At 65.5% G+C, this 57,671-nt stretch carries 48 protein-coding genes (2 of these 48 cut by a window edge); 17 read left to right on the top strand and 31 right to left on the bottom strand.

Annotated elements, in window-relative coordinates; genetic code table 11:
- Positions 1-43, top strand: the 3' end of a protein-coding gene (locus RSE14_RS06685; protein WP_324076503.1) for a hypothetical protein. 944 nt of this gene lie to the left of the window's left edge; the window shows 43 of its 987 coding nt (coding positions 945-987); its start codon lies beyond the left edge, outside the window; the stop codon is at positions 41-43.
- Here the strand turns inward: RSE14_RS06685 and RSE14_RS06680 are convergent.
- From RSE14_RS06680 to RSE14_RS06670, 3 genes are read right to left on the bottom strand one after another with little or no spacing between them, the layout of a single operon-like run.
- On the bottom strand, positions 21-1,514 hold the full coding sequence (locus RSE14_RS06680; RefSeq protein WP_324076501.1) for a TolC family protein: 1,494 nt from the start codon (positions 1,512-1,514) through the stop codon (positions 21-23). The two genes, RSE14_RS06685 and RSE14_RS06680, sit on opposite strands and share 23 nt — an antisense overlap.
- A 2-nt stretch (positions 1,515-1,516) precedes the next feature.
- The gene (locus tag RSE14_RS06675) at positions 1,517-2,548 is read right to left on the bottom strand and encodes an HlyD family secretion protein (protein ID WP_324076499.1); all 1,032 of its coding nucleotides are present in this window, start codon (positions 2,546-2,548) and stop codon (positions 1,517-1,519) included.
- Positions 2,545-4,323: an ABC transporter transmembrane domain-containing protein gene (locus RSE14_RS06670; RefSeq protein WP_324076497.1), complete on the bottom strand. Its 1,779-nt coding sequence runs from the start codon at positions 4,321-4,323 to the stop codon at positions 2,545-2,547. Before RSE14_RS06670 ends, RSE14_RS06675 begins: the two co-directional genes overlap by 4 nt.
- 291 nt (positions 4,324-4,614) lie before the next feature.
- On the opposite strand from RSE14_RS06670, the gene RSE14_RS06665 reads away from it, so the two are divergent.
- Genes RSE14_RS06665 through RSE14_RS06650 form a run of 4 tightly spaced genes read left to right on the top strand, consistent with a single transcriptional unit; the run spans position 4,615 to position 9,862 of the window.
- The gene (locus RSE14_RS06665) at positions 4,615-5,832 is read left to right on the top strand and encodes an FAD-dependent oxidoreductase (RefSeq protein WP_324076496.1); all 1,218 of its coding nucleotides are present in this window, start codon (positions 4,615-4,617) and stop codon (positions 5,830-5,832) included.
- A gap of 10 nt (positions 5,833-5,842) precedes the next feature.
- Positions 5,843-7,984 (top strand): dihydrolipoyl dehydrogenase family protein, encoded by a 2,142-nt coding sequence (locus tag RSE14_RS06660; RefSeq protein WP_324076494.1) that lies wholly within the window; start codon positions 5,843-5,845, stop codon positions 7,982-7,984.
- Positions 7,948-9,264, top strand: a complete 1,317-nt coding sequence (locus tag RSE14_RS06655; RefSeq protein WP_324076492.1) for a NupC/NupG family nucleoside CNT transporter — start codon at positions 7,948-7,950, stop codon at positions 9,262-9,264. The genes RSE14_RS06660 and RSE14_RS06655 overlap by 37 nt, the downstream gene beginning before the upstream one ends.
- Complete coding sequence (locus RSE14_RS06650; RefSeq protein WP_324076490.1) at positions 9,257-9,862, top strand: CDP-alcohol phosphatidyltransferase family protein; 606 nt, start codon at positions 9,257-9,259, stop codon at positions 9,860-9,862. The genes RSE14_RS06655 and RSE14_RS06650 overlap by 8 nt, the downstream gene beginning before the upstream one ends.
- Here the strand turns inward: RSE14_RS06650 and RSE14_RS06645 are convergent.
- Positions 9,859-10,674, bottom strand: a complete 816-nt coding sequence (locus tag RSE14_RS06645) for a DUF1499 domain-containing protein (protein ID WP_324076489.1) — start codon at positions 10,672-10,674, stop codon at positions 9,859-9,861. The two genes, RSE14_RS06650 and RSE14_RS06645, sit on opposite strands and share 4 nt — an antisense overlap.
- Positions 10,675-10,885: 211 nt before the next feature.
- Between RSE14_RS06645 and RSE14_RS06640 the strand changes: the two genes are divergently transcribed.
- On the top strand, positions 10,886-11,374 hold the full coding sequence (locus RSE14_RS06640; protein WP_324076488.1) for a c-type cytochrome: 489 nt from the start codon (positions 10,886-10,888) through the stop codon (positions 11,372-11,374).
- Between the two features lie 91 nt (positions 11,375-11,465).
- On the opposite strand, the gene RSE14_RS06635 is transcribed toward RSE14_RS06640, so the two are convergent.
- Both RSE14_RS06635 and RSE14_RS06630 read right to left on the bottom strand, forming a co-directional pair.
- Positions 11,466-12,992 carry a tryptophan halogenase family protein gene (locus RSE14_RS06635; RefSeq protein WP_324076487.1) on the bottom strand — a complete coding sequence of 509 codons (1,527 nt, stop codon included), beginning with the start codon at positions 12,990-12,992 and terminating at the stop codon, positions 11,466-11,468.
- A gap of 29 nt (positions 12,993-13,021) precedes the next feature.
- Positions 13,022-13,753: a DUF6445 family protein gene (locus RSE14_RS06630; protein WP_416379367.1), complete on the bottom strand. Its 732-nt coding sequence runs from the start codon at positions 13,751-13,753 to the stop codon at positions 13,022-13,024.
- A 371-nt stretch (positions 13,754-14,124) separates the two neighbouring features.
- Here RSE14_RS06630 and RSE14_RS06625 point away from each other — a divergent pair, with 371 nt between their 5' ends.
- Positions 14,125-16,908: a TonB-dependent receptor gene (locus RSE14_RS06625; RefSeq protein WP_324076485.1), complete on the top strand. Its 2,784-nt coding sequence runs from the start codon at positions 14,125-14,127 to the stop codon at positions 16,906-16,908.
- A gap of 205 nt (positions 16,909-17,113) precedes the next feature.
- Here RSE14_RS06625 and RSE14_RS06620 read toward each other — a convergent pair whose 3' ends face one another.
- From RSE14_RS06620 to RSE14_RS06605, 4 genes are read right to left on the bottom strand one after another with little or no spacing between them, the layout of a single operon-like run.
- Positions 17,114-18,631 (bottom strand): tryptophan halogenase family protein, encoded by a 1,518-nt coding sequence (locus RSE14_RS06620; RefSeq protein WP_324076483.1) that lies wholly within the window; start codon positions 18,629-18,631, stop codon positions 17,114-17,116.
- On the bottom strand, positions 18,628-19,656 hold the full coding sequence (locus RSE14_RS06615; RefSeq protein WP_324076481.1) for a LacI family DNA-binding transcriptional regulator: 1,029 nt from the start codon (positions 19,654-19,656) through the stop codon (positions 18,628-18,630). The genes RSE14_RS06620 and RSE14_RS06615 overlap by 4 nt, the downstream gene beginning before the upstream one ends.
- A 5-nt stretch (positions 19,657-19,661) precedes the next feature.
- Positions 19,662-21,320: an alpha-amylase family glycosyl hydrolase gene (locus RSE14_RS06610; protein ID WP_324076479.1), complete on the bottom strand. Its 1,659-nt coding sequence runs from the start codon at positions 21,318-21,320 to the stop codon at positions 19,662-19,664.
- Positions 21,320-23,170: an alpha-amylase family glycosyl hydrolase gene (locus tag RSE14_RS06605; protein WP_324076850.1), complete on the bottom strand. Its 1,851-nt coding sequence runs from the start codon at positions 23,168-23,170 to the stop codon at positions 21,320-21,322. The genes RSE14_RS06610 and RSE14_RS06605 overlap by 1 nt, the downstream gene beginning before the upstream one ends.
- Positions 23,171-23,484: 314 nt before the next feature.
- Here RSE14_RS06605 and RSE14_RS06600 point away from each other — a divergent pair, with 314 nt between their 5' ends.
- The 3 genes from RSE14_RS06600 to RSE14_RS06590 are packed head-to-tail and all read left to right on the top strand — an operon-like array spanning position 23,485 to position 28,489.
- Entirely contained in the window at positions 23,485-25,044 is a 1,560-nt protein-coding gene (locus RSE14_RS06600; RefSeq protein ID WP_324076477.1) for an MFS transporter, read from the top strand.
- The gene (locus tag RSE14_RS06595) at positions 25,041-26,408 is read left to right on the top strand and encodes an alpha-amylase family glycosyl hydrolase (RefSeq protein WP_324076475.1); all 1,368 of its coding nucleotides are present in this window, start codon (positions 25,041-25,043) and stop codon (positions 26,406-26,408) included. The genes RSE14_RS06600 and RSE14_RS06595 overlap by 4 nt, the downstream gene beginning before the upstream one ends.
- Positions 26,409-26,419: 11 nt before the next feature.
- Positions 26,420-28,489: a glycoside hydrolase family 97 protein gene (locus RSE14_RS06590; protein WP_324076474.1), complete on the top strand. Its 2,070-nt coding sequence runs from the start codon at positions 26,420-26,422 to the stop codon at positions 28,487-28,489.
- 97 nt (positions 28,490-28,586) lie between these two features.
- Here RSE14_RS06590 and hemA read toward each other — a convergent pair whose 3' ends face one another.
- The 14 genes from hemA to bchF all read right to left on the bottom strand — a co-directional run bounded on the left by hemA (position 28,587) and on the right by bchF (position 44,243).
- Complete coding sequence (gene hemA / locus RSE14_RS06585; protein ID WP_324076473.1) at positions 28,587-29,807, bottom strand: 5-aminolevulinate synthase; 1,221 nt, start codon at positions 29,805-29,807, stop codon at positions 28,587-28,589.
- A gap of 23 nt (positions 29,808-29,830) precedes the next feature.
- Positions 29,831-30,631: a putative photosynthetic complex assembly protein PuhE gene (gene puhE / locus RSE14_RS06580; protein WP_324076471.1), complete on the bottom strand. Its 801-nt coding sequence runs from the start codon at positions 30,629-30,631 to the stop codon at positions 29,831-29,833.
- Entirely contained in the window at positions 30,625-31,686 is a 1,062-nt protein-coding gene (gene acsF, locus RSE14_RS06575) for a magnesium-protoporphyrin IX monomethyl ester (oxidative) cyclase (RefSeq protein ID WP_324076469.1), read from the bottom strand. Before acsF ends, puhE begins: the two co-directional genes overlap by 7 nt.
- Positions 31,683-31,985, bottom strand: coding sequence for an O2-dependent cyclase accessory protein (locus RSE14_RS06570; protein WP_324076466.1), 303 nt, complete (start codon positions 31,983-31,985; stop codon positions 31,683-31,685). Before RSE14_RS06570 ends, acsF begins: the two co-directional genes overlap by 4 nt.
- Entirely contained in the window at positions 31,985-32,470 is a 486-nt protein-coding gene (gene puhC / locus RSE14_RS06565) for a photosynthetic complex assembly protein PuhC (protein WP_324076465.1), read from the bottom strand. Before puhC ends, RSE14_RS06570 begins: the two co-directional genes overlap by 1 nt.
- Entirely contained in the window at positions 32,467-33,246 is a 780-nt protein-coding gene (puhB, locus tag RSE14_RS06560) for a photosynthetic complex putative assembly protein PuhB (protein WP_324076463.1), read from the bottom strand. Before puhB ends, puhC begins: the two co-directional genes overlap by 4 nt.
- A complete protein-coding gene (puhA, locus tag RSE14_RS06555) occupies positions 33,237-34,043 on the bottom strand; it encodes a photosynthetic reaction center subunit H (protein ID WP_324076461.1) in 807 nt (268 codons plus the stop codon). Before puhA ends, puhB begins: the two co-directional genes overlap by 10 nt.
- Before the next feature lie 76 nt (positions 34,044-34,119).
- A complete protein-coding gene (locus RSE14_RS06550; RefSeq protein ID WP_324076459.1) occupies positions 34,120-35,559 on the bottom strand; it encodes a BCD family MFS transporter in 1,440 nt (479 codons plus the stop codon).
- Positions 35,556-36,260, bottom strand: coding sequence for a magnesium protoporphyrin IX methyltransferase (gene bchM, locus RSE14_RS06545; RefSeq protein WP_324076458.1), 705 nt, complete (start codon positions 36,258-36,260; stop codon positions 35,556-35,558). The genes RSE14_RS06550 and bchM overlap by 4 nt, the downstream gene beginning before the upstream one ends.
- On the bottom strand, positions 36,260-37,156 hold the full coding sequence (gene bchL / locus RSE14_RS06540) for a ferredoxin:protochlorophyllide reductase (ATP-dependent) iron-sulfur ATP-binding protein (protein ID WP_324076456.1): 897 nt from the start codon (positions 37,154-37,156) through the stop codon (positions 36,260-36,262). Before bchL ends, bchM begins: the two co-directional genes overlap by 1 nt.
- A 19-nt stretch (positions 37,157-37,175) precedes the next feature.
- Positions 37,176-40,817 (bottom strand): magnesium chelatase subunit H, encoded by a 3,642-nt coding sequence (locus tag RSE14_RS06535; RefSeq protein ID WP_324076454.1) that lies wholly within the window; start codon positions 40,815-40,817, stop codon positions 37,176-37,178.
- Positions 40,807-42,378, bottom strand: coding sequence for a ferredoxin:protochlorophyllide reductase (ATP-dependent) subunit B (gene bchB / locus RSE14_RS06530; protein ID WP_324076452.1), 1,572 nt, complete (start codon positions 42,376-42,378; stop codon positions 40,807-40,809). The genes RSE14_RS06535 and bchB overlap by 11 nt, the downstream gene beginning before the upstream one ends.
- A 3-nt stretch (positions 42,379-42,381) precedes the next feature.
- The gene (locus tag RSE14_RS06525; RefSeq protein WP_324076450.1) at positions 42,382-43,686 is read right to left on the bottom strand and encodes a ferredoxin:protochlorophyllide reductase (ATP-dependent) subunit N; all 1,305 of its coding nucleotides are present in this window, start codon (positions 43,684-43,686) and stop codon (positions 42,382-42,384) included.
- Positions 43,683-44,243: a 2-vinyl bacteriochlorophyllide hydratase gene (gene bchF, locus RSE14_RS06520; RefSeq protein WP_324076448.1), complete on the bottom strand. Its 561-nt coding sequence runs from the start codon at positions 44,241-44,243 to the stop codon at positions 43,683-43,685. Before bchF ends, RSE14_RS06525 begins: the two co-directional genes overlap by 4 nt.
- Before the next feature lie 379 nt (positions 44,244-44,622).
- On the opposite strand from bchF, the gene RSE14_RS06515 reads away from it, so the two are divergent.
- The 7 genes from RSE14_RS06515 (at position 44,623) to RSE14_RS06485 (ending at position 51,422) form a co-directional block, all read left to right on the top strand.
- Positions 44,623-45,384 (top strand): cobalamin B12-binding domain-containing protein, encoded by a 762-nt coding sequence (locus RSE14_RS06515; RefSeq protein WP_324076446.1) that lies wholly within the window; start codon positions 44,623-44,625, stop codon positions 45,382-45,384.
- Between the two features lie 12 nt (positions 45,385-45,396).
- Entirely contained in the window at positions 45,397-46,818 is a 1,422-nt protein-coding gene (gene ppsR, locus RSE14_RS06510; protein WP_324076444.1) for a transcriptional regulator PpsR, read from the top strand.
- A 403-nt stretch (positions 46,819-47,221) separates the two neighbouring features.
- The gene (chlG, locus tag RSE14_RS06505; protein ID WP_324076442.1) at positions 47,222-48,070 is read left to right on the top strand and encodes a chlorophyll synthase ChlG; all 849 of its coding nucleotides are present in this window, start codon (positions 47,222-47,224) and stop codon (positions 48,068-48,070) included.
- On the top strand, positions 48,070-49,428 hold the full coding sequence (locus RSE14_RS06500) for a BCD family MFS transporter (RefSeq protein WP_324076441.1): 1,359 nt from the start codon (positions 48,070-48,072) through the stop codon (positions 49,426-49,428). The genes chlG and RSE14_RS06500 overlap by 1 nt, the downstream gene beginning before the upstream one ends.
- A complete protein-coding gene (locus RSE14_RS06495) occupies positions 49,425-50,618 on the top strand; it encodes a geranylgeranyl diphosphate reductase (RefSeq protein ID WP_324076440.1) in 1,194 nt (397 codons plus the stop codon). The genes RSE14_RS06500 and RSE14_RS06495 overlap by 4 nt, the downstream gene beginning before the upstream one ends.
- Positions 50,619-50,670: 52 nt before the next feature.
- Positions 50,671-51,153 (top strand): TspO/MBR family protein, encoded by a 483-nt coding sequence (locus RSE14_RS06490; RefSeq protein ID WP_324076438.1) that lies wholly within the window; start codon positions 50,671-50,673, stop codon positions 51,151-51,153.
- Positions 51,154-51,170: 17 nt separating this feature from the next.
- On the top strand, positions 51,171-51,422 hold the full coding sequence (locus RSE14_RS06485; protein ID WP_324076436.1) for a hypothetical protein: 252 nt from the start codon (positions 51,171-51,173) through the stop codon (positions 51,420-51,422).
- A 144-nt stretch (positions 51,423-51,566) separates the two neighbouring features.
- On the opposite strand, the gene pufM is transcribed toward RSE14_RS06485, so the two are convergent.
- From pufM to RSE14_RS06450, 7 genes are all read right to left on the bottom strand, one after another.
- Complete coding sequence (pufM, locus tag RSE14_RS06480) at positions 51,567-52,538, bottom strand: photosynthetic reaction center subunit M (protein ID WP_324076435.1); 972 nt, start codon at positions 52,536-52,538, stop codon at positions 51,567-51,569.
- Positions 52,539-52,552: 14 nt separating this feature from the next.
- Positions 52,553-53,377 carry a photosynthetic reaction center subunit L gene (gene pufL / locus RSE14_RS06475; RefSeq protein WP_324076433.1) on the bottom strand — a complete coding sequence of 275 codons (825 nt, stop codon included), beginning with the start codon at positions 53,375-53,377 and terminating at the stop codon, positions 52,553-52,555.
- Between the two features lie 98 nt (positions 53,378-53,475).
- Entirely contained in the window at positions 53,476-53,667 is a 192-nt protein-coding gene (pufA, locus tag RSE14_RS06470; RefSeq protein ID WP_324076431.1) for a light-harvesting antenna LH1, alpha subunit, read from the bottom strand.
- Positions 53,668-53,754: 87 nt separating this feature from the next.
- Complete coding sequence (gene pufB / locus RSE14_RS06465; protein WP_324076430.1) at positions 53,755-53,901, bottom strand: light-harvesting antenna LH1, beta subunit; 147 nt, start codon at positions 53,899-53,901, stop codon at positions 53,755-53,757.
- A gap of 174 nt (positions 53,902-54,075) precedes the next feature.
- Complete coding sequence (gene bchZ, locus RSE14_RS06460; RefSeq protein ID WP_324076429.1) at positions 54,076-55,521, bottom strand: chlorophyllide a reductase subunit Z; 1,446 nt, start codon at positions 55,519-55,521, stop codon at positions 54,076-54,078.
- Positions 55,518-57,047 carry a chlorophyllide a reductase subunit Y gene (gene bchY / locus RSE14_RS06455; protein ID WP_324076428.1) on the bottom strand — a complete coding sequence of 510 codons (1,530 nt, stop codon included), beginning with the start codon at positions 57,045-57,047 and terminating at the stop codon, positions 55,518-55,520. Before bchY ends, bchZ begins: the two co-directional genes overlap by 4 nt.
- Positions 57,044-57,671, bottom strand: the 3' portion of a protein-coding gene (locus RSE14_RS06450) for a chlorophyllide a reductase iron protein subunit X (RefSeq protein ID WP_324076426.1). The gene runs 362 nt beyond the window's last position; only the last 628 of its 990 coding nucleotides appear in the window; the start codon falls outside the window, past its right edge — the gene reads right to left on this strand; it ends in the stop codon at positions 57,044-57,046. The genes bchY and RSE14_RS06450 overlap by 4 nt, the downstream gene beginning before the upstream one ends.

Genomic DNA, 57,671 nt, shown 5'->3' with positions numbered 1-57,671 from the left:
CGCTGCGGCTGCGGCTGCGCCTACTCCAGCCCCAGCGCAGTGAGGTTCATGGTCGCCGCGTTGTAGCTCGCTTCGGCCAGACGGCCGGCGAGCTCGGCGCGGATGGCTCTGATCCGGGCGTCGGCGGCGGATTCCTCGCGGCGGTTGACGAAGAAGAAATCGCCCGCCCCCAGCTTGAAGCGGGTGCGCTCGGCCTGCACCATCTGGTTTGCCTGCCGCACTTCGGCCTGCGCCAGCGAAGCGAGTTTGGTCGCCGCCGAGAGATTGGCGAGGATGTTGCCGACATCGGTGGTGATCTGATCGGCGATACGGCGCTGGCGCAGTTCGGTCTCGCGCAGCTCCGCCTCGGCGCGTTGCAGGCGTCCGCGCGCCTCGCGCCGTTGCAGCGGCACGGTGAAGGTGAGGCCGACCACGGTGTCGGTGGAATCGAACCCCGGTCCGCCCGCGCCCACCGGACCGAAATCGCGCGACAGCTCGATCGAGCCATCAAGCTTGGGCTGCAAGTCGTTGCGGCGCAGGGCGATGCGATTGGTCGCGCGTTCGAGCGCAAGGCGGAAGGTCTGCAATTCGGGGCGCGACTGGATCACCGTGCTCATCGGCGTCGCCGCCAGCATCTCGGCCGGGACAATCGCGCGCACCTGCCCGGCGGCCGGCAACTGCTCGCGGGTCGGCACGATCAGCTGTCCGGCGGAATCGCGCAGGTAAAAGCCGAGCGAATTGGACGCGGTCTGGAAATCGCGCCGCGCCTGTTCGAGCAGGGTGCGCCGCAGCAGCAGGTTCTGCTCGTTTTCGGTGAGCGCAATCGCCGCGCGTCCGCCTTCGTCGACTTCGCGCCTGAGACCCACCTGCCGCGCTTCGGCGATTTCGAGCAGTTCCTCGAACACCCGGATTTCCTCGCCCGCCGCGACCCAGCGCCAATAGGCGCGCAGGGCCTCGTGCTGGACGTTCAATTGCACCAGCATCACATCGAGCCGCGCCTGGCTGGCGGCGAGGCGGGTGTCCTCGATCGCGAAGCGGCGCTGGTCGATCTCGCGGTTGCGCAGCAGCGAGAACAGCGCGCCGACCTTCACTTCGCCGAACTGGCTGGTGTTGAAGACGTTCTCGTAGGTGGGGAAGGTGCCGTCGGAAATCTTGTAGCTGGCGAAGATCTCGGCCCCCATCGGGCGCAGCGGCTGGGTCGCCTCGGCCTTGGCAAAGCCGCCGGAATAGAAACCGGTGACGCGGTCATAGGCTTCGCCCTTGAGCATCAGGTCGAAGGCGCCATCGGCCGAAAGCTGATCGGAGCGCGCCGCCGCCTCGCGCTCGAAGGCTTCGAGGATCGCGGGGAAGGTGAGCGCGGAGGAGCGCAACACTTCATCGGGCAGCAGCGGCCCTGTTTTCAGCGCCACCTCCAGCGGATCGCCCACCGGCGCAATGTCCTGCGCCAGCGCCGGCATGGGAGCCGCGGCTAGCGCCAGCAGCGACAAGCCGCACGCCAGCCAGCGCCGACGGGTAGAGGTAGGGCGGCGGCGCATGGTCACTTCGTTTCGGCGGGCATTTCGCCCGGCGGCAGCTCGGCCGGGAAATTGTTGAGCTGACGCCAGATTTCGTAGCCGACCGGCACGGTTTCGAGCTGCACCCAGGCCTGCGCCTTGGCACCCAGCCGCACGAAGCGTTCGGGCGGCCAGGGGTGCGGATCGCTCTTGTCCTCGACGATCAGCACGCGGAAAGTCCCGTCGATCTGGGCCGACTGGTCGACCGCGACCACTGTCCCGCCAAAGGTGCCGACCGCGACCGAGGGCCAGCCGGAGAACTGCACCGCGGGCCAGCCTTCGAACATGATCCGGGTCTTGTCGCCGCGCTGCACCAGCGCGACATCGCGCCCGTCGATGAAGATCTCGACCACCCGCTGCCCGGCATTGGGCACAAAGGTGGCGAGCACGTCGCCGGCCTTGATGAGGGTCGAGACGTCGCCGGCATTGAGGCTCTGGATGAAGCCGTCGCGCGGCGCGCGCACAATCTGCGAGGACTGGCGCGAGAGGTTCACATCCGCACGGTTGAGGGCAGCCACAGCAGCGGCGACCTGCCCCTCGCGCTCGGCAATGCGGATCTGCACCGCTTCATAATCGCGCCGCGGGGCAAGGCCCGCCTGAAAGAGCTCACGCGCGCGGCGTTCATCGAGCCGGGCGGTGGCCAGCGCCGACTGTGCGGCCTGCAATTGCAGCGCGATCTGTTCGCGCTCGGCCTGCAACCGGTCGACCAGCTGGGGATCGATATCGGCGATGCGGACGATCGGATCGCCCTTCTTCACCGCGCTGCCATCGCGCACGTACCACTCCTCGATCCGGCCCGGCACGACAGCGTTGATATCCTGCTTGCGCTCGCCCGGATCTAGCGTGTTGACCGCGCCGCGCCCGGTCGCCGTCTGCACCCAGGGGGCGTAGATCAGGAACACCAGCATCGACAGGAAGGCGATGAGCAGCATGTAGAAGATCGCGCGCATCACGCGCGGAATCTTGACCGATTCCAGCGCGGTGAAGCGGTGCGACATGCGGTTCAGCGCGGTCATGCCGGCTCTCCCGCGCCGTCCGGTCGGCTGATCTGCGCGCGCAGTCTGGCCTTGTCGTTGGCGGCGCTGCGGCGGCTTCGGCGGGCCTCGGCAAAGGCGGCGTAATCGCTGAACCAGTGCTGTGTCTGGGCTTCCATGTGGACGAAGTGTGAGCAGCCGATCGGCGCCTCGCAGGCGGAGAAATAGACCACCGTGGTGAAGGCCGTTTCGCGCAGCGCGGCAAAGGTGCGGGCGAGATCTTCCGCGTCGATCAGATCGAACAGTTTGGTCAGCACCAGGAAGCGCGGGCGGGCAAGGATAGCGCTTGCCAGCTTCAGTTGCAGCAGTTCGCTGGTCGAGAGCGGATAGCCGGTCGCCGCGACCATCGTGTCGAGGCCCTTTTCCAGCCCCGCCACCGCATCGGCCAGCCCCACGGCTTCAAGCGCATCGAGCATCCGCCAGCTTTCGCCCGTCGCGCAGGACAGGCTGAGATATTGCCGGATCGTCATCGGCACGAAGGTCGGCCGATCGAGCACGTAGATCGTCATGCGCAGGTGGTGCGCCTCGATATCCTTCAAATCCGTCCCGCCCAGCGTGACATAGCCCGAGGTGGGCAGCTGGTACATCTTGAGCACATTGGTGAACATGCGCTGGAGGCCGTGCTGGCTGGTCGAGGCCATCACGATCGCGCCGGTGGGGATCGCGAAATCGAGCTCGGCGTCCTCGAACCGGGCCCTGCCGCGCACCTTGCGGAACACCAGCGTATGATCGCTGCCGATGATCGGATCATCGCCGGTGGGCGTTTCCTGCTCGACATCGAAGAACTGCGCCACTTCCTCGCCCGCGGCGCACAGCTCGTAGAAATACTGGAGGTAGTTGCCCAGCTGCGCGACCCCGAAGAAGGCCGCCGACAGCACCAGCTCGGCCGCCACCAGCTGGCCCAGCGTCAGCTCGGCCTGGATCACCAGCCAGCCGCCAAGCCCGAGCAGCACCGCGCTCGCCGAGGCATAGAGGAACAGGAAGGAGACAGTCTGCGAGAAGTGCTTGCGGAAGTAACGCTTGCGCGCGTTGAGATAGGCGTGGGTCGCCTTGTCGGTCTGCGCGATGGCATAATCGACGCGCTGCTGCGACTTGAAGAAGCCGTTGGATTCCCCGATCTGCTGGAGCCACATCGCGGTGCCGTGCTTGGCGTGGCTGACATCCATCGCCGCCCGGATCGCGCGCGAGCCCCACACCAGCCAGATGGTCCAGATCAGCGCCACCATCACCAGCGTAAAGAGCAGGAACAGCGGGTGATAGAGCGACACCAGCACGAAGCCGACCGTGATGCCGAGCAGGATCGAGAAGCCGTCGAGCACCAGGATCGGCATGCGCGACATGATCGAGAGCACGTCGAAATAGCGGTTGAACAGCGCCCCGCGCGAGGTGTCGGTGAAGAACGGGTTCTGAGCATAGATCGCGATCAGCGAAATCTCGCTGACCATGCGGGCGTAGAACCGCCGTGCGAACAGTTCCATCAGGTGGACGCGCAAGGCATAGAGCAACGAGGAGAACAGCAGCAGCACGAACAGCGTGATCGAGAGCACCACAAGCAGCGCGGGCAGCGCGGTGTTGGCGACGGTGTTGATCAGCATCTGCACCGAGATCGGGGTCGCAAGACTGAGCAGGCTGATGCCTACGCCATAGACCACCGCCAGCCAGTAGAAGCTGCTTTCCGGCTTCAGGATCTCGGCAAAGATCCGGAAGAACTTGGTCAGCGAAATCTGCGCGCCGTGCGAGGCACCTTCACCGGCCATGGCAGCCCATCCGTCCAGAACCTGTGTTCGAGCGTTCCATCATGCCTGCCTTTGCCCATGCCGCCGGCCTGCCCGGTGAACAGGTGGCAAGGTGCATGGCGCGCAACACCGATTGCTGCAACGTTTTAATCGCCCAGACCCCCTGCGGTTCCAGCGGGCGGATTATGTGCAAATTCATGAAGCTACGAACCTATGGGAAGCTATTGCGAAGCATTTTCGTCTGTCGGGCGCCGATAGCGCATCAACCTTGCCGGTAGCTGAACCGGCTGCGATCGGGCATGAGATGCGGGTATGGCCACACCGCGCCCCGCGCTTCCCGAGCAAACCCTGCTGCTGGCAGGCGGCGGCCATGCTCATGTTGCGGTGCTCGCCGACTGGATCAGGCGCGGTCCGCCTGCCGGGGTGCGCACCCTGATGCTCACGCCTCAGCGCCACCTCACCTATTCCGGCATGGTGCCGGGCTGGCTGGCGGGGCAGCATGGTGCGGACGAGGGTCTGGTTGATCTGGCGGCGCTGGCGGCGCGGGCTGGGGTGCGGTGGGTTGAGGGCCGCCTTGTTGCGCTCGATCCCGATGCGCGGGCGGTGCAAACCGACAGCGGCGAGACCATCACCTTCGACATCGCCTCGCTCGACACCGGCGGGGTAGGGCGCGCGCGCGCGGTGCTGGGCGATGATCCGCGCATCCTCGACATCCGCCCGATCGAAGGGTTTGTCGACCGGATCGCAGGCCTTGACGCCCCCGCCCGTGTCGTGGTGGCAGGCGGCGGGGCAGGGGGCGTGGAGCTCGCCTTTGCCTTGCGCAATCTCGCCGCAGCGTCCGTCCGGCCCGAAGTGACACTGGTGACCGGCGCGGGCGGATTGCTCCCCGGCTTTGGCGTGGCTGTGCGGCGGCGCGTCGCGGCGGAGCTGGCGCGGCAGGGTATCGCCGTGATCGTCGGAGATGCGCGGATCGAGGATGGGCGGCTGGTGGCACACATAACCCCACCTCATCTCGCCTCGAGCGCAGTCGAGAGGCCCAGCGCGCAACCCGTGTCTCGACTTCGCTCGACACGAACGGCGGAGGATGAACTGGTTTCGCTCGAACCTGCCGATCTTCTCGTCGCCGCGCTCGGCAGTGCGCCGCCGCCGTGGCTGGGGCCGAGCGGGCTGGCGCTCGACGGGCGAGGCTTTGTCGCGGTGGATGCGCGGCAGCGCTCGATTTCGCACGGCCATATCTTCGCTGCCGGAGATGTCTCGGCGCGGATCGACCGCCCGCTGGCGCATTCGGGTGTCCATGCGGTGATGGCCGGGCCGGTGCTTGCGGCAAACCTGCGGGCCGCGCTTCAGGGCGAGCTGCCGCGTGCCTCCTACCACCCGCGCCGCCACAGCCTCTATCTCATCAACACCGGCGATGGCTCCGCGATTGCCAGCTATGGCCCTCTCGCGGCACAAGGCGGCTGGGCGCTGCGCTGGAAGCACGCCATCGACAGGCGCTGGATAGCCGGATACGCCGCGCTGGCCGGTTCATGAGGGGTCACACGTGAAGAAGCTTGCCATCCTTGCCGCGCTCGTCGCGCTGGTTGCGGCCTATTTCGCCTTCGGGCTGGGGCAATATCTCACGTTGGAGGGGATCAAGGCGCTCGCCGCCGATCTGCGCGCCTTCCAGCAGGACAATGCGCTGGCGGTGATCGCCGGGTTCTTCCTCGCCTATGTCGCGGTGACGGCGGCCTCGTTGCCCGGCGCGGCGATCATGACGCTGGCGGCAGGCGCGCTGTTCGGCGTGGTGGGCGGCACGGTGCTGGTCTCCTTCGCCTCGACCATCGGGGCGACCTTCGCCTTCCTCTCCTCGCGCTATGTGCTGCGCGACTCTATCGAGGCGCGCTTCGGCGAGCGGCTGAAGGCGATCAACGCCGGGGTGGAGCGCGACGGGGCGTTCTATCTCTTTACCCTGCGGATGATTCCGGCCTTTCCCTTCTTCGTGGTGAACCTCGTGATGGGCCTCACCCGCATCCGCACCTGGACCTATGTCTGGGTCAGCCAGATCGGCATGCTGCTCGGCACGATTGTCTATGTGAACGCGGGCACGCAGCTGGCGCGGATCGACAGTCTCAAAGGCATTGCCTCGCCGGGGGTGCTGGGGAGCTTCGTGCTGCTCGGCATAGCGCCGTGGCTGGCCAAGCTGGTGATCGGCGCGCTTCAACGGCGCAAGGTCTATGCCGGGTTCAGGCGGCCCGCCAAGTTCGACCGCAACATGGTGGTGATCGGTGCGGGCGCGGCGGGGCTGGTCTCGGCCTATATCGCCGCGACGGTGAAAGCCAAGGTGACGCTGGTCGAGGCCAAGGAGATGGGCGGCGACTGTCTCAACACCGGCTGCGTGCCGTCCAAGGCGCTGATCAAGAGCGCCAAGGTGGCGAGCATGATGCGGGCGGCGGACAAGTATGGTCTTGTCGCAACCGAACCGCAGGTGCCGTTCAAGGCGGTGATCGCGCGGGTGATGGACGCCATCAAGGCCATCGAGCCGCATGACAGCGTGGAGCGCTACACCGGCCTCGGGGTCGATGTGGTCAAGGGCTATGCGCGGGTGATCGACCCGTGGACGGTCGAGATCGCGCGGAATGACGGCGGCACCCAGCGCCTCACCACCCGCTCGATCATCATCGCTAGCGGCGCGGAGCCGGTGGTTCCGCCGATCCCGGGGATCGAGACGAGCGGCTATCTCACCAGCGAGACCATGTGGGAGGCCTTCGCGGCGATGGACGCGCCCCCTGCGCGCGTCGCGGTGCTGGGCGGCGGGCCGATCGGCTGCGAGCTGTCGCAGGCGCTGGCGCGGCTGGGCTCCAAGGTTACGCAGGTCGAGATGGCGGACGCGCTGCTTGGGCGCGAGGATGCCGATGTTTCCGCGCTCGCCAAGGTGGTGCTGGAGGCGGACGGGGTTACTGTCCTCACCGGCCACACAGCCGTGCGGATCGAGGGGCGCACGTTGATCGCCGCGCATGACGGGGCGGAGGTGCAGGTGCCCTTCGATGCCCTGATCGTCGCAGTCGGCCGCCGCGCGCGGCTCACCGGCTTCGGGCTGGAGGATATCGGGGTCGACACCGCGAACACCGTCGTCACCGACGAATTCCTCGCCACCCGCTTCCCCAACATCTTCGCCTGCGGAGACGTCGCCGGGCCCTACCAGTTCACCCACACCGCGAGCCATCAGGCGTGGTACGCCAGCGTCAACGCGCTGTTCGGCACCTTCCGCAAGTTCAAGGCCGATTACCGGGTGATCCCGGCGGTGACCTTCCTCGATCCCGAGTTCGCCCGCGTCGGCCTCAATGATCGCGAGGCGGCAGAGCAGGGCATCGCGGTGGAGGTGACGCGCTATGACTTGGACGATCTCGACCGCGCGATTGCCGAGAGCGAGACGCGGGGCTTCGTCAAGGTGCTCACCCCGGCTGGCGGCAAGGACACGGTGCTGGGCGCCACCATCGTAGGGAGCCAGGCGGGCGAGCTGCTGGCCGAATATGTGCTGGCGATGAAGCACGGTATCGGGCTCAACAAGATCCTCGGCACGATCCACGCCTATCCGACCATGGTTGAGGCCAACAAATTCGCCGCCGGCAACTGGAAGAAGGCGCACAAGCCCGAAGGGTTGCTCAAATGGGTCGAGCGCTATCACGACTGGCGGCGCGGGTGAGCGGCATGGAGCTGTTCGACCAGCTGCGCGGGATCATCGGGATCGCGGTGCTGATGGGGCTGGCCTGGGCCGTGAGCGAGAACCGCCGCGGCCATCCCGGCTGGCGCTGGATCGCGGGCGCGCTGGTGATGCAGGGGCTGCTCGCGCTGCTCATCGTGCGGGTGCCAGCCGTGTGGGCGGCGGTCGGCCTCGTCAACAATGCGGTCAGCGCGGTCGAGGCAGCGACGCTCAAGGGCTCGTCCTACATGTTCGGCTATGTGGGCGGGGCGGAGCTGCCTTTCGTGCTGAAGGAAGGCGCGCAGCCGCCGCTGGTGATCGCCTTCCAGATCCTGCCGCTGGTGATCGTCTTCTCGGCCTTGGCCGCGCTGCTGTGGCACTGGGGCGTGCTGCGCTGGATGGTGAACGGCCTCTCCTTCCTGCTGCGGCGCTCGCTTGGCGTCTCGGGCGTGGTCGGCCTGTCCGGCGGGGCGAGCGTGTTCCTCGGTGTGGTCGAGGCGCCGCTTGTCACCCGCGCCTATTTCGCCCGCGTCAGCCGCTCGGAACTGTTCCAGATTATGACCCTGACGATGGCGACCATCTCGGGCGCGATCCTGATCCTCTATGCCACCACCCTCAAAGCCGTGGTGCCCGACGCGACCGGCCACATGATCTCCGCCTCGCTGATCTCGCTCCCCGCCGCGCTGCTGATCGCGCGGCTGATGGTGCCGCCGCAGGAGGGCGACACCGCGACCGAGGTGGACAAGGAGGATCCCGGCCTGAAATACGAGAGCAGCATTGATGCCATCGTCAAGGGCACGATGGACGGGATGCAGCTGTTCCTTGCGGTGATCGCGGTGATCATCACTGTCTTCGCGCTGGTGGCGCTGGTCGACGGGATGCTGGCGGCGTTGCCCTTCGTCGATGGCGATCCGCTCAGCCTCAAGCGCCTGCTTGGCTGGGTGCTGGCGCCGTTCATGTGGCTGCTCGGCGTGCCGTGGAGCGAGGCGCAGGCGGCGGGCGGATTGATGGGCACCAAGGCGGTGCTCAACGAATATGTCGCCTATCTCGAACTCGCCGCGCTGCCCCAAGGCACGCTCGGCCTGCGCAGCCAGCTGATCGTCACCTATGCCCTGTGCGGCGTCGCCAACCTTGCCAGCGTGGGCCTGCTGGTCTCGACCATCGGCACGCTCTGCCCCGAACGCCGCGCAGAGGCGGCGGGGCTGGGGATGAAGAGCTGGGTCAGCGGCAACCTCGCCAGCGCGATGACGGGGGCGTGGATCGGGCTCGTCACCTATGCTTGATGCGAAGCTGCGCCCGCTGATCGATCCGGCGCTCAATGCCGCTGGTCGCATGCTCGCGCAGGCGGGGGTCACGGCCAATGCGCTGACCTTCACCGGCCTTGCGCTGGGCCTTGCGGGCGCGGGCGCCATCGCGCTCGGCCACATCGGCTGGGGCCTTGCGCTGATCATCGCCAATCGCCTGCTCGACGGCCTCGACGGAGCGGTCGCGCGCGCCAGAGGCCCATCCGACCTCGGCGGCTATTTCGATATCGTCGCGGACTTTGCCTTCTATGTCAGCGTGCCGCTCGGCTTCGGCATCCTCAGCGCCGCCAACACCCTGCCTGCACTGGTGCTGGTGGCCAGCTTCGTGCTCACAGGCGTAAGCTTCCTCGCCTTTGCCGTCATCGCGGGCAAGCGCGGGGCCGAAACCGAGGCCCACGGCAAGAAGAGCTTCTTCTATTCCACGGGTTTGGCCGAGGGGGCGGAGACCATCGCGGTGTTCATCGCCATGTGCCTCTGGCCCGCATGGTTCGGAGCGATTGCCTATGCCTATGCCGGCCTGTGCGTGCTGACCGTGTTCCAGCGCAGCGCGATGGCCGCGTCAGCCTTTCGCGATTAGCGGCTGGCCGATCCCAGCAGGGTCTCGGTGCGGGTGCGCAGGTCATTGATCCGCGCGGTGTTCGCGCCAAGATCGCTCACCCCCACCCGGCTGACCGAACGGAAGTCGATCTGGGTATCGCCCACGCGGGCGACGACATCATCCTTGAAGCCGAACCAGAAGGTCTCGGCCGTCCCCTCGACCACGCCGGTGGCGTCATCGGCGCGGATATCGGCAAGGCCCATCGCCGCCATCGCCGCCTTCACGGCGGCCACGCCCTCGGCCTTGCTGGCGCCGCCCAATGGCAACGGGGCCGGACGGTCCTTGCGGTCGGTGATGATCTGGGCATGGCTCTTCACCGCCAGTTCGGGCGCAACGCCGGTCTTCTGGAACAGCGCGATCTGGCCGAGCGGGGTCTGGTAATCATTGAGCGGATTGGCGCCGGCCTTTTCGCGTGCGGTCATGGTGGCAGCCGAAAAGGCGGGCGGATTGCCGGTGTCGGTGGCGATGTCGTGGATCGGGTTGGCTGCGCCCTTTCCGGCCGCAGAGCCGAACACCGCCATCCCCGCGCCCGGCACCAGCAGGCCGATGATCGCAATCCCGAGCACGGCATTGCTGCGCGGCTTGGCGCGAACCCCGAGAACCAGCGATAGGAGCGCGATCAGCGCCGTCAGCCCCAGCAGAATCGCCCCGCCGCCCAGCGTCAGCGCCATCAGCCCGATCTGCCAGCCCCATATGCCGATCTTGGTGCCAAGCGCGGCAACCGCGAAATAGAGCGGGAGGAACGCCAGCAGGGCGAGGACGAGCTTGGTGAGGCGCGGAAGTGTCGTCATGATGGCAATGTTTACCGCAGCCGCAGGGCTTGGCAATCATGCTCTGTGGCTTTTGCTGGAAACTCTTTCGACCTTCTGCGTTTAGCCCCTACGGCAATGGGAGGGGCGAGGTTTGCGCAAAGCTGCCGAAGTCCTGCTTTTCTTGGCCGATAAACTGGTTTATGGCCCCCGCGGGATGCGGGAGGACTTAATTGTTCAGAGGACAAACGACATGAAGCGCAATTTCCTGATGGGGGCCGCCATGCTGGCAAGCCTCGCTACTCTTTCGGCATGTGGCGGCAAGAAGGAGGAAGCTCCTGCACCTGCGGCTACCGAGGCTGCTGCTCCGGCTGCCACCGAAGCAGCCGCGCCTGCGGCTGACGCCGGTGCCAAGGTCGAATACGCCAGCTTCACCACCGATGCCGCCGCCGGCGAAAAGGTGTTCGCGCTTTGCCGTTCGTGCCACGTGCTCGAAGACGGCGTGAACCGCGTCGGTCCGTCGCTCTACAACGTGGTCGGCCGCGCGTCGGGCCAGGTTGCCGGCTTCGCCTACTCGGACGCCAACAAGAACAGCGGCGTGACCTGGAGCGAAGACGTTCTGTTCGAATACCTCAAGGATCCGAAGGCTTTCATGCCCGGCACCAAGATGGCCTTCCCGGGCATCAAGGACGATCAGGACCGCGCCAACCTCGTGGCCTATCTCGCCAGCACCAAGAAGTAAGCTTCTTAGCTGACACGAAAAACGGGCGGTGTGGGATGCCACGCCGCCCTTTTTTGTGCCCGCGTCCGGTGCTGGATCAGGCGGTCTCGAATCAGGCGGCGGCGTCGAGCACGGCGGCGGGGCAGTGGCGCGCGAGATATTCCTCGTGGCTCGGAAGGCTTGCGACGCTGCGGGTGATGATGGTGCGCAGGTTGGCGAGGAATTCGGCGAGCTGCGCATCGCTCATCTGATCGGCCATGGGATCGTAATCCTGCGGGATGATCCCCTGGCCCAGCATCACCTGCACCCAGCTCGCATCACGGAACAGATCATCGACATCGCGCCCGATCCGGCCCGAGGCGGCGAACAGCTCGCGCTTGTGGGTGAGGCTGTCGGGCACGTCCATATGCTTGCAATAGCGCCAGAACTCCGAATCCTCGCGCGCGGTCTGGTGGTAGTGGAGGATGAGGAAGTCGCGGATCTGCGCGAATTCGGCTTCGCAGCGGCGGTTATATTCCGCACGCTCGGCATCGGCATGGGCCGAGCGCGGGAAGAGCTGGATCAGCCGGCTGACATGCGACTGGATGAGGTGGATCGAGGTCGATTCGAGCGGTTCGAGGAACCCGCTCGAAAGCCCGATCGCGGCGCAATTGTGCGACCAGAAGGTCTCGCGCCGCCCGGTGGTGAAGCGGATCGGGCGCGGATCATCCAGCGCCTTGGTGTCGAGCCCCGCCAGGAGCGTCTCGGCCGCCGCATCGTCGGAAATGAAGCCGGAGGAATAGACATGGCCGTTGCCGGTGCGGTGCTGGAGCGGGATGCGCCATTGCCACCCGGCGCTCTTGGCGGTGGCGCGGGTATAGGGGACGAGGGTGGGCAGGCGCTCGCTCGGCACGGCCAGCGCGCGGTCGCAGGGCAGCCATTTCGACCAGTCCTGATAGCCGACGCCCAGTTCCTGCCCCAGCAAGAGCGAGCGAAAGCCGGTGCAATCGATGAAGAAATCGCCTGCGATCGCCTCGCCGCCCGCCAGCGTGATCGAGCGGATATCCCCGGTCTCGCCGTCGCGCTGGACGCTTTCGACAATCCCCTCGCGGCGCTTCACTCCGCGCCCTTCGGCATAGTCGCGCAGGAACAGGGCATAGCGGCTGGCATCGAAATGGTAGGCATAGGCGAGGCCCGTCATCGCCGTGTTGCCGACCCGGTCGAGCTTGCCGAAACGCGCCTGATCGGCGGCCAGCTGGTGCAGCGACCAGTTCCACAGCCCCTTGGGATCGGGCGCGGCTCCGGCGCTGCGCCGCCAATAGTGGTGGAACGGCACATTGCCGAGCGGCAGGCCGGTATCGCCGAAGGTGTGGAGATAGCGGCTACCGATGCTGCCCCAGTCGACGAACTCGATCCCGAGCTTGAAGGTGCCCGAGGTGGCGCGCAGGAAGGCGTTCTCGTCCAGGCCGAGGATCGCGTTCAAGCGGATGATCTGCGGGATCGTCGCCTCGCCCACGCCGACAATGCCGATGGCCTCGCTTTCGACCAGCGTGATGTCGAGCTTGCCGCCCAGCAGCCGGGCAAAGGCCGCCGCCGTGATCCAGCCCGCGGTCCCCCCGCCGACGATCACCAGCCTGTTCACCGCTGCGCTCTCCATCATGCCTGTCCCTGTTGTCTTGTCTTCGCCGCTTATTGTGCCGGGCGGAAGAAGGCGTTGATCGTCAACCGCCCCTCCCGCGGATCGGCGCTCAGCGGCGCATTATTATCGATCACCCCGCTATGCAGGATGTTGCCGCGATAGAACACGGCGCTGTTGAAATGGCCCTCGACCACATGGGTGCGCTCGAAATGCGGGGCGCCGTCGGTGGGATAGGCGGCAGGCGGCAGCCCGGTGCGTCCGAAATCGGCCTGCACCGCGGCGGCATAGCGCGGGTAATCCTCGGCGGTGAGCGCCTCCAGTCCGGTCGAGCGGTGGCGGAAGAAGGCGGTTCCACCGTGACCAGTCTGGTGGAGATAGAGCATCATCGCGATCTGGCGCGGATCGGTGCCGTCGACATGGGGCAGGCGCTGGATCGGCGCGATCGCGGCAGGCGGGGTGGTGACGAGCGAAAACCACGCCTGCATCTCCCATCGGACTCCGCCGGTTTCGAACCACTGGTCAAGCAGCGGGGCCAGCTGCGCCAGCCATGCCGCGCCCACCGCCGGATCGAGCGGCGCACGCAGCCCGGGATATTGCGGCGTGATTCTTGCAAAATTTTGCAAAACGGCTTGGCCAATGGCGTGTTCGGGGTCGACGAGCAGGCTGTCTATCGTAACAAGCCTATGGTTTTGCGATGAAAAGCCGGAAATGCGCGCGTCATGCGGCGTGATGACCCATCCCTGAGGGGCGGTGTTCGCGCTGGAAGCGGGGGGTCGGGCCATGATCGGGAGCCTAACAAAAGCCTCGCTGGCGGCCAAGCCGTAAGAACAGGCATATGAAAAACAACAGAATAATCTTCAAAACTGCCGGAAGGCCGCCTGTCGGTACCGGGCGGCGTGGCTCCAGTCCGACACAAAGCTGCGGGCGAGGTGCGAGACTGTGACAATCCGGCAACAAATCCGCAAAACCCGCGCGCCGGCACCGGGCTCTGGCCTCCAAAAATGCAATCAAGCATCAGAAAATAAGTAGAAATATAGATTGCAGGCCGCTTTGCACAGTGATGCGCGATTGGCGATTTACCTCGGCTTCCGACTAGGCTATGAAAAAACCTGCAAAAGCGCACGAATGATGCGCCTGGCGGAGGGGAGTTTCGATGAAAACCAACGGGATCAATGTAAGCGCGCGCCTGCTGTGCGGGGCCGCGACCTTTCTGGCGCTCGCGGCGACGGGGGCTCCGGCGCTCGCGCAGAACGCCGATGAGCAGGCGGCTGCTGCCGTCGAAGGACAGGGCCAGGGCGATGATATCGTCGTCACCGGTATCCGCAGCTCGATCCAGACCTCGCTCGATGCCAAGCGCAAGGCCACTTCGATCGTTGAAGTGATCGCGGCCGAAGACATCGGTCTGCTGCCCGACATCTCGATCGCTGATACGCTCGCCCGCCTGCCGGGTGTGACCGCCCAGCGCGTGCGCGGCCGTTCGCAGCAGATCTCGATCCGTGGCCTCGGTCCGGACTTCTCGCTGGCCCTCCTCAATGGCCGCGAAGTCGTTTCTGCGGGCAACAACCGCGGCATCGAATTCGACCAGTTCCCCTCCGAGCTGATCGGCTCGGGCGTGGTCTACAAGACCGGTGACGCCCGTCTTGCCGCCATCGGCATCGCCGGCGCGGTCGACCTGCGCACCATCCGTCCGCTCGATTCGAACAAGCGCCAGATCACCGCATCGGCGACCTACACGATCAACGACAGCGGCAAGCTGAACCCGGACGTCGCCAATGACGGCTACCGCTTCTTCGGTTCCTACATCGATCAGAACGATGCCGGCACGCTGGGCTGGTCGCTGGGCGTCACGGTGCAGTCGATCCCGACCCAGTTCATCAGCCGCGAGCTGAAGACCAACCAGTTCCAGGTCGGCCGCACCGCAGCCGGCGTGATCTACCCGGCCGACAACCCGCGTCAGGGCGTGGTCAGCCGCACCTTCGAGCGCACCTCGCTTGCCGGTACGCTGCAGTTCGAACCGACCGATCGCGTCTCGCTGACGGTCGACAGCTTCTACACCGACACCAGCGACTCCGGCATCTTCCGCGGCACCGAAACCCCGATTGCCTCGTGGAGCGGTGCAACCTTTGGCGGCGCGACCGGCAGTGGCCCGTTCGCCGATACCGCGACCTACCGCAATGTCGTGCCGATCCTGCGCACCGACACCGAAGGCAGCAAGTCGGAGATCTTCGCGATCGGCGCCAACCTTGAATGGAAGGCCACCGACAACCTCGGCTTCGTGCTCGACTACGGCTATTCGACGCTGAACCGCAACGACATCGACTATGAAAGCTATGCCGGCACCGGCCGTGCCCGTTCGGGTGCGCAGGACACGCTGACTTTCACCTTCCCGCGCGACGGGACCTATTCGATCGACGGCGTGCTCGATTACACCAACCCGGCCAACGTCCTGCTCACCGATCCGGGCGGGTGGGGCCAGGTCGGCTTCATCAAGCAGCCGATCATCGAGGACGAGCTGAACCAGCTGCGCGCCGAAGCCTATTGGGAATTCGACGGCGGGCTGATCGACAACATCACCCTCGGCTGGCTCTACACTGATCGTTCGAAGAACTTCGATTCGAACGAGAGCTTCCTGCGTCCCACCGCCGCCTTCGGCAACGGCCTGGCCGTGCCGACCAGCGCCATCGTGGGCAGCACCAACACCGGCGGGCTCGGCAACGACATTCTCGCCTATGACCCCTCGTCCTTCCTCACCGACGGCACCTACCGCGTCGAGAAGGCCACCTTCGACACCCAGTGGGTGGTCAACGAGAAGGTCCACAACTTCTACATCCAGGCCAATATCGACGGCGATCTCGGCTCGGTTCCGGTGCGCGGCAATATCGGCCTGCGCTATTCGGATACGGACCAGTCCTCGACCGGCACGATCGGCGGCGGGCTGACCAACACCGTCGGCACGAGCTACGGCAACTGGCTGCCGAGCATGAACCTCAGCTTCGAGATCATGCCCGACACCTTCATCCGTATCGCGGCGGCCAAGACCATCACCCGCTCGCGTCTCGACCAGATGACGGCGAACCAGAACATCGGCTTCAACGCCCAGAGCTGCGTCGACACCAACAACGACCAGCGTCCTGACCGGGTGGTGGCGTTCAACCCGCCCTCGGTGGTCTGCTTCAACCTCGGCGGGGGCAACCCCTTCCTGCAGCCGTATGAATCGGTCGCCTACGACATCAGCCTCGAGAAGTACTTCTCGCCCGGCACCGCGATCATCGTCGCGGCCTTCCACAAGGATCTGTCGGACTGGATCATCGACTTCAGCGAGCTGACCGATCTGACCCAGTCGATCGAGAACTTCGGCGCTGGCGGCATCCTGACCACCAATCCTGAAGTGGCGACCGGCATCTTCAACGGTCCGGTGAACTTTGCCGACGGCAAGATCACCGGCATCGAAGGCACGCTGCGCGTCAACTTCGGCGATCTGGCCGAAGGGCTCGACGGGTTCGGCGGGTTCTACTCGATCACCTATGCCGATGCCGAGGTGCAGAACCAGAACTTCAATCCGATCGCGATCCCGGGCTATTCGGATCTCACCTGGTCGGGTGACATCTTCTACGAAAAGCACGGCTTCCGCGCCAAGCTGGCGGCGCGCTACCGCGCCGGGTTCCTCTCGGAAGTGCAGAACTTCGACGGCTCGCTGTCGGGTGCGCAGGCCCGTCCGGAAACCATCCTCGACGCGCAGATCGGTTACACCTTCGACAAGCCGGGCAGCTTCCTCAACGGGGTGCAGATCCTGGCCGAAGTGTTCAACATGACGAACGAGCCCTTCGTGACGCAGAACACCCTGTTCAACGCGGCGGGTGCGGATGTCGGCGACTTCCCGAGCCGCCACGAGCTCTACGGCCGCACGTTCAACGTGACGCTCCGCAAGACCTTCTGATCACGACGCCCTCGGGTCGTACCAGGGTTTCAGGAAAGGGCTCGCCAGCGATGGCGGGCCCTTTTTTCATGTCGGGGTGGCGATTTTGCTGCCGTGTTAGGTCGCACTTGACCCCGAGTTAGGGCCGAGATGGGGGCGTCATGCGCGATGTTTCACGTGAAACATCGCGGGGCTCTCGCAGGGGTTTTTGGCGGAAAAGCGCGGCTCAGGTCGCAATCGGCGGGGCCGCGCAATGTCGCGCGATGAATTCGCCATGGGACGGCATTTCCGCCACCGCCGCATCCATCGCGCTGCGGATCTGGGCGAGGCGCTCTGCCACCGGAACCCCCTCGCGCATCATTGCCAGCGCCGGAGCACGCTGCGGCACGATGCCTTGCCCGAGATAGACCGCGATCCAGCTGGGATTGGCGAACAGCTCCTGCCCGTCCGCCACCAGCATGCCGGCGGAGCGGAAATGGTCGATCTTGTATTGCAGGCTGTCGGGGATCGGCATGTTTGCGCAGTAGCGCCACAGCTCGGAATCGTCGCGCTGCGTGGCCTTGTAATGGAGGATCAGGAAGTCCCGGATCAGCTCGTATTCCCTTGCAGTCTGGGCATTATATTCACGCGCCAGCAGGGGCGACATGGCGGCGTCGGGCAGCAGCGCGATGAGGCGCAGGATGCCATACTGGATGAGGTGCAGGCTGGTCGATTCCAGCGGCTCCATGAACCCGGCGGAGAGCCCGATGGCGACGCAGTTCTTCTCCCAGAACTTGCGCCGCTTGCCGGTGACAAAGCGCAAGGGGCGGGGGTCTGCCAGCGCCTTGCCGTCGAGATTGGCGAGGAGGGTTTCGGCCGCTTCGTCCTCGGTGATGAACTGCGAACAATGGACATAGCCATTGCCGGTGCGGTGCTGGAGCGGAATGCGCCACTGCCACCCTGCCTCCCGCGCTGTGGACCGGGTATAGGGAGTGAACTCGCCTCTTTCGCAAGGAACGGCCACGGCGCGGTCACACGGCAACCAGTGCTGCCAGTTGTCATAGCCTGCGTGCAGCGCCTCCTCGATCAGCAGGCCGCGGAAGCCGCTGCAATCGAAGAAGAATTCGCCCTCGATCCGCGCCCCGCTGTCGAGCGTGACAGCCTCGATGAAGCCGTCCTCGCCCCGCAAGGCGACATCGACCACCTTGCCCTCGATCCGCTTCACCCCGCGCGCCTCTGCAAACCGGCGGAGGAAGGCGGCATAGAGCCCCGCGTCGAAGTGGTAGGCATAATCGAAGGTCGACTGGATCATCCGCCGGTCGGACGAGGGGTGGGCAAACTTGCCCGCCTTGGCCATCGCCCAGCACATCGAAAAATCGTCGATCGGGCCTTCTACCCGCCCTTCGAGATATTCGCGCATCCAGTGGTGGTAGAAGGGCACGCTGTCGAATTCGGCGCCATATTGGCCGAAGGGGTGGAAATAGCGGTGGCCCAGCTTGCCCCAGTTCACGAACTCGATGCCGAGCTTGAAGCTGCCTTGCGTCTCGCGCACGAAGGTCGCTTCGTCGATGCCGAGGCGCTGGTTGAAGTGACGGATCGGCGGGATGGTCGCCTCGCCGACGCCGACCGTGCCGATCGCCTCGCTCTCGACCAGCGTGATTGTGCAGGATTGCCCCACCGCCTGAGAGAGCGCCGCCGCCGTCATCCAGCCCGCGCTGCCGCCGCCGACGATCACGATGCTCTTGAGAGGGCGGGGCGCGTTCATCCCCCGCAGCTTTCCCGGATCAGCAGGCTGGTTTCCAGCCGCTCCGAAATCGCCGGGCCATCCCCGCGGTCGATCAGTTTGGACACAAGCATCCGTCCGGCAAGGTTCGCGTCCTGATCGATGGTGGTGAGCTGCGGCGTAACAAGCCGCGCGGCGGGGATGTTGTCATAGCCCACCACCGAAACATCGGCGGGCACGTTGATCCCCGAACGGGTGAGCGCGCGGATTGCGCCGATCGCGATGAGGTCGCTGGCGGCGAAGACGGCGTCGAATTTGAGGCCCCCGGCAATCGCGCTGCGGGTGGCGGCTTCGGCGGAATGGACTTCGAAATGGGCCGGCAGGATCAGGCTGTCGTCGACCGCGATCCCGGCCTGGGCGAGGGCCTGACGATAGCCCCGGCAGCGCTGCTCGGCTTCGGGTGCTTCGGTATCGCCGAGGAACAGGATGCGCCTGCGCCCCAGCCGCACGAGGTGCGAGGTCGCGCGCCGTCCGCCTGCGACGTTGTCCGATCCGATCGCGCAATACTGCGCATCGGGAAACTCCGCGCCCCACACCACGAAGCGGTTGTCGCGCGCGGCGAGCGCGTTGAAGGCGTGGTGCAGCGAGGACTGCCCGATGAAGATCACGCCGGTCGCGCGGCTCGTGCTCATGGCGTAGTCAAGGTCGGCATCGGCGCGCGGGGTCAGGTGGCTGATCAGGAGATCGGCATTGCGCTCACGCGCGGCCTCGGCAATCCCGGCCAGCAGTTCGAGGAAGAAGGGGTCCGCCACCCGGCTCTCGCGTGCCTGCGGGGCGGGGACGACCACCGCGATGGTCGCATCGGCCCCGCTCGGCCCGGCCGGCATCGAGGCGCGGAATTCATAATCATGGGCGCGGGCGATCTGCCAGATCTGCTGCTTGGTCCTCCGCTTGACCGAGGGACTGTCGTTCAATGCCCGGCTGACAGTCGAGACCGAGACCCCGGCTTCGCGGGCGATATCCTCAAGCGTGGCGCTGCGCCGCGTGGCAGGCCGGGTCGGGCTCATTGCTGTCAGGTCTCCACCGCGTTCGTTGCCCAGTATCCTGAACCGGGCGCAAGCACCATGGGCGGTTTGCCGGTGATCCCCACCGCATTCTCGCTGGCGAGCACCTGAGCCTCGACGAAAGCGGGCGGCGTGGCCCATTCGAGCACCTCGTCGCCGAGGTTGAAGGCGCACAAGACCGCGCCTTCCGCATCATGGCGGATGAAGGCGAGCACATCCTCGGGCGTGTCGAGCAGGGTGATCTCGCCCGCCACCAGCGCCGGATAGCGGCGCCGCATCGCGAGCAGGTGACGGGTGTAATGCAGGGTCGATTGCGGATCGCCGGTCTGGCCGTCCACCGCGAGAGCGGCATGGGCCGGGTCGCGCTTCAGCCAGGTGCGGTTGGCGCTCGAAAAGCCTGCTTGCGGCGCGCTTGCCTGCCACGGCATCGGCGTGCGCGCACCGTCACGGCCCAGCGTGTGCGGCCAGTTGGTGATCGCCTCGGGGTCCTGCAAATCCTCGAAGGCGACATAGCCCTGCGGCAGGCCCAGTTCCTCGCCCTGATAGATGATCGGATTGCCGCGCAGCGCCAGCAGCAGCAGCATGTTGAGGCGCGCCGCGCGCGGCTGGTCGCCATCGCGGGTCCAGCGGGTCACCGCACGCGGAGCATCGTGGTTCGAGAAGGCCCAGGACGGCCAGCCTTCGCCCGGCTCCCCGCTCCACTGCGACAGGCTCGCGCGCACCAGCGGCGCGGTCAGCAGGGGGGCGTAGAGGAAGTCGAAATTATAGGCGGAATCGAGCCGCTTGCCGTCAGCGGTGAAGGCCTTCATCTCGGCCAGCGGCTCCGGCCCGCCGACTTCGGCAACGGTGAAGCGACCGGGGAATTCGTCGATCGTTGCGCGGATCCGCTCAAGGAAGCCGACGATATCGGGGTGCGACTGGTTGTAGCGCTTGTGCTGCATGTCGAAGGGGCGGGTGACCAGCTCCATCGGCGCGCCCGAGGGCGGATTGTCGCGCAGGTCCGGATCATGCATCGCGAAGTTCAGCGCATCGAGGCGGAACCCGTCCACGCCGCGCGCCAGCCAGAACCGCGCCACATCCAGCAGCGCGTCCTGCACGTCGCGGTTATGGACGTTGAGATCGGGCTGGCTGGTGAGGAAATTATGCAGGTAATATTGCTTCCTCGGCCCGTCCCATTGCCATGCCGATCCACCGAACACCGATTGCCAGTTGGACGGGGGCGAGCCGTCCGGTTTGGGGTCGGCCCAGACATACCAGTCGGCCTTGGGATTGGTGCGGTCGGTCCGGCTTTCCTGAAACCACGCGTGCTCGTCCGAGGTGTGCGAATAGACCTGGTCGATGATCACCTTGAGGCCCAGCGCATGGGCGCGTTCGATGATGCGGTCGAAATCGGCGAAGGTGCCGAAGCTCGGATCGATGCCGCAATAATCGGCGACATCATAGCCGAAGTCCTTCATCGGCGAGGTGAAGAAGGGCGAGATCCAGATCCCGTCGACGCCCAGATCGGCGATATAGTCGAGCTCGTCGGCAATGCCCGCAAGATCGCCGATTCCGTCACCATTGGTGTCGCGGAACGAGCGCGGATAGATCTGGTAGATGACCGCCCCGTGCCACCATGCAAGCTCGCCGGTGAGTGAAGGTGCCGCCGCATCCATAACCGAAGCCATTACTTGTCAGTCTCCAGAATGCAGGCCGCGTAGCCGAACGGGGGAAGGGTGATGGCAATCGATCCGGGCGCGGCGAGCGCGGCCGGACAGGTGCCCAGCAGCGGCGCGACGCGGGTCGCCCGGTAGCTTACCTCGACTGTGCGCGAAAGGGCCGAAGCGGAGGTGTTGAAGGCCAGCAGCACCCGCTGTCCCGTCGCGGGATCATGGCGCTCCACTGCGAGCAGGCCGGGGGCGGCTTCCTCGAACGCGCGCACCTGCGTGAGACCACGCCGTAGCGCAGGGCTGGCCGTGCGGGCCGCGGAAAGTTCCGCGATCTGGCGGTAGAGCGGGTGGGCGGTGTCGAAGTTGCTCTGCGCGGTGGTGGCGCGCGATCCGATCAGGTTGTTGTCGTTATAGGCGGCGACCTTGCTCGGGAACATGTCCTCGCGCGCGAGCTGATCATTGCCGTCGGAGATGAAGCCCTGTTCGTCCCCGTAATAGATCGTGGGCACGCCGCGCAGGCCGAACATCAGCGCATGGCCGAGCTTGACGCGCGAGAGCAGCGTCGCCTCGTCGGCCGATCCGCTCATCTCGCGCACGAACATCGAAAAGCGGCCGAAATCGTGGTTGCCGAGGAAAGTCGGCAGGCCCAGCGCGGTTTTCGCGCCGCCGGGGTAGACCGCGTCCTGCTGGAGGAATTCCGCCATCAGCCGCGGGCCGGCCTTGCCGCTGGCGACCAATTGCGCGGCCTTGGCAAAGCCCATGTCGAGCGCATAGGGCAGGCCGCTTTCGGCCATGACCTGCGCAGCGAGCGTGGCGGTGGGCTCCTCGTAGGCGATCTCGCCAAAGATGTGGAAGTGCTTGATCCCCTTGGCCTCGGCGCGCTTGAGGATCGCTGGGACGAAGGCCTGCCAGAACTCCGGGTTCACATGCTTGGCGGTGTCGATGCGGTAGCCGTCGATGCCGTAATCATCGATCCACTGGCCGAAAATCTCGATCATGCCGCTAACGACACGCGGGTGCTCGGTGGCGAGATCGTCGAGCCCGGAGAAATCGCCATAGACGCTGCTTTCGCCGATCCAGTGCGAATTGCCGCGGTTGTGATAGAGCGTGACGTCGTTGAGCCAGGCGGGCACCTTCACCTGCCGCTCGGCCTCGGGCACTTGCGGCGTATAGGCAAAGGCGGGATCGGTCAGCTTCGCCCAGTTGGCAGGATCGGGATTATCGTCTCCGCCAAAGCCCGGGTTGATCGGCTTGCCGCCCGTGCCGCCGGCCCGCGAAAAGGGATATTCGCCCTTGGAGCGATAGCGGTAGCTATTGGCCTCGCCCTCGGCATAGCCGATCACGTCAGCGGTGTGGTTGATGATGATGTCCATATAGACCTTCATCCCGCGCGCGTGGGCGGCATCGACAAAGGCCTTGAACTCGGCATTGGTGCCGAAATGTGGATCGACACTGGTGAAATCGGTAACCCAGTAGCCGTGATAGCCCGCGCTTTCCTCGCCCGGCTTGCCCTGCACCGGCTTGTTCTTGAAGATCGGCGCGAACCAGATCGCGGTGACGCCCATGCCCTGGATGTAATCGAGCTTTGCGGTCAGCCCCTTGAGGTCGCCGCCGTGGTAGAAGCCCTTGTGGGTCGGATCGAAACCATGCTGGAACGGTCCGCCTTTCAGCCCGCCCTTGTCGTTGGCGGGATCGCCATTGGCAAAGCGATCGGGCAGGACGAAATAGATGATCTCGTCCTCCAGCTGGCGTTCGGCGATAGGGGCGGAAACGGGAATGGCCGGCGGATTCTCAGCCGCAACGGGGCCTCCCGCCAAGACGGTGCCCGCGCATAGCGCAGCCGCAATTCCCACGAGGATTCGTGCCATCATCCAACTCCCTCCGGCCCCGTTTCTGACAGCTTGGGAGAAATTTTGCAAATCTTTGTAGAAGCCCAGCTGGGCCGAACCTCTATCCAATAATAACCTGAAAATACTATAGAAAGCCTGATATCATCGGCGATATCCGCAAATTTTCGGGAGAAATCCTGAAAGTTTCTTGCAAATTTTTGCAAGCTAGCCAGACTGTCCTCCCGGAGCCGCAGGCGAGCCAGCCGGACAGAAGATCCGCGCCATGCTACAGCCCCGTGGGAGCCGCGTCACCCTGCATGGCAGGAGGGCGCGGGGGAGAGGACAGGACGATCATGACTGAGGCAGGCGGCAAGCCCGCGCTCTTGCCAGCGCAGATCTGGAACATGAGTTTCGGCTTTCTGGGGATCCAGATCGGCTTCGAACTCCAGAACGGCAATGTCAGCCGCATTTTCCAGACGCTGGGCGCGGATGTCGGCAGCCTTGCAATCCTGTGGATCGCCGCGCCGATGACAGGGCTGATCGTCCAGCCGATCATCGGCCACCTGTCGGACAAGACGTGGATTGGTTTTGGGAGCCTGGGCTTCGGCCGTCGCCGTCCGTTCTTCCTGATCGGCGCGCTGCTGGCGAGCCTGGCGCTGTTTGTCATGCCCAATGCGCCCGCCCTGTGGGTGGCGGCGGGCATGCTGTGGGTGATGGACGCCTCGCTCAACATCACGATGGAGCCGTTCCGCGCCTTTGTCGGCGACAACCTGCCCGATCGCCAGCGCACCATCGGCTATGCGATGCAGAGTTTCTTCATCGGTACCGGCGCGGTGATCGCGGGCGCGCTGCCATGGGTGATGACCAACTGGTTGGGGCTCAGCAATGTCGCGCCCCAAGGCCAGATCCCGGAAACGGTGCACTGGTCGTTCTATATCGGCGGGGCGGCGCTGCTGGCGGCGGTGTGCTGGACGGTGTTCACCACGAAAGAGTATTCGCCGGACGAGCTCGCCCGCTTTGCCGTCGCGCGCGGCGAGGCCGGAGCGCACGCGCGCGGGGCAGTCCAGCGCAGCGCCGGGCAATTCGCCCGCGGTGGCATGATCTGGGTGATCGCCGGGGCGGCACTCGCGGCGCTGGTGATGCTGGCACGCAGCGATGCACGGCCCGCGTTTCTCGGCGAAATCGAGGTGGCGCAGGAGCTTTACGTGCTCGCAGCTCTGATCGCCGGGTTCGGGCTGATCCAGCTGTTCGCGGCGATGTTGCGCGGACAGGGCCGCAACGACAACGGCTTCATGGAAGTCGTCAGCGATCTCTTCGCCATGCCAAAAACCATGCGCCAGCTTGCTGTGGTGCAGTTCTTTAGCTGGTTCGGGATGTTCGGCCTGTGGATCTACGGCACGCCCGGGGTGACCGAGTATCACTTCGGCGCAACCGATACGGCGAGCAGCGCCTTTCAGGACGGGGCCGACTGGTGGAGCCTGATGGGATCGGTGCGCAACGGGCTAGCCGCTGCCGCCGCGCTCGGCTTTGTCGCGGTCGCGGCGAAGATCGACCGCTGCCGGCTCCACGCGGTGAACCTCTTGCTGGGCGCGGCGGGCTTTGCCGCGGTGCTGCTGGTGCGCGATCCGGCGCTCTTGTGGGTACCGCAGATCGGCATCGGCATCGCCTGGGCCTCGATCGTGGCGCTGCCCTATGCGATCCTTGCTGGCTCCGTTCCGCCAGAGAAAATGGGCATCTACATGGGGGTGTTCAACATCTTCATCGTCGTGCCGCAGCTGCTCGCTGCGACGCTGCTCGGTTTCCTCGTCACTAACCTGTTCGGCGGCGCGGCGATCTATGCCATGGCGATTTCTGCGGTGAGCTTCGTGCTGGCGGCGGCGGCCACGCTGCTGGTCAAGGAGCAGGCGGCGTGAAGCGCACCGGGCTTGCGCTGATTGCGGCGGCACTGGCAGCCAGCCCCGCGCTGGCCAGGCCCGATTACACCCCGCGTGAGGCGGTCGAGATCGCCAATGCCGCGTGGACGCGCGATGCGGTGCTCTACCAGATCAACACCCGCCAGTTCACCTCCGAGGGCACCTTCAAGGCCGCGCAGGCGCAGCTGCCGCGCCTCGCCGCGATGGGCGTCGATATCATCTGGCTGATGCCGATCCATCCCATCGGCGAGGCCAACCGCAAGGGCAGTCTCGGCAGCCCCTATGCGGTGCGCGACTATCGCGCGGTCAATCCGGAGCTGGGCAGCGAGGCGGATTTCCGCGCCTTCGTGAACGAAGCGCACCGGCTGGGGCTAAAGGTGATCCTCGATTGGGTGGCGAACCACTCAGCTTATGACAACCCGCTCACTCTCAGCCATCCCGAATGGTACACCCGCACGCCCGAAGGCGCCTTGATGAGCCCGCAGGGGACCGACTGGTCTGACGTCGCGGACTTCGACTACAGCCAGCCTGCCTTGCGCCAATATATGACCGAAAGCCTCGCCTACTGGGTGCGCGAATTCGGGATCGACGGGTATCGCTGCGATGTCGCAGGCTATGTCCCCACCGATTTCTGGGAGACGGCGCGGGGCGAGCTTAATGCGATCAAACCGGTCTTCATGCTCGCCGAATGGGAGCAGCGCGATCTCCACACACGCGCCTTTGATGCGACCTATGGCTGGGGCTGGAAGGAGGCGATGCAGCGCCTCGTCAAGAGCGGCGAGGGGGCAGGGCCGATCCGCGGCTATTACGCTGGGCAGCAGGAGACCTGGCCGCATGCCGCGATGCGGATGGTCTATACCGAAAACCACGATCAGAATTCGTGGGACGGGGTCGCGGCCGAAATCTACGGCCCCGCCTATGAGGCCGCGATTGCGCTGTCCTTCACCGGATCGGGCCTGCCGCTTGTCTACAACGGGCAGGAAGCGGACAACGACCGCCAGCTCAAGTTCTTCGAGCGTGATCCGATTGTCTGGCGCGAAGGCAGGCATGCCGCCCTGTTCGCCAAGCTGATTGCGCTCAAGACCGCGAGCCCGGCGCTCCACAATGGCCGCTTCGGCGCAGCGATGATCGAGGTGCCGACCAGCCAGAGCGCCGACGTCTATGCCTTCACCCGCGGCCCTGCCGGCGCGCGGGTTTTCGCCGTTTTCAACCTCAGCCCGCGCCCGCATCGCATCACCTTCGACAAGGCGCGCCATCACGGCACCTACACCAATGCCCTGAGCGGCGAGACAACCACCTTTGCGGGCAACGAAACACTCGACCTGCCCGCATGGGGCTACCGGATTTTCACAGAGACCAGATGAGGCCAACACCCATGCGCATGTGGACCAATCTTGCCGGGCTTGCCGCCCTGATGTGGGCGAGCGCCCCGCTCGCCGCCGAAAGCCTCACCCTGACCTCGCCCGACGGCAGGATCGCTGTGACCGTGAGCGATGACGGAGGCCTTGCGACCTATGCGGTGAGCTTTGACGGCGAGAAGGTCATCGCACCCTCGCGGCTGGGGATGCTGTTTGCCGATCATCACGGCTTCGAGCGCGGCCTCGCCATCGCCGGCTCCACCCGCGCGAGCAAGGACAGCACCTGGGAGCAGCCCTGGGGCGAGCGCCGCATGGTGCGCGACCAGCACAACGAACTCAGCGTCACCTTCAAGGCGAACGATGGCCCCGCACGCCAGATGGTTGTGCGTTTCCGCGCCTTCGATACCGGCATCGGTTTCCGCTATGAACTTGGCCAGCAACCCGCGCTTGAAGGCGATATCGCCATCGTCGAGGAGCTGACCCAGTTCGGCGTCGGCGAGAAGACCACCATGTGGTACACCCCGTCGGACGAGTACAACCGCAACGAGTATATCTACCGCATCGCCCCTGCCGGGCAGGTCGACGATGCCCACACGCCATCGACCTTTCGCAACGAAGCGGGCATCCACTTCGCGATCCACGAGGCGGCGCTGATCGACTATTCCTCGATGTCATTGGATCAGCTGCGTCCGGGCAATTTTCAGGCGAACCTCAGGAACTGGGCGGGCGGGCCGAAGGTCAAGACCAAGGCGCCGTTTACATCGCCGTGGCGCACCATCCAGATTGCGCGCGAAGCGGTGGGCCTGATCAATTCGGACATCATCCTGAACTTGAACGAGCCCAATGCGCTGGGCGATGTCTCCTACGCCAAGCCGGGCAAATATATCGGCATCTGGTGGGCGATGCACATCAATGACCGCACCTGGGCATCCGACAAGTATCACGGCGCCACCACCGCCGAGACGAAGCGCTATATCGACTTTGCCGCCAAGCACGGTTTTTCCGGCGTGCTGGTGGAAGGCTGGAACAAGGGCTGGGACGGCGACTGGTTCAACAACGGCGACCTCTTCAGCTTCACCGAGGCCTATCCCGATTACGATATCGAGGGTTTGAGCAAGTACGCTCTCTCCAAGGGCGTGCAACTGATCGTCCACCACGAAACCTCGGCGAACCTCACCAATTACGAAAAGCAGCTCGAAGCCGGGCTTGATCTCGTCCGCAAGATCGGATCGCACTACGTTAAGTCGGGCTATGTTTCTGACGCGGGCGATGCGGTGTGGGTCGATGCCAAGGGCATCCGCCACTACGAATATTATGACAGCCAGCGGATGATCGACCATCACATGAAGGTGATCCGCGCCGCCGCCGCGCGCCAGATCGCGATGGATACGCACGAACCGGTCAAGGACACCGGCCTGCGCCGCACCTATCCCAACTGGATGAGCCGCGAAGGCGCACGCGGTATGGAGTTCAACGCCTGGGGCTCGCCGCCCAACCCGCCGAGCCACGAGCCGATGCTGGCCTTCACCGCGCTGCTGGCGGGGCCGTTCGACTACACCCCCGGCATCTTCGACCTGCGCCCCAACGAGCGCCCGCCGGTGCGCCCCGACATGGCGCGCGGCGACCCCAAGAACCGCCCGCAGACAACGCTCGCCAAGCAGCTGGCGACCTATGTGACGATCTACTCCCCGCTCCAGATGGCCGCCGACCTGCCCGAGAACTACGAGAAGCGCATGGACGCCTTCCAGTTCATCAAGGACGTCGAGGCCGACTGGGAGCAGTCGATCGCGCTGGCGGGCGAAGTCGGGCAATATGTCGCCATGGCGCGGCAGGGGCGCAAGTCCAAGGAATGGTTCCTCGGCGCGGTGACCGACGAGAACCCGCGCGATCTCTCCCTGCCGCTCACCTTCCTCGAGAAGGGCAAGCAATACCGCGCGCAGATCTACCGCGACGGCCCGCACGCCCATTGGGATTACAACCCCTATGACATCGTGATCGAGGAAAAGGTGGTGACCGGCGGCGATACCTGGGCCGTGCACCTTGCCGCCTCGGGCGGGGTCGCGGTGCGCTTCATTCCGGTGAAGTAGGCCCAAACGAAAGGAGGGCGGCCACCTCCCCCAAGGCGACCGCCCTCGCGCACTCCCGTCCAAGGGAGATACCGGTAGTCCTGTCAGTGAGGAGGCCTCAGGCGGCTTTTTCCATCCGGGCGAGTTCGCAATGCGACCAGATCTCGGATAGCGCCTTGATCAGCCGGTCGATATCGCCGTCGCTGTGCACGGGTGAGGGCGTGACGCGCAGCCGCTCGGTGCCGACGGGCACGGTCGGATAGTTGATCGGCTGCACATAGATGCCGTGATTGTCCATCAGCCAGTCGCTGATCATCTTGCACTTCTTGGCATCGCCCACCATCACCGGGATGATGTGGCTCGGATTGTCGAGGTGCGGGATGCCCATCAGATCGAGCATGCGGCGTACCTGCGCAACGCGTTCCTGCTGCAATTCGCGCTCGGCGCTCGACTGCTTCAGGTGACGGATGCTCGCCGCTGCGCCTGCGGCCACGGCCGGGGGCAGGGCGGTCGAGAAGATGAAGCCGCTCGCAAACGAGCGCACGAAATCGATGAGGTTGGCCGAGGCCGCAATATAGCCGCCCATCACGCCGAACGCCTTGCCCAGCGTCCCTTCGATCACGGTGATCCGGTCCATCAGCCCTTCGCGCTCGGCAATCCCGCCGCCGCGCGGGCCATAGAGGCCGACCGCGTGGACTTCATCGATATAGCTCATCGCGCCGTGCTTTTCGCACACGTCGAGGATCTCGGCGATGGGGGCGATGTCGCCGTCCATCGAATAGACGCTTTCGAAGGCGACCAGCTTGGGCACTTCGGGGCCATATTGCGACAGCAGCTCGTCAAGGTGCTCCGCATCATTGTGGCGCCACACCTTGTAGGGCGCGCGGCTGTGGCGGATGCCTTCGATCATCGAGGCGTGGTTCAATGCGTCGGAGAACACGACGCAACCGGGGATCTTCGACGCCAGCGTGCCGAGGCCCGCCCAGTTCGAGACATAGCCGCTGGTGAACAGCAGCGCGGCTTCCTTGTTGTGGAGGTCGGCCAGCTCGGCTTCCAGCTCCACGTGATAGTGGTTGGTGCCCGAGATGTTGCGCGTGCCGCCCGCTCCTGCGCCGCATTCGTCGAGGCAGGAATGCATCGCGTCGAGCACCGCCGGGTGCTGGCCCATGCCGAGATAGTCGTTCGAGCACCACACGGTCACCGCCTGGGTTTCATCCTCGATGAAGCGGGTCGCGTGCGGGAACTTGCCACGGTGGCGCTTGATGTCGGTGAACACGCGGTAACGTCCGTCTGCGCGCACCGTATCCAGTTCGCCGGCGAAGAAGGCTTCGAAGTCCATGGGGTTTCCCTCTGTATCCATGATTATGTTCTCGAGTTTGGGTTGGTTCGCGCCGGGGCGCGTTTGGGCAGGGCCCAGCCCCACAGCATTCCGTCACGGAACGGCAGGGCCAGAAACAGGTGTTCGAGCACGCCCAGCAGGGCGAGCGTCGTCAGGAGGCTCGCACCGACCATCTCGGCGCTGCCCAAGGGCGCGGCGAGTGCCAGCGCGGCAAACCAGATGGTGACCCCGGTGAGGACCGCGATCGACATGATCAGCAGCCGCGTCATCCGGTTGGGGCCGAAATAGGTCTTCAGATAGGCGAGGTGATCGGGCAGCATCTCCGCGGTGGAGTTCGGCACGCCGACGAACAGGTTGATCTTCGAGATCAGCCGCATCGCGAACATCAGCACGAATACCGTAGCCCCGATCTGGTTGGGCACATTCCACGAGAGCGAGATCAACAGCAGCGCGGTGACGGCGAGAGCGACCTCGTGGTGCATCATCGTCGCCGCCGCCTGGCGGAAGCGAGCCATTCCGGTCAGCCGGGGATCGGCCAGACCGCGGCGCGGGCCTGCAGCAGCCCCGGTGAGGAAGGACAGTTCATGCCAGCCCCACACCATCAGCGCGCCGCAGAAAGCGAGATAGACCGCCCATACCTCGGCCGAGAGCGAGGCGAAGAGGATGACAATCAGCCCGGCGATCCCGGCAACACTGCCGATCATCAGGCTGCGCGAAAAGGTCGTCCGCTCGCGGTTGTCGGCCCACGCGATCAGGCCGGTGGCGATAAACCAGATCGCCACCGTCACCATGAACGGCACAATATGGCCGCTCCAGCTTACCATGCAGGCTGCAGCCGGATCGAACGCGGCAGGGCGTTCGCTTTGGGCGCCATCAGATACATCCGCGCAAAGGCCAGGCCAGCGCCGGCCATGCCGGAGGCGCGGGCGATGAGGCCGCCGATGCCACCGCGGGCCTTGCCATCCTCGATCCGCTCCGCCGCAAGGCGCAAGACTTCCATCTGGCGGCGGAATGCGGGTGCGTCGATGTCGAGCTCGACCGGGAAGACCTGACGGGCAATCTGGTTGCAGATCGCGAAGACCTTGTAGTCATACTCGGTCGGATTGACCCCCAGCGCCTTGTGGAAGGCCGGGCGGTTGTGATCGCGCACATACATCGTAGCGTAGACCGACAGCAGGAAGAAGCGCACCCACAGCTTGTTGGCGCCTTCCAAAAGCTTGGGATCGGCGCGCAGCAGCATGGCAAAGGCCTCGCCGTGGCGGAACTCGTCGTTGCACCATTCCTCGAACCAGTCGAAGATCGGGTGGAACTTGTGCTGCGGGTTGGCGGCGAGGTGACGGAAGATCGTGATGTAGCGCGCATAGCCGATCTTCTCCGACAGATAGACCGCGTAGAAGATGAATTTCGGCTTGAAATAGGTGTATTTCTTGGTGCGCGTCAGATAGCCTAGATCGACCCCGATCCCGGCATCCTTGAGGCTTTCGTTGATGAACCCGGCATGGCGGCTTTCATCGCGGGCGAGAAGGCGGAACAGCTGCTTCACATCGGGGTTCTTGGTGCGCTTGGCGATTTCGGCATAGAGCACGCAGCCCGAGAATTCGGAGGTCATCGAGCTGACGAGGAAGTCGGTGAATTCCTGCCGCAGTTCCGGCTCCAGCCCCTCGATCACGCCCCTGAAGCTGTCATTGTGCTTGAAGTGCAGCTTGTTGGGATCGCCCACCATGTCGGCGATCAGCTCGTCCCATTCGCGCCGCACGAGGCTGACGTCGATCGCGTCCAATGCCGCGTAATCGGTGGTGTAGAAACGCGGGGTCAGCATCGTGTCCTGCGTCGCGATGGCCATCGCCTCCTCGCTGGTCATCGGCTTGTAGGCGTTCATTTGATCCTCCCGGCGTTGAAGCTGATTTCATAGAGTTCGGTCAGGTCGAAATAGGCGGCGAGCCGGGTGAGCGCGCTCGCCAGCGGGCTGGCGCGGGTCACGGTGGCGCGGCGCTCGAACACCTCGCGGCTGCCGAAGGGGATGGAGATGGGCGCGCCGTGGACGCGCACCTTGTCGCCCGGCTGGATCGCGATCTCGTCGGACAATTCGACATGGGCGTGGAAGTGCTCCGAGCTCTGCTCGACCGTAATCGTGCAGGGCGTCTCGAAGGACTGTGACGACAGGAAGGCGATACCCATCAGCGCGCCTCCGGCTTGGGCAGCATGGCGGCAAACACCGCGCGGTTGACGCCGCCGAAGGAGGAGGTCTCGACGCTCTGCCCGGTCACCGGGTCCCTCAGGGTGAGGTCGCCATTGTTCCATTCGATCAGTTCGAAGGCCACCGCAGGGCCCTCTCCGCGGATCTTGCGCTGGTAGACAAGGCTGCGCACGCTGGCGCGCACAAAGCCGCCGTCGCCCTGGCCGAAGCTGCTCAGCACTTCGCCGGTCGCTCCGTCCTCGACCCGCACTGTGCCGTCCGGCTCGTCAAAGAAGCGCAAGGTGCGCTGGGCGAGGGGTTTCACCCCCGCTTCGGCGCGCGCCACTTCGGGCACGGCGCTGCGTTCAAAAAAGCCGAGCTGGACCGAGGCGGTCAGCGCCAATGCGCCAAGGATCATCCCGCCCATCAGCATCAAGGGCACCTTGTGGACGGTGACCTCGTCTTCCTCGTACTCGCGAACGATCATGCGGGGGCTCCCTCCATTCCCGTGTCGCCCATGCCGGACTCGCCCTTGCGGCGGAGCATGGCGGTTCGGGCCATGGCAGGCACTGCGACAGGGGTGTGGTGCACGGCCGGGCCGGCTTCATCCTTGATCTCGGTCAAATTCCGCTCGATCGCGCCGAACTTCGCGCGCGCCTCGGCAATCATCTGTGCAAGGGCTGCCGCATCGGGCACGGCGCGCAGCATCGGCTGCGGATGGGCATAGCGCAGCGGGCGCACATGCGGCCACAGCAGGACATAACCGAGCAGTCGCTCTTCGCCTGCGAGTTCGAAGGCGATATCGCCGTGGCCCTGGCCGCGGTCACGCAGCTGGGCCGATTTCACCTGCTTGAGCGGCAGATTGATGCGCGTTTCGATCGCCATGCCGATGCGCATGATGAGGCGCGCGTCGGTGAGGATGTAGAGCGTGGTCCGTGCGCTGTGCCAGGCCAGCCCGTAGAGCAGCGCGACCAGCACCACGCCAAGCCCGGCGGCAACCACGGCTGCGTTGATATTGCCAAGCCCGAGCGCAATCACGCTGAGCGCGGCCATATAGAGCCCGAGCTTGCGGGTGTGGAACGCGCTGCGGGCGAAGAACCCCACCGACGGACGGCCCTTCCACAGCACCTTTTCATCCGGTGCGGGCGTGCCGAGCCGGTCGCCATGGGCGGTGGGCCCATCGTTCTCCAGCTCGGCATGATCAATGCCGCCGGGCAGCGGCGATGCGCTCGCTGGCCGGTGGTCGGCGTTCGTCAGAGCCACGGTTCGGCCCTTTCCGGCGTGGCATACATGTAGCCGCCGCCGAAGTAGGCCTGCACGCGGTCTTCCTCGTAGCGGCTGATGATGCCGGGGGTTTCGAGCGCGGGCACATCGTCGAACTGAGCGGCGGTGATCGCGTCGATCTCGATATACTGCGGATCGTCGTTGGTGGTCGGCAGCAGCGCGGCGATCAGGCTGTTGCCGTGCACCACGGCGACCATCATCGGGGCGAGCACCTTCTTGCCGCTATTGGTCTCGACTTCGAGATAGCGGATGATGTGTTCCGACTGATCGACCCAGATGTCGCTGACCTTGCCCGCGGTGACGCCATCGGCGGCAACCACCGGCCAGCCGATCAGCTGCGGGTCATTGGGCGAGACGATCAGCTCGTGGCTCTGCGCGATGGGAACGATGCGCGGGCGGCCGTCGAAGGTGAGATCGGGATACTTCGACCGGTTGGCCCATGCGGCCGGGCCCATGCCGTCCTTCATCGCATTGCCGGTCGGCACCCAGGGGGCACCGGCGGCGCGGAAGGACTGCACGCCGGGCACGTTGATGTCGTCGCGGGCGACATCCTCGGGCACATAGGTGCCGCGGCCATCGGGCAGCTGGAAGCTCTTCTTGCCGGCATCGAACAGGCTGCCGGGGTGGATCTTCCCGGTGTTCTCGTCTTCGAGCGGATAGCCTTCGCGGCGGCTTTCGCGGTTGAGGTAAAACACCAGCGCGATGAAGAAGCCGAAGAACATCAGGAAGGCGAGTTCGGCGACATCGAATGTGCCGACGATATAGGCAGCGTTCATTTCACATTCCTCTCATGGAACAAGACCGGCTGAGGCGGAGCCGGGGTAGAGTGGCGGGACGGACGGGCACGGGTAATCATGTCGGAAACTCCCTCAGGCCGAAGGGCTGGACCAGCGGTTCGCCATCTTCGGGAGCATGGGTGCGTTTCTGGCCGACGAGCGGCCCGAGCGCGGCGAGACCTGCCAGAAGCAGGACAACTTCGAGAGAATAGACAGTTGCATAGCCGCTGGCGCGCGTGGCGGTGCTGGCGGCGGCATCACCGCTGCCCACGAGCGCTGCGACCAGATCGCGCAGCAGGCCGCCGATCGCGATCCCGGCGCCCGCGCAGGTCGCCTGCACCGCGCCCCAGGCACCGAGCGCCAGGCCTGCGGTCTCGCTCTTGGCGATGCTCATCGCCTCCATCAGCGTGCCGACCGAGAACAGTCCGAGCCCGAGCCCGATGCCCATCGCGCCGCAATAGAGCATCGCGGCCATGTTGAAGGGGCCGGCGAAGAGCACGAGCAGGAAGGCGTTGATCCCGATCACAAGGCCCGCGCCGGCGAGCCGCAACTGGTCCCACCCGCGACCGAGAAGCCGGCCCGAGAGCATGAAGCCGACCAGCGAGCCCAGCGCCCAGGCCCCCGTCAGTGCGGTGGTCGCGCCCACCGACAGGCGCAGGATTTCGCCGCCATAGGGTTCGAGCAGCGCGTCCTGCATCGCAAAGCCCATCGCTCCGATGCCGATTGCGGTGAGCAGGCGGGCGTTACGCCCGTCCCGCACGAAGGCCTGCCACAGTTCGCGGAAGTCGGGCGTTTCGCGATCAGGCGCGGTCGCCTTGGGATTGCGCGCTTCCTGCTTCCACAGGGCCGTGACATTGAGCACGATGGTCAGCACCGCAGAGCCCTGGATCACCTGCACCAGCCGGGTGGGGCTGTAATCGGCGAGCAGCCCGCCGATGATGAAGGCGGCAAACATCATGCCGACCAGCAGCATCACATAGAGCAGCGCCACGGCACGCGGGCGCTTGTCTTCGGGGGCAAGATCGGTGGCAAGCGCGAGGCCCGCCGTTTGGGTAACGTGAAAGCCCACGCCGGTCAGCAGGAAGGCAGCCGTCGCGCCGAGGAGGCCGATGTTGAAATCCTCGGGCGTATCGAGCAGCAGCAGGGCAAAGGGCATGATCGCCAGCCCGCCGAACTGCATCAGCGTGCCGAACCAGATATAGGGCACACGACGCCAGCCGAGCACCGAGCGGTGGGTATCGGATTTGTGCCCGACCAGCGCGCGGAACGGCGCGGCCAGCAGCGGCACCGCGATCAGCAGCGCAACCAGCCATGTCGGCGTGCCGAGCTCGACCACCATCACCCGGTTCAAGGTGCCATTGAGCAGCACCATCGCCATGCCCACCGACACCTGAAACAGCGCCAGCCGCAACAATTGCGGCAGTGGCAGATCCGCGCTGGCCGCATCGGCAAAGGGCAGCATCTGGAAAACCAGTGCTGTCCAGTGCTGCGGGGCAGGGCGGTCCGGACGCTTCATCCGTGTCTCACCAGTTCCAGCGCCTGCGAGGTGTAGAACCCGCTGGAAATGCGCTGGGTGCGCCCCACGCTCCAGCCGGACAGCGCGACGAGGCGTGCGCGCAGATCATCCTCGGCCACCGGAACGATGGCGGGGGAGCGATCCGACTTCGGGAAGGCCTTGCCGATATTGTGCATTGCCGCCAGCAGCGTGGTGCGCGGGGCGAAGGTGAAGGTGATCGTGCCGGTGGTGCGCTGCGCCAGTTCGGCGAGCGCCGCCACGAGATCCTCGGGCTGGTAATGGATCAGCGAATCCATCGCCACCACATGGGCAAAGGTGCCAAGGCCGGGATCGAGCATATCGCCCGAGCGCCAGTGGATCCGTCCGTGGCCGATGAAGGAGGGCGTGCGCTGCTGCGCCACCTCGACCAGCCCTGCGGCAACGTCGATCCCGGTAACTTCCGCGCCGCGGCAGGCGGCCGCGATCGCGAAGGCGCCGGTGCCGCATCCGGCATCGAGCACGCGGGTGCGGCGCAGGTCCATGGGCAGCCAGTCGAGCAGGACATTGCGCATCGCCTCGCGTCCGGCGCGCACCGTGGCGCGGATGCCGCTGACCTTGGCGTCCGAGGTGAGATCAATCCACGCCTGGCGCGCGGTGCTGTCGAAATAGGTCGCCAGCGCCTCGCGGCGGGTGTCGTAATCGTTGGGGAGCCGCGTCGCCATCACTCGAACCCCAGGAAGTCGAAGATGTCGCGGTCCTTCATCGGCTGGGCCGCCGAAGGCTCCACCCCGTCCCACAGCATCTGCGCGAGCCGCAGATATTCGTTCTGGGCGGCGACGACCTCGGGATCATCGCCCATTTCGAACAAGGTGCACTTCTTGAGGCGCGAGCGGCGGATCGCATCGACATCGCGGAAATGCGCGAGACGCTGCATGCCGATCTTGTCGCAGAAGCGATCGATCTCGTCGGTCTCGCGGCTGCGGTTGGCGACCACGCCGGCAAGCCGCACGTCATAGTTCTTCGACTTGGCACCGATCGCCGCCACGATCCGGTTCATCGCGAAGATGCTGTCGAAGTCATTGGCCGCCACCACGATCGCGCGTTCGGCGTGTTGCAGGGGCGCAGCAAAGCCGCCGCACACCACATCGCCCAGCACATCGAAGATCACCACGTCGGTCTCTTCGAGCAGGTGGTGCTGCTTCAGCAGCTTCACCGTCTGCCCGACGACATAGCCGCCACAGCCCGTGCCCGCCGGAGGCCCGCCCGCCTCGACGCACATCACGCCGTTATAGCCTTCGAACATGTAGTCTTCGGGCCGCAGTTCCTCGGAATGGAACTCGACTGTTTCTAGCACGTCGATCACCGTCGGCATCAGCTTCTTGGTGAGGGTGAAGGTGCTGTCGTGCTTGGGATCGCAGCCGATCTGAAGCACGCGGTGGCCGAGCTTGGAGAAGGCGGCCGACAGGTTCGAGGAGGTGGTCGACTTGCCGATCCCGCCCTTGCCGTAGACGGCGAACACCTTGGCGCCCTTGATCTTGTCCGACGGGTCAAGCTGGACCTGGACCGAACCTTCGCCGTCTGCCGGACTGAAGCCTGATTTGGGACTATGCAGATTCATTGGTTACGATCCCTCGTTGTCATTCGCCCGCGAACACGCCTTCAAGGCGGTCCTCGAGCTCGTCATTGGCTTCGCGCAGAGCGGCGAGTGTGGCTTCGTCCGGCTCCCACAGGTGGCGGTCGCAGGCTTCGAGCAGGCGGCTGGCCACCCGCGCTGAAGCCTTTGGGTTGAGCGCCGAAAGTCGGCGGCGCATTGTCTCGTCGAGCACGAAAGTCTCGGAGATTTTCTGGTAGACCCACGGCGCGACCTGCCCGGTGGTGGCCGACCATCCCAGCGTGCTGGTCACATGGCCCTCGATCTGGCGCACGCCTTCGTAGCCGTGCTCGAGCAGGCCTTCGAACCACTTGGGATTGAGCGTGCGGGTGCGCGCTTCCAGATCGATCTGTTCGGCGAGCGTGCGCACCTTGGTGTTCCCGCGGGTCGCATCGAGGATGTAGACCGGGGTCTCCGCGCCCTTGGCCCGCGCCACCGAACGGGTGACGCCGCCGAGGCCATCGACATATTGATCGACGTCGTTGATGCCGAGCTCGACGCTTTCGAGGTTCTGGTAGGTGAAATCGACCTGAGCGAGCACGCTTTGCAGCAATTCGCGCTGTTGCACCGGCTTGCCCGAAACCCCGTAGGCAAAGCCCTTGTTGACTTCGAAGGCATTGGCGAGCTCGTCCGGGTCGGCCCAGACACCGCCTGCGATCATCTGGTTGACGTTGGCGCCGTAGGCCCCTTCGGCATTGGAGAAGACGCGCAGCGCCGCAGTTTCCATGTCGCAGTCGTGCTTCTCCATCTGCGCGAGCGTGTGCTTGCGGATGAAATTGGCTTCGAGCGGCTCGTCGGCAGCGCTGGCGAGCAGCGCAGCTTCGGCCAGCATGCGGGTTTGCATGGGGAGCAGATCGCGGAAGATGCCCGAGAGCGTCATCACCACATCGATGCGCGGACGGCCAAGCTCGGCGAGCGGGATCAGCTCTGCACCGGCAAGGCGGCCATAGGTGTCACGGCGGGGCCGGGCACCCATAAGCGTCATCGCTTGGGCGATCTGGACGCCCTCGGACTTCATGTTGTCTGTGCCCCACAGCACCATGGCGATGCTTTCGGGGAAGGACTCGCCGCTCTCGACATGGCGCGCGATCAGGCGCTCGGCCTGTTCGCTGCCCATGCGGCAGGCAAAGGCGGAAGGGAGGAGGAAGGGGTCGAAGCCGTGGATGTTGCGCCCGGTGGGCAGCACATCGGGGTTCACCACTACATCGCCGCCGGGCGCCGGCGGGACATAGCCGCCATCGAGCGCATGGATCAGCGAAGCCATTTCGTCCGAGGAATCGAGCTTGGCGGCCAGCACGGCGCGATCGGGCGTGGGGCCATCGTGGCTGCCCGCTTCCATCATCGCATCGAGCATGTCCTCGCGCTCGGCACCTTGCGGATTGCTTCCGAACACGTGCAGGCCATGCGGGATCAGCGATTGCTCGATCTCGTAGAGCTTTTCCGTCAGCCCGCCGATGTCCTCGCAGACAATGTCGAGCGCCTCGCACTGGTCGGCGATCAGCAAGGCGAGATCGGCGCGCTCTTCAGCGTGGGCTTCGTCATCGATGGTCGCGCGCCAGCGTTCAACACTGGCCTTCAGTTCGGACAGGCCCTTGTAGAGGCCCGCCTGCGCCAGTGCCGGGGTGAGATAGCTGATCAGGGTCGCGCCCGAGCGGCGCTTGGCCAGCATCCCTTCCGACGGGTTGTTGGCGGCGTAGAGATAGAAATTGGGGGTGTCGCCGATCAGCCGGTCGGGCCAGCACTTGCCCGACATGCCGGCCTGCTTGCCCGGCATGAACTCGAGCGCGCCGTGGGTGCCGAAATGCAGGATCGCGTGCGCGCCGAAATCCTCGCGCAGCCAACGGTAGAAGGCGCTGAAGGCGTGGGTCGGGGCAAAGCTGCCTTCGAACAGCAGCCGCATCGGATCGCCCTCATAGCCGAAGCCCGGCTGCACGCCGATGAAGACTTTCCCGAAATGCGCACCCTGGATGAGGATATGCCCGCCATCGGCGAGCTGCTTGCCGGGGGCGGGGCCCCAGGCGGCTTCGATCTCGGCCAGATGCGGCTCGCGCGCGACGTGTTCGTCGGCGGGGATGCGGTGGGCGACATTGGCGTCGGTGCCATAGCGATCCGCATTGCCCTTCAGCAGCGCCGCGCGCATCGCATCGAGGCTTTCGGGCACTTCGACATCATAGCCCTCGGCCTTGAGGCGCCGGAGCGTTGCATAGAGCGATTCATGCACCGCCATGAAGGCGGCGGTCGCGGTCGCGCCCGAATTGGGCGGGAAGTTGAAGACGACGATGGCGAGCTTGCGGCTCGCGCGCTCGGCGCGGCGCAGGCGGATCAGGCGGACGGTCTTGGCGGCGAGCGCCTCGGCGCGGTCAGGGCAGGCCTGCATCGGCTTGGCTTTGTCCGATGCGGGGCGCGGACACTGGCGGTCGCAGCCATTGCAGCACGGGCCGGAATTGCCCGCGCGCCCGCCGAAGACGTGCGGCACGGTCGAACCATCGAGCTCGGGCAGGGCGACCATCATGGTGGATTCGAGGGGCAGCAGGCCCTGCGGGCGGTGCGCCCAGTCCTCGATGGTCTGGAACTCGATCGCGTGGGCGGCGATGTAGGGCAGATCGAGCTTGCCCAGCACCTCGCGCGCGGCGGCCGCATCGCTATAGGCCGGGCCGCCCACAAGGCTGAAGCCGGTGAGGTTGACGACCGCGTCCACCGTGGGCCGGCCATCGGGGCCGATAAAGAACTGCTCGATCGCGGGGCGCGCATCAAGGCCGCTGGCGAAGACCGGAATGACCTTCAGCCCGGCACCCTCGAAGGCGGCAATCGCGCCGTCATAATGCGCGCTGTCGCGGCCCAGGAGGTAGGAGCGCAGCAGGATCAGGCCAACCGTGCCCTCGCGTCCCTTGGCAGAGGGAAGCAGGCGCAGGCTTTCGGAAATGCGCTGCTGGGTGCGCGGGTGATAGACCCCGGTTTCGGGATATTCGAGCGGGGCGTCAGCCTTGGTGACGCCGCGGCGATCGCTCCGCTCACCGGCGGCATAGCGATCGATCAGCGCGCGGACCATCGCCACCACGTTCTCGTCCGAGCCCGCCAGCCAGTATTGCAGCGTGAGGAAATAGGCGCGCACATCCTGCGCGGTGCCGGGGATGAAGCGCAGGATCTTGGGCAGGCGGCGCAGCATCTTCATCTGCCCGGCACCCGAATTGGGCTTGCCGTCCTTGCCCGAAGACCCGCGCAGCTTCTTGAGCAGCGCGAGCGGGCCTTTCGCGGGGGCATCCATGCGGTAGCCGCCCATCTTGGTGAGCCGCACCACTTCGCCCGCGCTCATCAGGCACACCATCGCATCACAATCCTCGCGCCGCGCTTCGAGCGCGGGGAGGATCATGCGGATGTGATCGTCGAGGAACAGCATCGTGGCGATCACGATGTCGGCCTCGGCAATCGCGGCCTTGACCTTTTCGAGCTCGATGGCGTCGCTGCCCCAGTCGGCAGCCGCAAAGAGGGCAAGGTCGATGCCTTCCGGCCCAAGCACCGCATCGGCCCGATCGACTGCGCCCTTCAGGTGATTGTCGAGCGTGATGATCGCCACCCTGACGGGGGCCTGTCCTTCGTGCGACGGGGCGGAAGGGACACTACCGTGCATAGTGCGCCTTGGCGTCGTAGAGCGTTTCGAGATCGATTTGCCGGCGCCCTTCGGCAGCCGCGAAATTCTCGGTGTTCCGGCGGGCCTTGCCGCGCACGAAGAAGGGGATCTTCTTCAATTCGCGCTCGGCCTCTGCGGTCCACAGCGAGCCGGGTTCATCGGTCATCGCCGGAGCTGGGATATCTTCGACCGGCGCTTCGGAGAGGGTATCGACCACCATCTTGCGCGGGGAATGGGCCGCGTGGTGCGATGCGCCGGCTTCATCCGAGAATTCGAAATCCTCGCGAAACATGGTGAGCAGGTGCTCTTCCAGGCCCATCACCAGCGGGTGGACCCAGGTGTCGAAGATCACGTTCGCGCCCTCGAAACCCATCTGGGGCGAGTGGCGCGCGGGGAAATCCTGCACGTGCACCGGCGCGGAGATGACCGCGCAAGGAAGGCCGAGGCGCTTGGCGATGTGGCGCTCCATCTGCGTGCCCAGCACCAGTTCGGGGCAGGCCGCGGCAATCGCATCCTCGACCGCGAGGTGATCGTCGGTGATCAGCGGTTCGACCCCGCACAGGGCCGCCTCGGCCCTGATCTCGCGGGCGAATTCGCGGTTGTAGCAGCCCAGACCGCACACCTCGAAGCCCAGCTCCTCACGCGCGATCCGCGCGGCGGCAACCGCATGGGTCGCGTCGCCGAAGATGAAGACGCGCTTGCCGGTGAGATAGGTCGAATCGACCGATCGGCTCCACCACGGGAGCCGTGAAGAGGTGTCGCCGAGGGCAGGCGTGGGATCTGCACCTGCCAGCTCGGCGACGTCGGCGATAAAGGAGCGGGTGGCTCCTACGCCGATAGGGATGGTTCGCACACAGGGTTGAGCGAAAGTGCGCTCAAGCCAGCGGGCGGCCTCATCTGCGATTTCGGGATAGAGGACGATGTTGAAGTCGGCGGCGCCGATCGACTTGATGTCCTCAGGTGTGGCGCCCAGCGGAGCGACAAGGTTCACCTCGACGCCGAGGGCATCGAGGATCTTGCGGATCTCGACCAGATCGTCGCGGTGGCGGAAGCCAAGCGCGGTCGGGCCGAGAATATTGGCGCGCGCCTTGCGGCCCTCACGCGGTTCGCGCACCAGCGACGTATCGGCAAGGTGCCGCACGATCTGGTAGAAGGTCTCGGCCGCGCCCCAGTTTTCCTTGCGCTGGTAGCTCGGCAGTTCGAGCGGGATGGCGGGGCAGGGCAGGTCCATCGCCTCGGCAAGGCCGGCCGGATCGTCCTGGATCAGTTCCGCGGTGCACGAAGCGCCGACGATGATCGCCTGCGGATTGAAGCGGCTGACAGCCTCGCGCGCGGCATCCTGGAAGATCTGCGCAGTATCCTTGCCCAGGTCGCGGGCCTCGAAGGTGGTGTAGGTGACCGGCGGACGCTTGCCGCGCCGCTCGATCATCGTGAACAGCAGGTCCGCATAGGTATCGCCCTGCGGCGCGTGGAGCACGTAGTGGAGCTTCTCCATCGCGGTCGCCACGCGCATCGCGCCGACGTGCGGGGGGCCTTCATATGTCCAGACTGCCAATTGCATCGCCTAGACCTCCAGCATGTCCCGGCGCCGCAGCGGCCGGGCAAAGAGTTCGGCGAGATCGGCGGCTTGGTCAAAACCGTGAATCGGCGAGAAGACGAGTTCGATCGCCCACTTGGTGGTGAAGCCCTCGGCCTCGAGCGGATTGGCAAGGCCAAGCCCGCAGACAGTGATATCGGGCCGGTCAGCGCGCACGCGGTCCAGCTGGCGTTCGACATGCTGGCCTTCGCTGATGCGCACCTCAGGGCCGAAGCTTTCAAGCTCGCGCGCAAGGTGCGCACGGTGGAGATAGGGCGTGCCGACTTCGACCAGTTCCATGCCGAGTTCGTCTTGCAGGAAGCGCGCGAGCGGCACTTCGAGCTGCGAGTCCGGCAGGAAGCTGATGCGCTTGCCGGAGAGCTGAAGGCGGAGTTTCGACAGGGCCAGCCGCGCCCGTTCGCGTCCCGGAGCGATGACAGCCTCAAACGCGGCATCGTCGATCCCGAATTCCTGCGCTGCGGCGCGCAGCCAGCTGGAGGTGCCTTCCGCGCCGAACGGGAACAGCGCATCGAGCCGCCTGGCCCCGCGCCCTTCGAGCGCCATCGCGGTCTCGCCGAGGAAAGGCTGGGCGAGCAGATAGCGGGTATTGGCGCCGACCGAGGGCAGATCGCGGGCATTGCGCGCGGGCAGACAGCCGACCTTCGCGATACCCATCTGCGCTAAGAGACGCAGGAACTGGTCTTCTACAATATCGGGCAGGCTGCCGACGATCAGCAGCTCCTTGGGCGCGTCGGCGGCACTTGCGGGCATCACCGGCACCAGCGCGGACAGGCAGGCGTCCTCGCCTTGTGTGAAGGTCGTCTCGATCCCGCTGCCCGAATAATTGAGGATGCGCACACGCGGCATGTGCACCGCGCCGAGGCGTTGGGCGGCCTTGGCAAGATCGAGCTTGATCACTTCCGAAGGGCAGGAGCCGACCAGGAACAGCGTCTTGATGTCAGGGCGGCGTTCGAGCAGGCGGTTCACCACCCGGTCCAGCTCGTCCTGCGCATCGACCATGCCGGCAAGGTCACGCTCTTCCATGATCGCAGTGGCAAAGCGGGGTTCGGCAAAGATCATCACGCCGGCTGCCGATTGCAGCAGGTGCGCGCAGGTGCGCGAGCCGACCACAAGGAAGAAGGCGTCCTGCATCTTGCGGTGCAGCCAGATGATGCCGGTGAGGCCGCAGAACACCTCGCGCTGGCCGCGCTCGCGCAGGACCGGGCGTTGGGTGTCGGCAGCGGGACGAGCCAGCTCTGTTGCGCAGCCATCGAGGACGTCGAGAGCGTTCATGCCGCTACCGCCTGTCCGATTGTGCTGCCTTCGAGCCGCGCCATGCGAAGCTTCCACAGGAACTGGCCGGCGTTGATGACATAGGCGCCGTAGCCCGCGAGCGCGACCAGCAGGCGCTGCTCCAGCGTGCCGTAATTGCCGAGCAGCAGCACAAGATAAAGCGTGTGCAGCGCCAGCACGAGCATCGAGAACACGTCTTCCCAGAAGAACGATTCGGCAAACAGCCATTTGCCGAACACCACTTTCTCCCAGATCGAGCCGGTGACCATGATGGTGTAGAGCACCAGCGTCTTGATCACGATCGAGACGTCGGCAGCATATGCGCCCTCGCCAGTGGTAAGCGTGCGCAGCACCAGGCCGAGGCTGATGAGGAAAACGAGGAACTGGAGCGGGGCCAGAACGCCCTGAACGATGGTCCAGACCGACTCGTCGCGCCGCACCCGCTGGTCAGCAGTGTAGAGCGCGCGGCTCTTCCCTCTTTGCTGGCCCGCCCCCTTAACCGTGACTGTCGCCGTGGTTGCAGGTTCGACCGGGGATGCCTGATCCTTCCGAGTCATTAGATGCGTTAGCCTTTTCTCTCAGACTCGGAGACTACGCCTGTTCCAACACAGGTGTCAATCTAATTGGACGTTCACAACTGTTGACGTTTTTTGATGCCGAGGTGGCGTCATTTGCGCCCGAGAGCAAAAAGGCGTAGGGGAGATTCGCTGGTTTAAGGGATCGGACCAAGGGCGCGGCGCGTGGCTGCGCTCACTACCTCCTGCGGAAGGACATCCGCATGACCTGGGGAGGGTCCGAGGAATGGGTGATTCCAAGGCTTCTGGCATGTTTGAGGCCGGCTCGGCGGTTCTTCGGGAGGTGATTGCCGCCCCGCTTGAACGGGTTCGCCGTAGGGTTTCGGGCTCTCGCGAGGAGTCGCGCGATTCGGTCAATGCCATGATCGAAAGCGAAATCATCCCGCGCCTGTTGATGGCGCATGGCTCCGGTACTTCCCAGCCCAAGACCAAGCGCAACCGCCCGATCGACCCCGAGGATGCCTCGCGCTTTGCGATTCTCCCGCTCAGGCTGGAGGCGGCGAGCCTGCTTGACGAGGTAGACGGCTTCATCGCCGAAGGCTCCAGCGTCGAGACCATCTGCCTTGACCTCCTCGCCCCTGCCGCCCGCATGCTGGGCGAGATGTGGGACCGGGACGAGATCGATTTCCTCGATGTCACCATGGGCCTGTGGCGCCTGCAGGAAGTGATGCGCGAGATCGCTGCGCGCTGGCCTGCCGATCTGCCCGAACTCAACGTCCCGCGCAGCGCGCTGTTCTCCCCCATGCCGGGCGATCAGCACAATTTCGGCACGCTCATGATCGAGGAAGTCTTCTCCCGCGGCGGCTGGCAGAGCGAGGCGCTGGTCCGGCCCGAACGGCGCGATCTGCTCGACCGGCTCGCCCAGCGCCCCTTCGACCTCGTAGGATTGACGCTCGCCCGTGATTGCCCTAGCGCCGCCCTCGCAAACCTTATCAAGGCCATGCGCAACGCTTCCGCCAATCCCGCCATTGTCGTGTTTGTCGGAGGCCGCATGATCAATGAAAACCCGGGCATGGTGAAAGATGTGGGGGCAGATGGGACAGGCTCGGATGCGCTCTCGGCGCTGGACATGGCCGAAGCCCTGATGAAGCGTTCTCCCTCCAGCAGCCAGCACCAGCGTTAGGTCCGGCCCGGCATGCTCACCCGCAAACACAGCATTGATGGCAAGAACCCCTTCGAACGGGCGGCCGACCTATTCCAGACGCTGGATGCCGATGCGGCGATGAAGCTGGCGATGGTCGCCGGCGATGTCACCCTGGTGCTCGACGATACCGGAACGATCCTCGATGCGGCCTATGATCCGCGCGAATTCCCGGCCTTTGCCGGCTGGATCGGGGCCAACTGGATCGAGACGGTGACCGACGAAAGTCGTCCGAAAATCATGGAGATGCTCGCAGGCGCCCGGCGCGGCGAGGTGCAGCACTGGCGCCAGGTCAACCACCCCTCGCGCGAGGGCGATGTGCCGATCCGCTATGCCGTGCTCAGCGTCAATGGCGGGGCCCATCGCATCGCTTTCGGGCGTGATCTGCGCGAAGCGGGCAAGCTCCAGCAGCGCCTTTTGCAAGTCCAGCAATCGCTTGAACGCGACTACCTCAGGATGCGCCAGCTCGAAGCGCGCTACCGCATGCTGTTCGAACGCTCGGCCGAGGCGGTGCTGATCATCGAGGCCGCCACGCTCAAGATCCGCGAGGCCAATCCGGCCGCGCATACGCTGATCGGCGCAAGGACGGGGAGCTTGCCGGGCAAGAAACTGCCGAGCGTGCTCGACAAGATTTCGCTCGATGCCTTGCAGGGCCTCGTGGGCGCGGCGCTGGTGTCCGATACGGTCAGTCCGGTGCGCATCCGCCTGTCGCGCGGCGCGCGCGAAGTGATGGCCACGGTAACCGGTTTCACCCAGGATCGCGGCCAGTTCCTGCTGGTCCGGCTGGTGCCCGCCAACGAGCGGGCGATCCCGGCTGCCTCGCCCCTGTTGGAGCTGGTCGACCAGATGCCCGATGCCTTCGTGGTGGCGGACAGCAACCTCGAAATCGTCACCGCCAATGCCGCCTTTGTCGAGCTGCTTCAGGCCGCCAGCGTCGATCAATTGCGTGGCCGCCACCTGTCGGAATCGATTGGCCGTCCGGGCATTGATCTCGATCTCATCGAAGGCCAGATCGATCAGCACGGGGCGGCGCGCAATGTCTCCACCGTGCTGCGCGTGGGCCATGATGTTGACGGCGAACCGATTGAATTGTCAGCAGTTCGTACCTCAGGCGAGGACGCGCATTATGCCTTCGTCATCCGCCCGATCGGCCGCCGCCTGCGCGATCTGCCGCCCGGTGCGCAGGAGCTGCCGCGCTCGGTCGAACAGCTCACCGAGCTGGTCGGCCGGATGAGCCTGAAGGATATCGTGCGCGAGAGCACCGACCTTATCGAGCGTCTGTGCATCGAAGCCGCGCTTTCCTACACCTCGGATAATAGGGCATCTGCGGCTGAAATCCTCGGCCTCTCCCGGCAGAGCCTCTATTCCAAGCTCCATCGCTACGGGCTTGGCAATCTGGCGGGCGACAACGACTGATCCTGCGGGGCCGAAAACCGCGGCCCGCGTAGGACAAAATCACCAACCGCAAAGCACCCCCCGAACTGCGTCCAACTGCACCCCTAAAGGGGGTCTGGAGGGGGTCTAGAGGGGGTCAAGCAGGGGGCAAAACCGGCTTTGGCGGCGGTTTTGGCCACATCCGCCATTTTGCCCCCGAAAATCCAACATTGGTCATCCAACAAGGCAGGCGTGATTGACACGCCTTTTCCAACATTTGTGCAAAACACCCCCAAAATCGGACATTGTCGGATTTACACTGTCAAAACAATTTGACGCATAAGCCTGTCAGGCATAGCCTTGCGTCATGGAACATTCGGTGCCTTCGACTCAAGCAAGCCCGGTTCCCGGAAGCCTTCCTCGCTTGCGGCCCGGTCCGCGAGACGTGCTCGAACTTCTCAAACCCATCACATGGTTCCCGCCGATGTGGGCCTTCATGTGCGGCGCGGTTTCGTCCGGCGCCGGGCTGGAGGGGCGCTGGTGGTTCGTCGCGGGCGGGGTGCTGCTGGCCGGGCCGCTGGTTTGCGGCACATCCCAGGCGGTGAACGACTGGTTCGATCGCCATGTCGATGCCATCAACGAACCGCACCGCCCGATCCCCTCGGGCCGCATCCCGGGGCGCTGGGGGCTCTATATCGCGATTGTCGCCAGCCTCGTTTCGGCGAGTGTCGCATGGCTGCTCGGCCCGCTGGTGTTCGTCGCCGGATTGGTCGGCCTCGGCTTTGCCTGGGCCTATTCCGCCCCGCCGCTGCGCTTCAAGGCCAATGGCATGCTCGGCCCGCTGGTGTGCGGGCTGACCTATGAGGGGCTCTCGTGGTTCACCGGCGCCACGGTGATGCTGGGCGCGATGCCGTCTGTCCCGGTCATCTGCGTGCTGGTGATGTATTCGCTGGGCGCGCACGGAATCATGGTGCTGAACGACTTCAAGGCGGTCGAGGGTGACCGCCAGACCGGCCTCACCTCGCTGCCCGTCACGATGGGGGTGGAGCACGCCGCGCGCTTTGCCTGCGTCACCATGGCAAGCGCACAGATCGTGGTGATCGGCCTGCTGGCGGTGTGGGGCTACCTCTATTCCGCGCTCGCCGTCAGCGTTGTGCTGGCCGCGCAGATTGCCGCCATGCCGCGCCTGATCCGCGATCCGGCGGGGAAGGCCCCGTGGTACAACGGCGTGGGCGTGACGCTTTATGTGCTGGGGATGCTCGCTGCGGCGCTCGGCCTCGGGGGTTATATCTGATGCACGGGCCTGCCGCCTCCTTGCCGGTGCAGACCAGGGGCTTCGGCTGGATTGCGATCATCCGCATCGGGCTGGTGCAGGCGGCGATCGGCGCGCTGGTGATGATGGCGACAACCGTGCTCAACCGGCTGATGATCGTCGAATTCAAGCTGGCTGCGGCCATCCCGGCCGGGCTGGTGGCGTGGCATTATGCGGTGCAACTGGGCCGGCCTTTCTGGGGCCACGGCTCGGACAAGGGCCGCGCCCGCACGCCGTGGATTATCGGCGGGCTGGCGGTGCTGGCGGGCGGATCGCTGCTCGCGACCCAGGCGACGCTGATGATGGGCGGCAATTTCCCTGCGGCCTTCACGCTCGCGGTGTTTGCCTATGCCATGATCGGCGTCGGCGTGGGGGCAGGCGGCACCTCGGCCCTGGCGCTGCTGGCGAGCGGGGTCGCGCCCGAAAGGCGGGCGGCTGCCGCAGCGGTGACATGGATCATGATGGTGGGCGGCATCGTCGCTTCGGCCATCACGGTGGGCATCCTGATCAAGCCATATTCGCCGGAGCGTGTGCTCGAAGTGGCAGCAGGCCTTGCAGCTGTGATGGTGGTGGTGACAGTGCTCGCCACTGTCCGGCTGGAGCGGCAGGCGGGCCATTTCCGCGACGAGGCCAGCGATGCGCCCGCGCCCGATTTCCGCGCCGCGCTCTCCGAGATCTGGCACGAGGCGGCCGCGCGGCGGTTCACCATCTTCATCTTCGTCTCGATGATCGCCTTTTCGATGCAGGACCTGATCCTCGAACCCTTTGCGGGCCTCATCTTCGACATGGCCCCGGGGGATTCGACCAAGACGGTCGGCCAGTTCCATCAGGGCGGCATTCTGATCGGCATGATTGTCGCAGGGATCGGCGGCAGCGCCTTTTCCGGCGCGCGCGCGCATGGCCTCAGGCCCTGGGTGGTGGGCGGATGCCTCGCCTCGGCGCTGGGGCTGGGGGCTTTGGGCCTTGCTGCGGTGAACGGGCCGCCATGGCCGCTCGGACTCAATCTCTTCGTGCTGGGCTTCGGCAACGGCGTGTTCGCGGTCGCGTCGATCGGCTCGATGATGGGGCTGGCGGGCGCGGGCGAAAAGACGCGCGAGGGTGTGCGCATGGGCGTGTGGGGCGCGAGCCAGGCGATTGCCTTCGGGCTGGGCGGATTGCTCGGCGCGCTCGGGCTGGATGCAGCGCGCGCAGGCCTGGGAGATGACGGCGCGGCGTTCCAGCTGGTGTTCGCCATCGAGGCCGGGGCCTTCGTGCTCGCGGCGATCCTCGCAATCAAGGCGACGGGGGAGGCGGCGATGCGCATGGGCGCAGCGCAGGCCAAGAGGGAGGTCTATGCATGAACGAGACGATCTATGATGCGGTCATCATCGGCGGCGGGCCTTCGGGTTCCACGGCCGCGACCGATCTGGCGCTGGCGGGCCATTCGGTGCTGCTGATGGAGCGCGGCGGGCGGATCAAGCCCTGCGGCGGCGCGATCCCGCCGCGGCTGCTCGCCGATTTCGACATTCCCCAATCGCTGCTCGTGGCGAAGGCCCGTTCGGCACGGATGATCGCGCCCTCGGGCCGGGCGGTGGACATGCCGGTGGGCGAGATCGGCTATGTCGGCATGGTCGACCGCGACGAATTCGACGAGTGGCTGCGCGAGCGGGCGCGTCATTCGGGGGCGGAGCGTCTCTCCGCGACCTTCGAGAAGATCGAGCGCGATGATCGCGCGCATCCCATCGTCACCTTCCGGCGCGAGCGGGGCGGGCCGATCGAGAGCGTGCGCGCACGGGTGGTGATCGGCGCGGACGGCGCGCGCTCGGCAGTCGCCAAGCAGTGCCTGCCCGGCGCCGAGCGGGTGCCTTGCGTGTTTGCCTATCACGAGATCATCAAGTCGCCCGAGGGCAGCACCGAGGCTTTCGATCCCTCGCGCTGCGACGTGTTCTATCAGGGCCGGCTTTCGCCCGATTTCTACGCCTGGGTCTTCCCCCATGGCCACACCGCGAGCATCGGGGTGGGAAGCGCCAACAAGGGCTTCTCCCTGCGCAGCGCGATCGCGCGGATGCGCGATGATCTGGGGCTGGAGCGCTGCGAGACCGTGCGCCGCGAGGGCGCGCCGATCCCGCTGAAGCCGCTGAAGCGCTGGGACAACGGCGCGGATGTGATCGTCGCCGGCGATGCGGCGGGGATTGTCGCCCCGGCATCGGGCGAGGGGATCTATTACGCGATGGTCGGCGGGCGGCTGGTGGGCGAGGCGGCGAGCGCCTTCCTGCGCACCGGCGAGGCCAAGCAGCTGCGCACGGCGCGCAAACGTTTCATGAAGGAACACGGCACGGTGTTCTGGGTGCTGGGGATGATGCAGTATTTCTGGTATTCGTCCGACAAGCGGCGCGAGCGGTTTGTCACCATGTGCGACGACAAGGATGTGCAGGAACTGACCTGGCAGGCCTATATGCACAAGAAGCTGGTGCGCGCCAAACCCATGGCGCACGTCAAGATTTTCCTGAAAGACACCGCCCACTTGCTGGGCCTGAGACCGGCGACCTGAGGCGATGGGCGGGCCATTGCAGCTTGGGCGAGGGCGCTTTAAGCTTCCCGTGATGAAGCGGATGATGATCCTGCCCGTAACGGTCGCCACTGTGGCGGCGCTGTGCGTGGCGGCATTGGGGGCGACGGTGACCGATCTCGGCCCGTGGTATCAGGCGCTGGCCAAGCCCGCCTGGAACCCGCCCGACGCGCTCTTCCCGATGGGCTGGACGCTGATCTATGCGCTGATCACCATGTCGGCCGTCACCGCCTGGCGCGCCGCGCCGACATCGGCGGCGGCGGAGTGGGTGATCGGGTTGTTCGCCCTGAACGGCTTTTTGAACATCAGCTGGAGCCTCATCTTCTTCCGCATGCAGCGCCCCGACTGGGCGTTCTTCGAGGTTACGCTGCTGTGGCTCTCGATCCTTGCGCTGATCATCTATTGCGGGCGCTTCTCGCGCACCGCGGCAGCGCTGCTGGTGCCCTATCTGGCGTGGGTGAGCTTTGCCGCCGCGCTCAACTGGGCGGTGGTGGACCTCAACACCCCCTTCGGCTGAGGGGCGCAGCAAGCGGCATGGAGGAATTCTTTGCCAGCGGCCATGCGGCCGATCTGATCCTAGGCGTGCTGCTGATCGAGGCCGTGTGGCTGCGGCTCTCGCGCGGCTGGACGATCGCCCAGCTCGCCGGGCTGCTCGGGCCGGCGGCGCTGATCGTGCTCGGCCTGCGGGCTGCGCTGACGGGGGCGGACTGGTGGTGGATCGCGCTGCCGCTCGCCGCCTCGCTGCCGCTCCACCTGATGGACCTCGCCGCGCGCGACCGGGGCTGAGAGCCTGCCGCCCCTTTCCAGGCTGAACCCGCCAGCCACACCCCCCAAAGCAAAAGCCCGGCCCGGACCCCTTGATGGTCCGGACCGGGCTTTTTTCGGGCTTGCCTGCCAGACCCCTAAAGGCCTGGCGAGGCGCGCCGGAGATTAATTCGGGCTGGTCGCGGTGATCGCGCCGCTCGGATCGTAGTTTTCGGTGGTCGGAGCGTAGTAGTGCTCCTGAGCCCACAGATACCAGTTATCGACTGCCGTGCCGGTGAGCAGGATGCCGATCCCGCCGGTCAGCGTGGTCAGCACCGCAAACCACCAGGCCCAGCGGTGGATCGATTCAAACGTGGCATTGAAGCCCATCACCCAGCGCCAGAACAGCGCGCCGCGTTCGGCTGCCGTCCCGCGATCGGTGATCTGCTCGATCTCGCGCTCACCGCCGTAGCGGCCCAGGGCAAGGATGGTCGCCCCGTGCATCGCGAAGAGAACCGCAGACCCGTAGAGGAACACGATCGAAAGCGCGTGGAAGGGGTTGTAGAACAGGTTCCCGTAACGCAGCGAGAAATTGTTCGTCCAGTCGAGGTGGCTGAAGATGCCGTAGGGCACGGCTTCCGACCAGCTGCCCAGCAGCATCGGGCGGATGAAGCCCAGCACCAGGAACAGCCAGATCGCCGAGGCAAAGGCCCAGGGAATGTGCATCCCCATGCCCAGCGCCTTGGCCCGCATGTAGGTGCGCACCCACCAGCACAGCACCGAGATGGTGAGGAACGCGCCGGTCAGGATGAACCAGCCGCCCTTGGCCAGCGGAACGATCGGGCTGAAGCCATATTCCGGCCCCGGCGGATCCAGCGTGAGCCAGAAGAACTCGCGCATGAATGCGATCGGGCTCCAGTTGACGCTGGCAGCCATGTTGAGGCCGATGATCATGATCGCCACTGCCCCGAAGGCCAGCGAGATCGTGCCCAGCAGGCCGAGATAGACCGGCCCGAGCTGGGCCTGTCCGAGCTTGCCCAGCCAGTAGCTATGTCCGGTCAGATTGATCCGGCCTTCGCTCCCGTCGAGGTGCGGAACGCCCATTTCGGGCGGTCCTTGCACCTGGACCTGGGTGAAGATGTTTTGATACGTCGCCATGGTTCAGGTGCTCCTTACGACCAGATCGGAATCTTCTTCCAGAAGTCCCAGAATTCGATCCAGCTGCCGACATATAGAGTGCCGGAAATGACGATACAGCAGGCGCTCCAGAACGCTGCATTGAGCGCGAGGAACAGGCCCACCCGGTGAATGCCCAGCGTGCCGACCGAGTAGCCGATGAAGTCCCGGAAATAGGTATCTTCATATTCGGGCGACTTGACGTCGGTTCCGCCGGTCGGATTGACCGCCGACAGCACCAGGCCGCCATGCAGTGCGAGCGCGAGGCAGTTCGTGAAGAAGAACGTGATCGCGAGCATGTGCACGGGGTTGTAGTGGAAGTTGCCGAAGGCGTAGCCGACGCCCGAAACCCACTCGAGGTGGGTCCAGATCCCGTAAGGGAAGCCGTTGCCCCATGCGCCCATCAACAGCGGACGGATGACATTGAGGGTGACGTAGGCCAGCACAGCGACGCTGAAGGCGATCGGGACGTGGTAGCTCATGCCCAGCTTGCGCGAGACTTCTGCCTGACGCAGCACCCACGAAACGAACGCGACCACCGCACATGCGGTGATGACCTGCCAGTATCCGCCCTGCTTTAGCGGAGCGAAGGCCAGTCCCATTTCAACCGGTGGCGGGTTGATGGAGATCAGCCAGGGATTGAGGGTCGGACCCTGCGTGGCTGCGGCGAAGATCAGCATTGTGCCCATAAGAGCGCTGATTGCCGTCGTCACTCCGAAGAATCCGACATAAAACGGCCCGACCCAGAAGTCGAAAAGGTCGCCGCCGATCAATGTGCCACCGCGTGTGCGGTATTTCCGCTCGAAACTAAGGAGCGCCATAGGTCCATCCTCCCCGCCACAAGGGCGGGTGCTATAGGTTTGCCAAAAAGTGTTAGGAGGCAGGCAGGCGAACCTGCCCCCTCACATTTAGCCTGCTGTCAGGTGGCTGCCGGAGCAGACGCAGCCGGAGCAGCAGCTGCTGCGGCCGGAGCAGCACTGGCGTCTTCGAGCCAGTTGTACCGTTCCGTGCTGAGCAGCAGGAAGTGGATGGTGAACGCCAGAACGGCGAGACCAACGTGAAGCGCCACGAGGGTGCGACGGACGTCAAAATAGTACCAAAGTCTCCACATGGGGAATTCCTTTGAGAAAGTGAAAAAAAGCAGCGTTTCAGACGGTTGCCACAGGGTTGCCCCCTGACAAGGGGCTGTCCGATGCTATCAGATCGGCAGCCAGGGCTTGTCGGCCCAGACCAGCGCGTGAGCGATAAGGGCGATCACCACGTAGATGGTGAAGGTCCCCATGAAGCCCTTGTGGATTTCCTGTGCCTCTTCAGGCGTCAGGTGAGTTCCGATACGTTCGTTCATCGGGTTGTCTCCGTTCAGTTGGGTGTGATTGAGAGCCAAATGGCCCCCGTCGGCATCCCCGCGTGATCCCCCACGTGGATTGGAGAGCCCCTTTTTGGTTGGGGGCATGGGCTTGTGCTGATGCGGACATGATCCGCAGCAGCGACAAAGGGGTGGGGCGGGAGAGCATCATCATCATGCTCCCGCGCCTTCCAGCAGAGCTTCCGCAAGGCAGTCTGCTGTAACTGTGGTCTCGCCGCGCGCACGCGCGGTCCGCTCGGCCGCATCGCGCAGGCGCTTGGCGGCGGAAATGCGGATCAGCACCGGCTGGGCTTCGACAAGCTGGTCGAGCCGCGCCTTGGCGTCATTGTCCCAAGTCAACTCGGCCAGAGACCGCGCCGGGGTCGGATCGACCTTGTCCATCTCGGTGCCCAGCGGCAGGATGTGGAACAGCGCATCGAACAGCGCATTGCACACTTCCTGCACCAGATAGGTCGCGCCCGAATAGCCCATGAAGGGCGTGCCGGTGTGGCGGCGGATGGCCGCGCCGGGGAAGCTGGCGGGGATATACATGCCGCGCGCACCGGCCTCGGCCATGTACATCCGCTCGTTATAGCTGCCGAACATCACCAGCGGCGGATTGGCGTGGATCGCGGCGCGCACCTCGTCGTTCACCGGCTTGACGCCCGCACAGCGCGAGAAGGCGAAGTTGCAGGGCAGGCCCATGTCGTCTTCGAGGAAGTGGCGGATGCCGCGCGCATAGGTTTCGTTGGCGACGATGCCGAAGCTCGCCGTGCCGAAGAAATCCTGCGTCACGGAACGCCACAGGTCCCACAGGGGCTTGATGGTGGTGTGCTTCTCGCGCTCGATGAAGGGCTCGGGATCGAGGCCGAGTTCGGCGCCAAGCGCGCGCAGGAACTTGGTGGTCTGGGTGAGGCCCACGGGGGCCTGGAAATAGGGCCGCTCCAGCGTCTCGCACAGGTTGCGGCCATATTCGCGGTACATGCAGACATTGGCGTCGCTGGTGGCGAGATCGCGGATGTCGGCCAGGTGGCTGCCGAGCGGGAAGACCATGCCGACTTCCGCGCCGATGCCTTCGACAAGGCGGCGGATCTCGGCGAGATCGGAGGGCATGTTGAACATGCCATAGGCCGGGCCGATGATGTTGACGCGCGGCTTTTCGCCATCCTTGCGGACGCGCTTTTCGGGCATCTTCTTGGGGCCGAATTCGGTCCACAGCCAGGTCAGCGCGCGGTCGGCCGACTGCCACTGGTCCTCGTCGATGGTGCGCGGCAGGAAGCGCTTGATATTGGTGCCTTCGGGCGTGACGCCGCCGCCGATCATCTCGGCGATCGAGCCGGTGACTACCACGGCGGGAAGCTCTGTATCCAGCGCCTGCCACGCGCGCTTCATCGCGCCTTCGGTGCCGGTCTTGCCGAGCTCTTCCTCGCCAAGGCCGGTGACGACGATGGGGAGTTCATGCGGGGGCAGGGCGTCGGTGTAGTGCAGGACGGACGTGACGGGCAGGTTCTCGCAGCCGACGGGGCCGTCGATGATCACCTGCAAGCCCTTCACCGCGGTGAAGACGTAAGTGGCGCCCCAGTAGCCGCCGGCCCGATCATGATCGAGGATGAGGGTCATGTGCCCACCGCCTCGGACGCCTTGCGCGCCGCTTCGTTGAGGGCCGCATATTTCTTGCGGAACTTGGGCCGGTCGACGGGGAGGTCTTCCCACACGCCGGCGGCATGTTCGGTGCCGACGCCTTCGAAGAAGTCGCGCATCGCATCGAAGCGGGTCTTGTTCGCCATCGCGGCGTTGATCACGGTGGCAAGGCTGCCTGCGCCCGCCGGGCCCATCAGCGGGCGGGCCGAGATGAGGTTGGTGAAATAGAGCGAGGGGATCGCCTTCGATTTGGCGTGCTGGACCACCGGCGTCGTGCCGATGGCGAGATCGGGGCGATATTCCTCCACCGCAGCGATGTCCTGTTCGAGGCTGGCGCGGAAGTTCACCTCCACACCGCGCGCTTCGAGCCATTCGCGGTCCGCGTCCGACCATTTGGTCTTGGGGCAGGCCGAGCCGACATAGCGCACGTCCGCGCCGCTTTCGACCAGCAGACGGGCGACCAGCAGCTCGGAACCTTCATAGCCCGAGACCGTGATGCGGCCCTTGATCGGCATATTTGCGAGCGCGCCCTTGCAGGCGGCGATCATGGTGTTCTTGACGCCGTCAACCTGCGCCTGCGGCAGGCCGAGCGTATCACCCAGCGATTGCAGCCAGGCCGCCGTGCCATCCGCGCCGACCGGAGCGGAGCCCACGATCGGGCGCCCTGCGGCTTCGAATTCGCGGATGCTGGCGGTGTAGAAGGGGTGGATCGCGGCGACGACGGCGCAATCGAGCGCCGCATAAAGCTCGCGCCATTCGCGGGTCGGCACCACGGGGCCGGCAGCAAGGCCGAGCGGCGCAAGCATCTGGCCGATGACGACCGGATCGGCCGGGAACATCTCGCCCAGCAGAGTGACAGTCGGCCGGTCCGAGCGTTCGCGCGGGGCGGCGACGGGGCCGGCCTTCACTTCCTCGCGGGCGTAATTGAGCATCGCGCCCGCCAGCACGTCCTTCGCCTCGGCATGGGTCGGGATGCCGAAGCCGGGCACGTCGATGCCGACGATGCGCACGCCGTTGATCTCTTTCTTCAAGAGCCGCAGCGGCACGCCGCTCGCGGTCGGCACGCACAGGTTGGTGACGACGATCGCATCATAGAGCGCGGGATCAGCGAGGTTCTCGACCGCTTCCTTGATGTCCTCGAACAGCTTGCCCGTCACCAGCGTTTCCGAGGAGAAGGGCACATAGCCCACCGTCCGCCGCGCGCCGTAGAAATGCGAGGTGAAGGTGAGGCCATAGACGCAGCAGGCCGAGCCCGAGAGCACGGTCGCAGTGCGCCGCATTCTCAGGCCCACCCGGAGTGACCCGAACGCGGGACACATGGATTGGGGTTGGTCATGCGGGCCGACCGGATAATCGGCCGCATATTGATCAAGGATGTCGCTCTTGCCGGCCGCGCGGGCGGCCTCGGCCATCGTGTCCTTAGATGCGCAGCCGCCTGCAGTCGCGGAATCGAGCTCGATCCGGTCAGGCGCGCGCGTGGGCTCGAAGGCGGGGTGCTCGCTCATGCCTCGTCGTAGACCACTTCGAGGCTCGGGCGGGTTTCGAACACGCCGCCACGCATGTCCGCCTGTGTGGCGGGCACCAGTTCGACATTGCCGCCAACCACGTCCGCGCTGAACAGGCCGAGCAGGCCGTCCTGATCGAGCGGGGTGGGGCGCAGCGGCGGGGCTTCGGCGACATTGATCGCCAGCTCTTCAAACAGGCTCGCCCATTCGCCGCCGGGATGGCCGATGATCTGGTAATTGGCGCTCTTGCGGCGGATATCCTCGTTGGCGGGGATCGCGGTGAGCACCGGAATGCCGACGGCTTCGGCAAAGGCCTTGGCCTCGCCCGTGCCATCATCCTTGTTCACGATCATGCCCGCGACGCCGACATTGCCGCCCATCTTGCGGAAATATTCGACCGCCTGGCATACGTTGTTCGCCACGTAGAGCGATTGCAGATCGTTCGAGCCGACCACGATCACCTTCTGGCACATGTCGCGGGCAATCGGCAGGCCGAAGCCGCCGCACACGACGTCACCGAGGAAATCGAGCAGCACGTAGTCAAAGCCCCAGTCGTGGAAGCCGAGCTTCTCAAGTGTCTCGAAGCCGTGGATGATGCCGCGACCGCCGCAGCCGCGACCGACT

The sequence above is a fragment of the Erythrobacter sp. genome, assembly GCF_035194505.1.
Lineage (GTDB): Bacteria > Pseudomonadota > Alphaproteobacteria > Sphingomonadales > Sphingomonadaceae > Erythrobacter.
Note: the sequence above shows the minus strand (reverse complement) of the source record. Positions and strands in the feature narration are given on the sequence as shown.

Bases quoted from the DNA above. Each gene is read 5' to 3' on its own strand.
- RSE14_RS06680 (WP_324076501.1), bottom strand. From the start codon at position 1,514: ATGCGCCGCCGCCCTACCTCTACCCGTCGGCGCTGGCTGGCGTGCGGC.
- RSE14_RS06675 (WP_324076499.1), bottom strand. From the start codon at position 2,548: ATGACCGCGCTGAACCGCATGTCGCACCGCTTCACCGCGCTGGAATCG.
- RSE14_RS06670 (WP_324076497.1), bottom strand. From the start codon at position 4,323: ATGGCCGGTGAAGGTGCCTCGCACGGCGCGCAGATTTCGCTGACCAAG.
- RSE14_RS06665 (WP_324076496.1), top strand. From the start codon at position 4,615: ATGGCCACACCGCGCCCCGCGCTTCCCGAGCAAACCCTGCTGCTGGCA.
- RSE14_RS06655 (WP_324076492.1), top strand. From the start codon at position 7,948: ATGGGTCGAGCGCTATCACGACTGGCGGCGCGGGTGAGCGGCATGGAG.
- RSE14_RS06650 (WP_324076490.1), top strand. From the start codon at position 9,257: ATGCTTGATGCGAAGCTGCGCCCGCTGATCGATCCGGCGCTCAATGCC.
- RSE14_RS06645 (WP_324076489.1), bottom strand. From the start codon at position 10,674: ATGACGACACTTCCGCGCCTCACCAAGCTCGTCCTCGCCCTGCTGGCG.
- RSE14_RS06640 (WP_324076488.1), top strand. From the start codon at position 10,886: ATGAAGCGCAATTTCCTGATGGGGGCCGCCATGCTGGCAAGCCTCGCT.
- RSE14_RS06635 (WP_324076487.1), bottom strand. From the start codon at position 12,992: ATGATGGAGAGCGCAGCGGTGAACAGGCTGGTGATCGTCGGCGGGGGG.
- RSE14_RS06630 (WP_416379367.1), bottom strand. From the start codon at position 13,753: ATGGCCCGACCCCCCGCTTCCAGCGCGAACACCGCCCCTCAGGGATGG.
- RSE14_RS06625 (WP_324076485.1), top strand. From the start codon at position 14,125: ATGAAAACCAACGGGATCAATGTAAGCGCGCGCCTGCTGTGCGGGGCC.
- RSE14_RS06620 (WP_324076483.1), bottom strand. From the start codon at position 18,631: ATGAACGCGCCCCGCCCTCTCAAGAGCATCGTGATCGTCGGCGGCGGC.
- RSE14_RS06615 (WP_324076481.1), bottom strand. From the start codon at position 19,656: ATGAGCCCGACCCGGCCTGCCACGCGGCGCAGCGCCACGCTTGAGGAT.
- RSE14_RS06610 (WP_324076479.1), bottom strand. From the start codon at position 21,320: ATGGCTTCGGTTATGGATGCGGCGGCACCTTCACTCACCGGCGAGCTT.
- RSE14_RS06605 (WP_324076850.1), bottom strand. From the start codon at position 23,170: ATGGCACGAATCCTCGTGGGAATTGCGGCTGCGCTATGCGCGGGCACC.
- RSE14_RS06600 (WP_324076477.1), top strand. From the start codon at position 23,485: ATGACTGAGGCAGGCGGCAAGCCCGCGCTCTTGCCAGCGCAGATCTGG.
- RSE14_RS06590 (WP_324076474.1), top strand. From the start codon at position 26,420: ATGCGCATGTGGACCAATCTTGCCGGGCTTGCCGCCCTGATGTGGGCG.
- hemA (WP_324076473.1), bottom strand. From the start codon at position 29,807: ATGGACTTCGAAGCCTTCTTCGCCGGCGAACTGGATACGGTGCGCGCA.
- puhE (WP_324076471.1), bottom strand. From the start codon at position 30,631: ATGGTAAGCTGGAGCGGCCATATTGTGCCGTTCATGGTGACGGTGGCG.
- acsF (WP_324076469.1), bottom strand. From the start codon at position 31,686: ATGAACGCCTACAAGCCGATGACCAGCGAGGAGGCGATGGCCATCGCG.
- RSE14_RS06570 (WP_324076466.1), bottom strand. From the start codon at position 31,985: ATGGGTATCGCCTTCCTGTCGTCACAGTCCTTCGAGACGCCCTGCACG.
- puhC (WP_324076465.1), bottom strand. From the start codon at position 32,470: ATGATCGTTCGCGAGTACGAGGAAGACGAGGTCACCGTCCACAAGGTG.
- puhA (WP_324076461.1), bottom strand. From the start codon at position 34,043: ATGAACGCTGCCTATATCGTCGGCACATTCGATGTCGCCGAACTCGCC.
- RSE14_RS06550 (WP_324076459.1), bottom strand. From the start codon at position 35,559: ATGAAGCGTCCGGACCGCCCTGCCCCGCAGCACTGGACAGCACTGGTT.
- bchM (WP_324076458.1), bottom strand. From the start codon at position 36,260: ATGGCGACGCGGCTCCCCAACGATTACGACACCCGCCGCGAGGCGCTG.
- bchL (WP_324076456.1), bottom strand. From the start codon at position 37,156: ATGAATCTGCATAGTCCCAAATCAGGCTTCAGTCCGGCAGACGGCGAA.
- RSE14_RS06535 (WP_324076454.1), bottom strand. From the start codon at position 40,817: ATGCACGGTAGTGTCCCTTCCGCCCCGTCGCACGAAGGACAGGCCCCC.
- bchB (WP_324076452.1), bottom strand. From the start codon at position 42,378: ATGCAATTGGCAGTCTGGACATATGAAGGCCCCCCGCACGTCGGCGCG.
- RSE14_RS06525 (WP_324076450.1), bottom strand. From the start codon at position 43,686: ATGAACGCTCTCGACGTCCTCGATGGCTGCGCAACAGAGCTGGCTCGT.
- bchF (WP_324076448.1), bottom strand. From the start codon at position 44,243: ATGACTCGGAAGGATCAGGCATCCCCGGTCGAACCTGCAACCACGGCG.
- RSE14_RS06515 (WP_324076446.1), top strand. From the start codon at position 44,623: ATGATCGAAAGCGAAATCATCCCGCGCCTGTTGATGGCGCATGGCTCC.
- ppsR (WP_324076444.1), top strand. From the start codon at position 45,397: ATGCTCACCCGCAAACACAGCATTGATGGCAAGAACCCCTTCGAACGG.
- RSE14_RS06500 (WP_324076441.1), top strand. From the start codon at position 48,070: ATGCACGGGCCTGCCGCCTCCTTGCCGGTGCAGACCAGGGGCTTCGGC.
- RSE14_RS06495 (WP_324076440.1), top strand. From the start codon at position 49,425: ATGAACGAGACGATCTATGATGCGGTCATCATCGGCGGCGGGCCTTCG.
- RSE14_RS06490 (WP_324076438.1), top strand. From the start codon at position 50,671: ATGAAGCGGATGATGATCCTGCCCGTAACGGTCGCCACTGTGGCGGCG.
- RSE14_RS06485 (WP_324076436.1), top strand. From the start codon at position 51,171: ATGGAGGAATTCTTTGCCAGCGGCCATGCGGCCGATCTGATCCTAGGC.
- pufM (WP_324076435.1), bottom strand. From the start codon at position 52,538: ATGGCGACGTATCAAAACATCTTCACCCAGGTCCAGGTGCAAGGACCG.
- pufL (WP_324076433.1), bottom strand. From the start codon at position 53,377: ATGGCGCTCCTTAGTTTCGAGCGGAAATACCGCACACGCGGTGGCACA.
- pufA (WP_324076431.1), bottom strand. From the start codon at position 53,667: ATGTGGAGACTTTGGTACTATTTTGACGTCCGTCGCACCCTCGTGGCG.
- pufB (WP_324076430.1), bottom strand. From the start codon at position 53,901: ATGAACGAACGTATCGGAACTCACCTGACGCCTGAAGAGGCACAGGAA.
- bchZ (WP_324076429.1), bottom strand. From the start codon at position 55,521: ATGACCCTCATCCTCGATCATGATCGGGCCGGCGGCTACTGGGGCGCC.
- bchY (WP_324076428.1), bottom strand. From the start codon at position 57,047: ATGAGCGAGCACCCCGCCTTCGAGCCCACGCGCGCGCCTGACCGGATC.